Here is a 57,671-nt window from a genome sequence, read left to right on the forward strand (position 1 = left end):
GACCGTTTACGGTCGGGGTGGTGGGGGCTCTTACTTAACTTTGTGCGGGTTCAGTTTTCGCCTTGCCGAAGCGTAAGGCGCCGACCTTGGCGGCGATATCGAGCATGGTCTGTTCGGGTTTGAAACCAGATTTCGCCTTGAACTTTTCGTAGGCCATGACCGCGTCGATATTTCGCGCGATCTGGTCGTCCTGTGCGGCCTTGCCTTGCGCCAGTCGGGTGGTCAGCGCCGTGGTCAGAATCCCCGATACAATCAGCCGCTTGGAATAGTGGTTTTCATCCAGCGCCTGATCGCCAGCCTTGCGCCAGATCATGTCGGCGCTGTCCCACACCAGAGATTTCAGCAATCCCAGATGCTGCGGCAGCATCAGATAACCGAACAGGCGGTGGGTGACCGATTCTTCAACCGCGGCCTGATCCAGCCGCGCGGTTAGCAAAAAAGATATCTTCTCACGCACCTTCATGCCCATCATGTCGGTGGCCTCAACCACGGCCAACCAAGCCGCATCATGGCTGCGCCACAGTACAGCCGCGATATCGCGCGGCCCGTTGGGGCAGATCAGGTCGGATTCGGCGGGTGTCAGGCCGATATGGGCGGCGGCGCGGCGCAAACTCGTGCTATTGAGGCCCAAATCCGGCATCAATTTCGCGGTGGCGGCAGCCAGATCGGCTTCGAGGGCTTTGAGGGGTGAGGTCGTCATGGCTCCAAAGATACCCCTAAACCCCCGTCGCGCCAAGGGATTGGTAGCCGTGTGCGGCATTATGGCAAATTTCGCGCGAAATGCGCTTTTTCTTGTGCCAGTTTGGCTAGACTCCTTGGTTGGGTTGTTGTATGTGCACTCCCCTACATGCCCGCAGACTGGTGTTTGCGGGTTTTCAGATTTTAATTGACCACGGTTGCTATCGCTTCATTCAGAGGGGCTGGTCGTAACCAGTCGCCGATCCGGGCAAGCCCCTCGGCATCAAGCAAGAATGGAGAGATTCCTCTGGTTCAGATTTTTGTCCGTGACAACAACGTCGATCAGGCCCTGAAAGCCCTCAAGAAGAAGATGCAGCGTGAAGGTTCCTTCCGCGAAATGAAGCGTCACGTACACTATGAGAAGCCCTCCGAGAAGCGCGCCCGTCAGCAGGCTGAAGCCGTGCGTCGCGCCCGCAAGCTGGCCCGCAAGCGTCTTCAACGCGAAGGTGGCGCGCCTATGCCCGCCCGCCCAGCGCGCGCTTAATTTACACCGCGCCTAAAGACACGTAATCTATTGCAGATATAAAAGCGTTGTGATCATCTGGTTGCAACGCTTTTTCTATAAGTTTAAACTGAGACGCCCGACCCATGTCCAACGACGCCCCTGACGCTATCCCTGAGCCCGGCGAGTTTGAACTGGCCATCCGCTCGATCGCCATGCCGTCCGATACCAATCCGGCGGGTGATATCTTTGGTGGCTGGCTGATGTCGCAGATGGACCTGGCGGCGGGCAATGTCGCCGGACGCAGGGCACGGGGGCGGTGCGCCACTGTGGCGGTTGACCGGATCGTGTTTCTGACGCCGGTCCATGTCGGGGATGAGGTCACCGTCTATGCGCGCCTGATCTCCACCGGCCGCACCTCGATGAAGTTTGAGGTCGAAGCCTATCGCCGCTCCCGCGACGGCGATGAGCGCATCAAGGTGACCGAAGCGGTGTTTACGTTTGTGGCGATTGATTCCGGTGGTCGGCCGCGGCCACTTCCACACCACTAAATTGCGCAGGGTGCCGCTTTTGCTGTTCGCCAAAGGGTAAACAAACAATTGACCGCAACCCAAAGCCCTGACATCTTGGCGGTTCAAGAATGTGCCCAAAATGGGGCGAGCCTGTAACCCTAAGCGTACAGGTTGTGGGGGTAAGAAAACCTATGGCTCAGACAAGTTTTAGCGATGTGATGCGGCGCTGGCTGCTGGAGTGGGATGACGAAAAGACCCGTCGCGCTTTGGTGAGCACGCTGGCGGTTTTGCTGGGCTTGCTGCTGGGGATGGTGCTTCAGACCATTTTCAAGGAAGTCGGCGATTATCTGTTTCCGCCACCGCCGCTGCTGGACATGGTCACCCCCGAAGAGCGTCTGGAGCTGATGGGCACCATCCCATCGGCGGCCTTTGTCATCACGCTGGTGTCGTGGGCGGTCGGGGCCCTGTTTGGAGCCTATGTGGCGGTCCGGGTCGCCAAGACCGGGCAATATCCCGGCTGGATCGTCGGCATACTGCTGTTTGCCGGTGATCTGATGACGATCATTTCCACGCCCCATCCGATGTGGTTCAACCTGATCAGCGTGCCGTTGGTGGCCGTGTCGGCCTTTGTCGGCGCATGGCTGGGCTATGTCGTGCTGCATCAGCAGTATGTGCGCGCCCAGCGCCGCGCCGCCGCCCGTCAGGAAATCGCTTAGGGCCTATTACGGGTTATCGATTTCGATGCGCTGAGGCACGCGCTCGAAGTTCAGCGTTGTGGCCCCCGGATAATCGGACGGGTAGAAATAGGGCGTGCCGGACGGGTATTCGCCCTTGGTAGTCATGGGTAAGGTTTTGACCTGACCGTTCGACAGCGTGACCGTGCCTTTGCCGGCGCCCGCAAAGAACACCCGGTCGGGCAGGGAAATCAGCATGGCGGCGGGACCGGCGGCTTTTTTGCCGACGGTCTGGGTCTGGTTGACGGCCTTGGTCATGTCAGCGGCCGACAGGGTGCGGGCCGGGGATTGGGTGGAATAGACCTTAAGCTTCATGGCCAGCGAGACATTGTTCGGGCCGGTCGCCACCACCACGGCATTGCGGTTGAGCTGCGCCAGCGTCGGCAGGGGCGTGATGCGGTTGTCGGGACCAAGGGTCAGCTTGGTGATATTGGCGCCGTCCTTAAGCTTGAAATCGAGGGCGCTGACCGGGACGTGCTTGACGCGCACCACATAGGCCAACTGGATCTGATCGCGGGCCGAGGCGGGCTGAGCGAGAAAGCCTTTGAGCAACGGAAACAGGCGCGAGGCAGGGACTTCCTTGGTCTCGATCTGGCCAACGGGGGCGGCCTCTGCGATTACCGGCGACAGAGCGACACCCAGCGCCGTCAGGCCAAACATGGCGGCAGCGAGAGGGGCCGCAAGGGCTTTCGAGGATAAGGCTTTAGCCTTAACAACGGGGGCGGCGGTTTTCGTGTGCATCATCGTTTCCATGGTTCGTCTTTACAGGCGTCATATGACCATAGTTGGGCTGAATGGAAGATGAACCCCTAAATTTCAGTTTTGACGCGCATTTGATTCCGAAAACCGCCTAACGCTTTTGGCTACACCGAACTTCGTTTCGGAATGCGCTTAATATCTCGCCTTCATCGCCTCATAGCCCCAGCGGATCAGAGCCCGCAGCCGGTCGGTATCCACATCCTTTAGCGACTTGAGGTAAAGGCACGATACGCTGGTCTTATACTTGCCTAAACCGTCCATAAGGTCGGGACGCTCAGAAAACCCCGGCATGATATAGAGCGTCAGGTTGGCGGCGCGCGGTGAAAAGCCGGTCAGGGGCCAGTCGGCGGGCTTTTTAGTCGTATTGATATAGGTATAGCGGCCAAAACCGACGATAGAAGCCCCCCACATGACCGGCGGCTCCCCGGTGACCTCGGCAAAGAGGGTGAGCAGGGCCTCACAATCAGCGCGCTTTTTCGGATCGGAAACGCTGGCGACGAAGGCGCTCGGATCAGCATCGGTGGGTTGGGTTTTAAGCTCGGCCATGATCAGTCCTTTGAGGCCGCCGCTCCGCCGCCCCAGATGGACAGGCCCAGCAGAAAGCCGAAATCGTACCAACGCCCAATATTGGGGACGGCGTACATGCGGATGTCATCGTTAAACAGGCTGATGACAAAGCTGATGGGGGCGATCAGCCCGTGCCACAGCCCCATCCAGAAGGCGGGCCCGCCCGGCGTGCCTGCGGGTTGATGGGCCATGCAGGCGCTTAAGGCCAATGCGGTGACCAGCGCCGCGCCAAAGGTGATCAGCCGTGTGGCTTTTGTCATGCGCCCCTCCCGTTCGGGGGGAGGATAACGCCTCAACCTCGCGTGTGTCGAGGTCAGAACGTATGGCGGTTGGGGGCATTGCCATAAGCCACCAGATTGTCCAATATTACCGAATGACAAAGACGCGAATTATGTACATCGAAAATAAGTCCGACTCTCTGAATGGTGAGGCGTGGATAGGACGTGTCACCTTCTCTAAGACAGGTAAGTCGTTAAGCTATCGTGGCCGGACTTTTCGGAGTTTGAAAGGTACGGGCTTTAAAGCCAACTACGCCGATGTGGACACAGGCGAAGAGTTCTGGATTTCCGGCCCTCGAAAGGACGGACAGGACAGACTATATGGCGGCAATATTCCACCCGTAAATATCGATGCGGATGTTGCCGATGAATATTGGTCTGACATCCGAAATAAGTAAGTTGAGAGCCAGCGTTGCCGCTGGCTCCCAGTTTCGGGTGCAGGGGGCTTGCCCCTTGCTACAAAGCTTTCACGATGCCTTCGACCATTTTCTTCGCGTCGGCAAACAGCATCATGGTGTTGTCGCGGAAGAACAGTTCGTTCTCCACGCCGGCATAGCCTGACGACATACCGCGCTTGACGAACAGGACGGTGCCGGCCTTTTCGACATCGAGGATCGGCATACCGTAGATGGCCGAAGTCTTATCGGTCTTGGCCGCCGGATTGGTGACGTCGTTGGCCCCGATAACAAAGGCAACATCGGCGGTGGCGAACTCTGAGTTGATGTCTTCAAGCTCGAAAACTTCATCATAGGGGACGTTGGCTTCGGCCAGCAGTACGTTCATGTGACCGGGCATACGGCCAGCGACGGGGTGGATGGCGTATTTGACTTCCACACCTTCTTCTTTGAGCTTGTCGGCCATTTCACGCAGGGTGTGCTGGGCTTGGGCGACCGCCATACCGTAGCCGGGGACGATGATGACCTTTGAGGCGTTCTTCATGATGAATGCGGCGTCATCGGCCGAGCCTTGTTTCACAGGCCGCGTTTCGACCTTACCACCCGCTGCAGCGTCGGCTGTGGCCCCGAACCCGCCTAAGATGACCGAGATAAACGACCGGTTCATGGCCTTACACATGATGTAACTGAGGATCGCGCCGGATGAGCCGACCAGCGCGCCGGTGATGATCAGGGCTATGTTTTCCAGCGTGAACCCTAAGGCCGCGGCCGCCCAGCCGGAGTAGGAGTTGAGCATGGAGACAACGACCGGCATATCTGCGCCGCCGATCGGGATGATGAGGGTGATGCCTAAGATCAGCGCCAGAGCAAAGATCGCCCAGAACGCCCAGGTCGCCTGACCCGCTGTTGAGATCAGCACGCCGATCAGCACCACAATGCCGACCCCAAGCGCGATATTGAGCAAGTGGCGGGCAGGCAGGATGATCGGTGCGCCCGACATATTGCCGTTGAGCTTGGCAAAGGCGATGACCGAGCCGGTGAAGGTGATCGCCCCGATGGCCACGCCCAGTGCCAGTTCGATGATCGACTGGATCTTGATGCCGCCAAGGCCATCCGCGATATGGAAGGCTTCGGGGGCATAGAGCGCACCTACGGCGACCAGACAAGCGGCCATGCCGACAAGGCTGTGGAAAGCGGCCACAAGCTGCGGCATGGAGGTCATGGAGACCTTTTTGGCGATGGTGGCCCCCGCAAAGCCGCCGATGGCGATGCCGCCGACGATCAGGCCGATGGTCACCGGATCAAGCTCGCCGCCGATAAACAGACCAATCAGCGTGACGCCGACCGCAATGGCCATGCCGATCATGCCGTAAAGATTGCCCTTACGGCTGGTTTCCGGCGACGACAGCCCGCGCAGGGCAAGGATGAACAGAACGCCGGACACCAGATAGGCGAGGGCAGAGATGTCAGAGAAGGTCATCAGTGTGCCCCTTCTTTTTTAACGGGAGCGTTACGCTCCTTCTTCTTGTACATAGCCAGCATCCGGCGCGTGACCATGAAGCCACCGAAGATATTGACCGCGGCAAAGGCTGAGGCGATGGCACCAGAGCCTTTGGATATCCATGCGTCTGATCCGGTGGCGGACGCCGCAGCGGCCAGCAAGGCCCCGACGATGATGACCGATGATATCGCGTTGGTGACGGCCATCAGCGGCGTGTGCAGGGCCGGGGTGACGCTCCACACCACGTAATACCCCACGAAAATGGCCAGTACGAAAATGGCCAGACGAAAGATGGTTGGATCAACGACTTCCATAGTTTTTCCTCTTAAGCGGGGCGATGGAATAGGCGACGCTGGCCGCACGGATCAGGCCGTCCTGATCATATTCGTGGGTTTCCGTCACGACGTGGCTGGATTGGTTGCGGTAGACCAAGGTGTTGTGCGCAACACCCTGACAATTGGCGATGCCTTCAAAATGCAGGTTCGGTACGCGCTCAAGGGCAGCCTTAACGTAGTGAAATAAGGCCTCGATACCGTTCAGGACGCCGTCTTCGGACAGGTCCATTCGGGTGACGAACGGCGATGAAAACACAATGTCGTCGGCATAAAGCTCGCAGATCCCTTGCGCGTCGCGGGCGTTCCAGGCGGCGTAAAAGGCCAGTTCGCGGGCGTGGGGTGTGGAGGCGTTAAGGCTCATGGGGTGGCTTTCAAAGAGGGATGGACGATGGCGCCATCCTTGGTGACCAGCGCGGCCTTGAGGATTTCATCCTCAAAATCCGGGGCTAAGGCACCGTCTTTGGTGATCAGAAGGCCCACAAACGCCTGAAGGTTCTTGGCATACAGGGCGGAGGCATCCGTGGCGATAGCTGTGACGATATTTGTCGGGCCATAGATTTTGACGCCGTTCACCTCAACGATCTGATCGGGGATGCAGCCTTCGACATTGCCGCCTTGCGGGGCCGCCAGATCAATCAGCACCGAACCGGGCTTCATCGAGGCGACCTGCTCTTTGGTCACGAGGATAGGTGCGGCGCGGCCGGGGATCAGGGCGGTGGTAATTACAATGTCCTGCTTGGCGATATGGGCGGTGACGAGGGCGGCCTGTTTGGCCTTATATTCCGCCGACATTTCCTTGGCATAGCCACCGGCGGTCTGGGCGTTTTTGAACTCTTCGTCCTCAACGGCGGTAAACTTGGCCCCCAGTGATTCGACCTGTTCCTTGGTGGCCGGGCGCACGTCGGTGGCGGAGACGACCGCGCCCAAACGACGGGCGGTGGCGATGGCCTGCAGACCCGCAACGCCGACGCCCATGATGAATGTCTTGGCCGGGGCGACCGTACCGGCGGCGGTCATCATCATCGGAAAGGCTTTGCCATAGAGGGCGGCGGCATCGATGACGGCGCGGTAACCGGCCAGGTTAGCCTGCGACGACAGGGCGTCCATGACCTGAGCGCGGGTGATGCGCGGCACAAACTCCATGGCATAGGCCGTGGCCCCCGCCTTGGCCAAGGCGGCGAGGGGTTCCTTTTCGCGATAGGCATCGAGCAGGGCGACAAGGTGCGCGCCGGGTTTCAGGGCGGCGATCTCAGCCGCCTCCGGCCCGCGCACCTTAAGCACGATATCGGCGGTTTTTATGGTTTCGGTGGCCGATTTGGCGATGTGCGCGCCTGCATCCACAAACGCCTGATCGGTGATGGCCGCCCCAAGACCTGCGCCGGTTTCAACCTGCACAGCTATGCCCGCGGCGGTCCATTTCTTCACGGTATCGGGGGTGGCGGCCACGCGGGTCTCACCGGCCCGCGTTTCCTTTGGTATGGCGATGGTAATGGCCACGTTCGCTCCCTTTTTGGCTTAACTGGCGCCAACCAAAGTATTCACGGCGTGCAAATACTCTCAATTGAAACCAGATGTGTCTCTGCGTACAAGTATTGCGTCATTATGGGGAAATAGTCACGCTGTCAAAGTGTGTTTATCAAATTTGAGACACCGGTGTCATTTTTGCGTATTGGTCTGACAATTAAAGTATTATTGTGCGGCGCACATGAAAACGCCCTGACATCCGGGACGTCAGGGCGCAAAACTTGTAAAACGCTATAAGGGTTTAGTGCTTGGCGTCAGGCTTGGTTTTCAGCATCAGCCAGCCAATAACCACAAGCGCACCTGTCGAAATCACCGCCGGAATAAAACCCGCACCCTTAACGGCGAACATGACGGTGATGAACAGAACAAACGCGGCGGTGCCGAGTGATCCCCACTTGGTCATGCCCATGAACAGGTTATATGAATTCTGCTGATCGTGGATATCCATCTCACCCTTGACGTAGTCGTTGTGAGAATCGTGATGTCCGGCCATGAGAGGTTCCCTGATAAATCTTATGTCTTACGGCTATTACAAAAGCCTGACGATCCGGTCAATACTAACCTATTGGCCACGCGGTTAAAGGAAAACAGAACTGCCGGCGTCAATATAGACCGAGATAGCATATTCCATATCGAGCAGGGCGATCTTGGTCACGGCAGCGATCAGGGCATAGAGCTTATCGGGTGTGTGGCCGGGATAATCCGCCGCAATCCGCGCATTGAGCAGAGCCAGAAACGCGCTGTAGCTGGCCATATAGTGGCTGGGTTGTATGCCTAAGCGGAAATGGACTTCGCCGACCCGGATGACGGCTGCGACATAATCGGGATCAAACTTCGCCTGTACCAGCCGTTGCCAGTGAATGAACTGCTGATCCTTGGCCCGCTCCATATGGGCGGCATCGCGGAAATGCTGGGCAATGGCATCGTGGCGGGAGACATGCTGGTAAAACTGATCAAGCACATCCGGCAGCAGAGAGACGATGAAATCCTGATGGTCTTGGATCGTGTGGCAGACGTCCTCATCAATCAGATGAAAATCCAGACGGCCATGAATATCGGTAATCGTATGGCCTTGGGTGACACGCGACGTGACGGACATGACGGTTTCCTTATGGGTACGCTACAAGCTCTAATTATCCACTCAAAGTTGATAACAAGGCGTAAAGTCCGCCGTCTTTTTGCCTAGTTGAGTGCCTCGAACTGGTCAATCCGGCTTTCCAGGTGGTTTTTTAGGTTTGACTGGAAAGCCTTTTAATCAGTTCAGGGCCTCAAACTGGTCGATCAGGCTTTCCAGTCGGGCACACCCCAATTTCCAGAACGCTTTTTCGCGTGGGTTCAGCCCGAACGGGGCCAAAGCCTCGATATAGGTCTTGGTGCCCCCGGCGGCCAGTAGCTGGGCATAAAGCGGCGTGAACCCAGCCGGGTCCTGACGGCGCTTTTCCATCAGGGAGGATACCAGCAAATCGCCGAAGCTATAGGCGTAGACGTAAAACGGTACATGGACGAAGTGGCTGATATAGGCCCACCAGTATTCATATCCATCGTTCAGTTTAATCGCGGGCCCTAGGCTTTCACCCATGATGTCTAGCCACAGGGCGTTCAGTTGATCAACGCTGACTTCGCCTTCCCTGCGGGCCGCGTGGAACCTCTCTTCAAAGCGGTGAAAGGCGATCTGACGAATGACGGAGTTGAGGCCATCCTCAATCTTACCGGCCAGCAGAGCCTTTTTTTCATCAGCCGTGGCACCCGCCACCAGATGCTCGAACACCAGACCTTCGGCGAAGATAGAGGCGGTTTCGGCCAGAGTCAGCGGTGTGTCGGCCAAGGTTGACCCCAGCGGGGCTGCGAGCGTCTGATGGACCGCATGGCCCAGTTCGTGGGCGAGGGTTAAGACTTCGCGCCGGTCGCCGGTGAAGTTGAGCATAACGTAAGGGTGGTGCGACGATGACACCGGATGGGCATAGGCCCCCGACGATTTCCCGGCCCGCGGGGCGGCATCGATCCACGGCTTTTCAAAGAACACGCGGGCGCGGGCTTCGAAATCGCCGCCCATCTGGGCAAAGCTTTTGAGGACGATGGATTTGGCCTCATCCCAGCTATATTTTTTCTGGACGTCACTGGTGATCGGGGCGTTACGGTCCCAGAAATCGAGCTGCTTTTTGCCCATCAGTTTGGCCTTGAGGGCATAGTAACGGTGCGAAAGGGCGGCGTAGGATTCGCTGACCGCCTCGGCCATGGCATCGACCGCGTCGGCATCGACTTCGTTGGCGAGGTGGCGGGACGAGGCGGGCGTTGAGTATTTGCGCCAGCGGTCGTCGATCTGCTTTTCAAACGCCAATGTGTTGAGCGCCAGCGCCAGCACCGGCGCGTTGTCTTTTAACGCCGCACTCAGGCCGTTGGCCGCGGCTTTGCGTACCGAACTTTGCGGCGCTGCCAGTCGCGACAGGGCTTCATTGAGGGTCAGGGTGTCTTTGCCGACCTTGGCACGCAGGCGGGCCAGCGTCTCATCAAACAGGCGCGTCCATTGGGTGGTGGCGGGCATCCGCTCCAGCATCAGTTTTTCAAGCTCAGGCGACAGTTCGTGGGGCCGTCCGGCGCGGATACGGCGCAGCCAAGGCCGCCACTTAGACGCACGGCTGGATTTGAGCGCCTGCTCGATTTCCCAGTCCTCAAGCTTATTCAGTTCCAGATTAAGGAACAAAGTATCGGTCGACATCATGGCGACCTTGGCGCGCAGATCGGCATCCAGCTTGGCTATACGCGCATCTTCGCGGTTAAGCGTGGAGGCAAGGGTCGCATAGGCCATAGCCCCGCTCAAACTATCCATCGCCCGCTCATGCAGGGACGCCGCCTGATCGATTAACGCCCCCAATCGCTCGGCATCATGCCGTCCGGCCAGAAACGCGCCGTTTAGCTTGGCGAGGTCTTTTATGAGGCCCTGCGCCACCTCAAGGTCGGCATTGATGCGCGCATCATCCGGGCCACTATAGAGATCAGACAGGTCCCATACGGGCAATTGGGTTTCAGGATCGACGGGCAGGGGGGCGTTTTGGGTCATGTTGGCGTTCAACCACAACCGCTGTCAAAAATCGAGACAGAAATAACATTTCGTTATTAGTGTCCGCCTCTTGTGGTCGCAAGCCTCCAGCCTGTACCGGACATGCCTTTGGCGTTAGGGTCGATACAGCCCTTTTTCATCTGGGCGGTGCGAATGGCCCCAACCTGTTCATACAAGGCAATTTCGGCATCGTTCTTGGCAATCATGTTGCCGAGGCCAAAATCCCGGTTGATTCCAACCCATGTTGCAAAATCAGCCTGAGACAGATCAGCAATCGCCAGTTCCGTGCCTTGGGTTTCAAGCAGCTTTACATACAGTTCCCTGCACGTTGACTGCTCATATTCTTGGGCGGTCATGAAAGGCTCGATGGGGTAATTTTTGGTCGCGCAGCCAGACAGCAAACAGATGGATGCAAGCGGCAGCATATATTTTATGATTTTCATGGCCGTGTCCTATTCGATCACAGCACCAAAACGTGTCATATCGCGGTTTGACACGTCGGGTCCCACGGCACCACCGATGCACCCCTTGTCACGATAGGCCGCATTGATAGCCATCAAACGCTGGTTCACAACGCGCTCCGCATCATTGCGGGAGATGGCATTGGTAATACCCAGATCGCCCAGAAACGCCGCAACTGATCGGCCATTTACATCTGCGGTCTTAGCAATCTTGAGGCGGGCACCTTCCGCCTCGGTAAGTTTCACATACAACTCCCGACAGGTCAGCGTTTCGGCGGTGGCGGGAGTCATATATCCCGTCATGGGGTAGCGTTTTGTCGCGCAACCAGATGAAAATACAGCCGATGCTATAAGCACCAGCGCAGCGGTTTTTTTCATTGTTCCAAACCCCGATAAGCCCGTGGAAATAATGTCTGGGTATAGGAATAATGGGGAATGGTTGTGAATTTCTAAACAGGGTTGCGTTTGACGATTTTGATTAATGTTGAAATTACGTGTCAGACCCGTCCATCCGTACTGAAACGATACATTAACCACATGTCTTGACGTGATTTTCACCTGATGGGCGTAAACCTGTCTCAAAATAATCCGGTTTAGCGGAAATGTCCGCAACTGATAATTAGATGAGATGGGTGTTTACATGGCTAAGACGATACTGATCGCCGATGACGATCCGACGCAGCGTCGCCTGATTCAGGCCGTTTTGGAACGCGAAGGCTTTGGGGTGGTGCACGCTGAAAATGGCGCGCAGGCCTATGATCGCCTGTCGGGCGGGCAGACCATTGATGCGGTCATCCTTGATCTGGTCATGCCGGGGCAATCCGGCATCGACACCTTAAAAGACATTCGCGCCGCCGGTATCAAAACGCCGGTTGTGGTGCTGACCGCTTCGGGCGGGATCGACACGGTCGTCAAGGCCATGCAGGCCGGGGCGCAGGATTTCTTCATTAAGCCCGCGTCACCTGAGCGCATTGTCGTCAGCGTCCGTAACGCGCTGCAAATGGGCGATATGGTCGCCGAAGTTCAGCGGTTGAAGAAACACACCACGGGTCGTACGTCGTTTGATGATCTGGTGGGGGCGTCACAGGCCATGCTGATGGTCCGCCGTCTGGGTGAACGCGCTGCCAAGTCCAACATTCCCGTTCTGATCCTGGGTGAAAGCGGGGTGGGGAAGGAACTCATCGCGCGCGCCATTCAAGGCTCATCAGAGCGGGCGGGCAAACCTTTTGTCGCCGTCAACTGCGGGGCTTTGCCGGAAAATCTGGTGGAATCAATCCTGTTCGGCCACGAAAAAGGCTCCTTCACCGGCGCGTCGGATAAGCATCTGGGCAAGTTCCAGGAAGCCAACGGCGGTACTTTGTTCCTTGATGAAATCGGTGAACTGCCGCTGGATATGCAGGTCAAACTGCTGCGCGCGCTTCAGGAAGGCGAGATTGATCCGGTCGGCTCCAAACGTCCGGTCAAGGTCGATGTCCGCATCATTTCCGCCACCAACCGTAATTTGCAGGATCAGGTTAAGGCGGGTGCCTTCCGCGAAGACCTGTTTTACCGTCTGAACGTCTTTCCGGTCGATGCGCCGAGTTTACGCGAACGCCGCGAAGATATACCGGCGCTGGTGGAACATTTCATCCGCCGCTTCAATATCGAAGAAGGCAAGCGCGTCACCGGCGTGTCGCCCGAAGCGCTGCACATGCTGACCCAGTATGATTGGCCCGGCAATGTCCGTCAGTTGGAAAACACCATCTACCGCGCCATTGTGCTGTCGGATACGCCGCATTTACAGGCGTTCGATTTCCCGGCCATCAGCGGCCAGAGTGCGCCGATGCCGGCCCCGGCCAGCTATGCTACGGCGGTTGAGGCGGCCCCTGCGCCGACCTTGCCGCAGGTGATTGTTGAGCATCAGGCGGCCTTTAATGAACTGCATCAGGACGCGCCGGTGCGTATTCTGGACGACAAGGGGCACCTGCGTAAGCTTGAGGAGATCGAGCGCGACCTGATCGAACATGCCATCGGCGTCTATGCCGGTCATATGTCCGAAGTTGCGCGCCGCTTAGGCATTGGCCGCTCAACGCTCTATCGCAAAGTGCGCGACTGCGGCCTTGAGGGCATGGTCAAGGACGCGAGTTAAAATCGTAAAAAAGTCCTTCGCTGACGCTCAGTGTACTTTTTCACGGATTCATAAGGTCACATCAAAGTTCGGGGCGGCCCGTCACTTTGATGTGGCTTTTATTGTTGTGGAAACGATTTCCCCAATTCATCTGCGACAGGCCGATCCGCATCAGGCTTGATAAAGCTCAAGGTCGCGCGGCCGACATGGATGCCGAATTTCGAGACATCGGCGCGGTTGATCGCCACCCCATCGGCCACCAGATGCGACCAGTCATCGAACCTGAGTTTGATCGTTTTACCCTTATAAGGTACGTTCAGGTCATACTGGATGCGGATAGCATTGCCGCGATTGGTGATCTTGGCCACCCCTTCGACATCGCCGGCACGACCTTCGTAGAGGCCTTCGCCGGTCTTGGTGAACACCCAGGTACGGCGCTGGCGCTCACCGTCGCTCCACAAAAACTGCTCATCCAGCGTAAAGCCGCTGTTGGTCTTGGTGCCGTAGGTCACGACCGTAAAGGTGCGCATGACCTTGGATGAGCGATCCTCAAACGTCCCGTAGGCCAGAGTCTTGCCCGCGAAATACTCTTCGAGAACGAACTTCGGTTCCGGTTGAGAATTGGTGGCCATATCCAGTGACGCACAGGCCGACAGGGCAAACGCGCTGATGGCTGCGATGAGGGCGGCGGGACGAATGAACATGGCTGTGACTCCGGTTGTGAAAACTTACGCTTTCTACGAACGGGGGCCGATTTTGGACTGATTTATTAGAACCTCCCCTGATGCAGGGGAGGAGGAGGCCCAAAGGGCCGGAGGTGGGGTTAAACCCACTAAAGACTAACCCCCTCTTCTGTTTAAGCGCACTTAAACAGAAGCTCCCCCTGCCTCAGGGGGAGTTCTTAATAGGCTGTGGTTACCTATTTCGCTCTATCGTAACCGCCTTTTCAGCGACTAACCACATTTGGCGTGCAAACTGCCGCATAGCTGTAAGGTCGCTTTTCTCGGCATAAGTGGTCGGTATAAAACTCTCCAGACCCGTACTCAGCTTGCCGTGCCATTGCTGTAATCGAGCATACAATGCCGTAGCGTCATTTACGCCCGCGAAATAATCATCATTCCGGGCGTAAACATATGCGCAATTGCCATCGTTTATGATGCTGTAAATTGGCCCGGCCAGCGCGTCTTGCCAAATTTCGAGGTCGATCCAGCAGGAACGACCACGTTCGCTTTGCCAAGCGTATTGAGCCAGCGGAAAAATGTATGCAGCCTCAAATTCCGCAACAAGATTTGTTGGATTTTCACCACTCATGTAAGAAAGGCCGCCGTTCCCGATCAGTCATTATCCATCTTAAGCGCGGCAATAAAGGCTTCCTGCGGGATTTCGACCTTGCCGAATTGCCGCATCTTCTTCTTGCCTTCCTTCTGCTTTTCCAGAAGCTTTTTCTTGCGGGTGGCGTCACCACCATAACATTTGGCGGTCACGTCCTTGCGCAGAGCCCGGACGGTTTCGCGCGCGATGATCCGCCCGCCGATGGCCGCTTGAATCGGAATGACAAACAGGTGCTGCGGGATCAGGTCTTTCATCTTTTCGCACATGCCGCGGCCACGCATTTCAGCGCGGTCTTTGTGAACCAGCATCGACAGGGCATCGACCGGCTCGGCATTCACCAGGATCGACATCTTCACCAGGTCACCTTCGCGGTATTCCTCAATCGTATAGTCGAACGACGCATAGCCCTTGGAGATCGACTTCAGGCGGTCATAGAAATCGAACACGACCTCATTGAGCGGCAGATTATAGACGATCATGGCGCGGGTGCCGACGTAAGACAGGTCAAGCTGCACCCCGCGGCGATCCTGACATAGCTTGATGACCGCGCCCAGATAATCGTCGGGCGTGAAGATGGTCGCCTTGATCCACGGTTCTTCGATATGGTCGATCTTGACCACGTCGGGCATGTCGGCGGGATTGTGCAGGTCGATCTCATCGCCGTTGTTCATATAAATCTTATAGACAACAGACGGTGCGGTGGCGATCAGATCAAGATTGAACTCACGCGACAGACGTTCCTGAATGATTTCAAGGTGCAAGAGCCCCAAAAACCCGCAGCGGAACCCGAACCCAAGGGCGGCTGAGGTTTCCATCTCATAGGAGAAACTGGCGTCATTCAGGCGCAAACGGCCCATGGCGGCGCGCAGGTCTTCAAAATCGGCCGCATCGACCGGGAAGATACCGCAGAACACCACCGGTTGGACCTCTTTAAAGCCGGTCATGGCCTTGGCGGTCGGTTTGCGCTCATCGGTGATGGTGTCACCGACGGCGGCGTCAGAGACTTCCTTGATCTGAGCCGTGAAGAAGCCGATCTCACCGGGGCCAAGCGCCTCAACGTCGGTCGCCTTGGGCTGGAAAACCCCCAGCTTGTCGATCTTATAGGTCGCACCGGCGTTCATCAGCTTGACCTGCTGGCCGGGCTTCATCACGCCGTCAAACACCCGCACCAGAACGATCACGCCCAGATAAGCGTCGTACCAGGCATCGACCAGCAGCGCCTTAAGAGGGGCAGTGACATCGCCCTTGGGCGGCGGCAACTTGGCGACGATGGCCTCCAGCACGTCCTCAATCCCGATACCGGACTTGGCCGAACACAGCACGGCCTCACTGGCGTCAATGCCGATCACGTCTTCGATCTGGGCGCGGATACGCTCAGGCTCAGCCGCCGGCAGATCGACCTTATTCAGCACCGGCACGATTTCGTGGTTGTTATCAATCGCCTGATAGACGTTGGCCAGGGTCTGCGCCTCAACGCCCTGCGACGCATCGACCACCAGGATCGAGCCTTCGCAGGCGGCCAGCGACCGCGACACTTCGTAGGCAAAGTCAACGTGGCCCGGCGTGTCCATCAGGTTGAGGATATAGGACTTGCCGTCCTTGGCCTTATAGTTCAGGCGCACGGTCTGCGCCTTAATGGTGATGCCGCGCTCGCGCTCGATGTCCATATTGTCGAGCACCTGCTCCTTCATTTCCCGCGCGGTCAGGCCGCCGGTGAACTGGATCAGACGATCAGACAGGGTCGATTTCCCGTGGTCGATGTGGGCCACGATGGAAAAGTTACGGATATTGGACAAATCAGTTTTGGATTCTGCGCTCATGCGCGTGGCGATAGCATGGGGCGTAAGGAAAGGGAAGGCTGTGCCGCCTACATCACTGGTTTGGTTCTGGTTTCTCAGTGAACGTGATTGGCCACCTTAGAACGAGCTTTTTGGATTTTTGCTTAAGTTCTTTTTGGTCTTTAAAGCCTTGGAGCCATTCCTGATAATTCTCAATTGGAGGCAATAAGCCCATTGCTTCGGCTTTGTCAAAGGCAAGTATATTCAGTTTTGGCGGGTTGGTTTTGTGCTTTTTCTTATATTTATTTGTCAGCATGGTTCCGTGCTGTATAAGGTCTTCGCAGGCTATTTTGCTAAAAAATATAACGTCATCTGTGTATCGTTCTATGCTTTCTAGGGTGTCAGGATAGATTTTATTTGTTCCGAGTTCGTTTTTTATACCCAAAAAGAATTCTAATGATTTTATGGGGTCTATTTTTTCTCTCATTTCGTATATGTCGGAAATAAGTTTGTTTCTATGTTCAATCATTTCTTTAAGGTGAAATGAAGTTGAGTCTAATCTGAATATTGCTGATAATAGTCGGCCATTTACTGTAATATTTTCAATTGTGAAATTTTTTAACTGCTCTGTTGAAGTTAGTGGCGCTTTAAATGTTTCGTAATCAGCTGTAAAAGAAAAAACACCATCAATTGCAGGATTGTGCTTTTCAAATCTTGATTTTATTTCATTGTAGTTGCCGATCATTGGAATCGTCATCTGTTTTTTGAGGACAATGTAAGCGTTGCAGATGTCGGCGACTAACGTGATGGCGACGTTTACACTTCTAATCTCGTCTAAAATTAGTTCACGAGATTTAGCCGATTGCGCTATCTTGTGCGCACCCCAAGCACCAGCGAATGCGCCAAATAAGGCACTAAAAAATCCTCCGTTCAGAAAGCCCATAATCTTTCCTAGGAGGCTTATTAGTGCGTCAGAATCAATGTTCATACAGCTTTGAGTAGCATTACTGCTAAGCAAAGTACATGATCGCCTTAATAACTCTCCCCGATGATCTGGCCGTAGTTGATGACCTTGACGGCGTGGTCGTTTTTACGAACGGCGTTGCCCGCACCGCCGCCGGATCGGCTTAAGGACTGTCCGGCCATACCGGCATTGCCGCCGTTACCGCCCGGATTGCCCTTGGTGCCGCCAGCACCGCCCCCGGCTATGGTGCCGATGCGGCCTTTGTTGGCGACCTGATTATATTGATCTGTCGGATTGGTGGCTGAACCGGCCTCGCCTTCGCGACCGTTCGGGAAACCGCCTCCGCCGCCTGATCCGCCAACGCCGCTGCCATTGGCACCGGCACCGCCGCCACCTCCGGCTTTGAGCGAGCCCTTGGCTGTGACGATGATGTGGATTGGGGCGCGGGCAAAGATGGCATCGCCACCGCGTCCGCCGTCAGAAGCGCCCGGAATATCGCCGCCATTACCGCCGTCACCGCCACCACCGTAGACATTGCCGTCGACGATCAGCCACAGTTGGGCGTCCTTTGGCCATTCGCCGGTGTCGATGCCGTGACCACCGCCCGATGCGCCCAAGATATTGGTCTTGGCGGGCACGACAAAGGCAAAGCTGACCGGACTTTGGCCGGTGTAGCCTGACTTGTCGGCCAGAGCGCGCAGATTGGTGCGGCGGTTAGCGATGTCCGTGATCTGAATGACCTTGGTGTTGTCATCAGGCATGACGGGCGGCATAGCGGGCGCTGCCTGCCCCCATGAGACGGCGGGCAGGAGAGACAGGGCCGCCCCCGCCATGATAAACCTGCGCCGGATCATGGACGCCACACAAAATTAGGCTTGGCGGTGACACCGGCAGGTATAGCCGTAAGTTCTGACCCTTGTTTCGGATCGTTTTGCGACGCCTGATCGACCATGCCGGTATAGACGCCTTTGGAGAGTTTTGGCCCGCCGCGCACTTCGGCATCGCCGTAAATCTGGGCGGTGCCGGATATCTCCGTGCCGGGTTCAAACTCACCGATGCCCATAAAGGTGGTCTTCACCACCGCATTGTCTTTGACGACGACATTTTTGGAAATAACGCTCATGCCACCCACAACCGCATTGTCGGAGATGTCGCCGCCGGTGACGATGGCGTGGTCTTCGATGCGGGCATTGCCTGACACTTTGCCACCCAGAACGCGGGCATAGGGGCCGACGTATGCGCTTGAGGCAACATTGGCGGCATTGGCGACCCAGCCGCCGCCATTGGCGTGACGGTGGCCGCTGGCGGTTGGGTTAGGGGCACCCGCCTGAAAGCCTTCGGGTTTGGCGCCCTCAAGCTGCACCATCCACGGATAGCGGTAGAGCGAGTAATAGGCCTGATCCCATGCGATTTTCTGGTGGACCTTGGGCGTGCCGACCACGACCATATAGAGCGCCTTATCATCGGCCTTGACGGGGAAGATCATGTCACCTTCCGCGCCATCGACGGCGGGGCTGATGCGTGATTTGCCGTCCGCACCAATCGCCACCACGCCCCAACGCCAGTCGGAATTGGGATCAGCGACCGTGGCCGGTTCGTTATTCAGGCCGGGCAGGGTTGAGGCCGCTTTATCCTGCACCACGCCGCGGAAGGTGACGGTGACGCGGGTCGCCCCGGCATCTGGGTAAAGCCTGACCAAATTATAGCCCCAGCGCTGCGGTGCCCATAATTCTGGCACGGCAAAGCGGCCACCCGCCAGATCGATCGGATCAAGCTGGGTGACCCTGAGCGCGCGCTGACCGTCGCGGCTGTCGTATGAGCCATATGAGTTGCGGTAAACTGCGCCCTGATCGCTGCCATCGGGATTGATATAGTCCCAGTTGACATTGCTCAGCGCCCAGTTGCCGAAGACAGTGTTAAGCTCATCAATCGTCCATTTTTGATTACGCATCAGGATCGCAAAAACGTCTTCCTCAAGGTAGCCTGACTGGCCCGTGTCGATGGCGCCGGTCCAGATGTTATTGACGGCCTCATAGCCGTATTCGTTTTTCAGGTACTCCAGGAACTGCCAGTTGCAGTACCGGTCGCGGGTCGAGCCGTAATAGAGGTGCGGGAAGTTGACCAGCATTTCCGAGCAATGGACGTTGGAACGAAACTCCGGCAACTGATGGGTGATCCAGTTGGCGTGGCTTTCCCACAGCCAGCCGACATAGGGCGAATCGCGCAGGCCCCGCGTTGATCCTTGCAGGCCGTGGGCGAATTCGTGGGCCAGTCCCCAGTTGTCTTTCAGCGACAACGGGTGAATCCACATGCCCATGTCGCGGTCGCCGGTCGGGCCGCCCGATAACGCAAACGACGGATCAAGGTTGATATTGGCCTTGCCCTTAACAGTGGTGTCGCAATAGGGCGTCGGGAACTTAATCGGGCCCATATAGGCGGTCCAGATCTGCTCCAGCTTTTGACCGGCGGCGACCGCATCATTCATGTTGACCGTATCGCCCTTCCAGCGGAAGGCGTAGTGCGCGGTCTCATATCTGACGGCGGCTTCGTCAGGCGTGCCGGAGACAACCTTATAGTCACCCACCACGCAGCCGCTGGCGTCTACTGGCGGGTTGGTTGGCGGCGGGGTAGTCGGTGGTGTAACCGGCGGGGTTTGGGCCGAGGCTGATCCACCACCGCCACCGCAGGCTGACAGGGTAAGAGACAGTGACAGACAAAGCGCAATCGTAGAGGCGCTATGGTGCAGGGTGCGGATCATGTTCGGATTCCTGAGTGTGAATTATTTGGCGGTGAACAACAGCATACCAAAGACCATGCCGGTCGATCGTCCGCCGGACGGTTGCAGACGGATCAGCACCTGCGACTTGCCCTTGGTGAAGCGTTCCGGCACCGGATATTGCTCATCGAAGAACTCACCGGGTTTCGGGGCCGTCGCATGGGTGACGGTCGTCAGCTTTTCACCGTCGATCAGGATATCGTATTGGCGGCGGTCATCGCCCCAGTAGCTGGCCTGAAGGATCAGCGGCACATCGGGACGCACCTTCATGGTGAACTGCATGAAGCCGCCCTGACGGGCATCGCGGCCATAGCGGCCACGATAGCTGCCCGGCCAGGACACGTCGGATTCGAGATTATGGTCACGTTCCGGCTGCATTTCACCGAGGTGCATGACATCGACTGAGCGCGCCGCCAGGTCTTTCAGGCGGGCCTGTTCAGCGAGGAAGGCGGCTTCTTCGACCTTCCACTGGGCTTCGTCGAAGTTCTTGAAATAGACGGCGCTGCGGCGCTCATACTGGCTGTAGAATGGCACGAGGTTAAGCTCAGCCGGACGGCCGGAGCCTTCGGTGCGGAAGTGCGCTTTTTCAATCGCCACCGGCTTGATGGTCGCGATCAGGTCGTTGGCCACCAAGGCCGGTTCGGTGCCCTTGAACTCGGTTTCCACCGGCCCCAGATCACCGGCCAGAACCAGCGGGCCGTACAGGATGGCGCCGACCTTGGCGTCGTCGGTGGTGGCCTCAAAGCGCAGATCGAGCGGCAGGGTGAGGGTGGCCGAATCGCCCGCCGTCCACACGCGGTCGATGACCAGATAGCCGCCATCACGGGTGGCCTTGGCGGGCTTACCATTGACCGTAACCTCTGCCGATTTCGCCCAGCCCGGCACACGCAGGGCCAGCTTAAACCGTGTCGGGCGGCGGATCGAACTGACCGTCAGTTTCGAGGCACCGTCATAAGGATAGCGGGTATCGAGCGTTATCTGCGCGTTCTTAGCCGCCCACTTGGCAGTCGATGGGATGTAGAGGTTGACGAACAGGGCGTCTCCTCCCTCCCAGAAGATCGATTCCCCGTGCTTGGCGTGGCTTTCCATGCCGGTGCCGTGGCAGCAGGTCCAGTTATCGAACGGGCTGGAGAAGCCGCGCTCCGCCCCGGTAAACAGCGGAGTCATATAGCTGAACATGCCGGTCTTTGGGTTCTGTTGCGACAGGACGTGGTTGAAGTGGGCCCGCTCGAAATAGTCGAAATAGCTTGAATCCGTGTTCCAGCTATAGAGGCTGCGCGTCAGCTTGAGCATATTGTAAGTGTTGCAATGCTCGCACGTCGCTTCGGTAATGTGTTTTGAGATGGTGTCGGGCGCGAAGAAATACTCGCGATCAGCATTGCCGCCGATGACATAGGAATGGTGCTTGGTGACCCGCTCCCAGAAGAACGACGTAGCCTTATGGTGCTCAGGCTTGCCGGTGATTTCATACAGCGTGGCTTCGGCCAGCAGTTTCGGCACCTGAGTATTGGCGTGGTTGCCGCCGAGCTTATCCTCACCGGCCATTAGCGGGTCGATGATGCGCTTATGGTGCATACGGTTGGCCAGAGCCAGCCAGCGCGGGTTATTGGTGCGGCGGTGAAGCTCGGCAAAGCTGTCGTTCAGCCCGCCAAATTCGCAGTCGAGCACCTTTTGGACCTGCTCATCGTTGAGCGCCGCAAAGACTTTATCGATATAGACGCCCAGCTTTTCGCCGACATAGAGGCCCTTATTGATGCCGCAAAAGGTCTGCGCATCGAACAGGCCGCCATAAAGCTTATGCCAGTTATAGAGCGGCACCCAGCAGCCGTTAAGATCAAAGCCGGCCGAGCGGATATCGCCGGCCATGATTTCGGGGAAGATTTCCTTGCCGTCAACGACCGTGCCGTCCTTACGCTTACGGGTGAAGCCGGCGACATAGCCGTCGCCCTGCATGCCCTGAATTAGCGCCAGTTCGTCAATGATATAGACGGCGCGGGTCTTAAACTCGGGATTGCCGGTCGAGGCATACATTAAGGAGATGGCCGACAGATAATGCCCCAGGCTGTGACCGGCGATAGTGTCGCGCTCCCACCCGCCGTAGATTTCGGCTTTCGGTGTCAGGCCCGCACCCTTGCGGTAGTTATGCAGCAGGCTGTCGGCATTGACCGTCAGCAGGTACTTTTCATTGACATCGACCGCGGTTTTGAAGTCCGAAGCGAGCAACCGCACGTCCGACAGCGGCAATGACTTTGCCTTTTGTGGCAGTAATTTCGAGGCAGTCTGCGCCATGGCGGGCAGGGCCGTCAGGGCGGTCAAACCGGCGGCTCCGCACAGCAGGCGGCGGCGGGACGTGAGGGCAAATGAGGGCATATGGGTCTCCAATATTGCGTCAAGTTGTATACAATATACGGATATATGCAAGGCTTTACGCAGACAATTGGGTGAGTTTGTACCGAGGTCTGCCGATGAATCGCCTCTTGGAGCATTTGAGGGAAGTTCGGCTCCAAATTTTGTATTCCGTATATGGTATCCGTTGTCGTGCGCCGCTAAATGCAAAAATGTGCCGCTATAACAGAAGCTTGTTTATTTGAGACGCGGCCTATCATAGGTGAAAACTGCGTGGCATAACCGCAACACTATTTGTCCGGTTAATAAAATCGTCACGAAAATGCCCGTATATCGTATAAAATATTTTGACGTTCCCGGTTTTTCATGGCCTTTTACCCTTCAGGCGACATTCGCTTAAAGGGAAAATTATGATGCACACGAACAGAAACGCCAGGCGGTGGGTACTGGCGGCCACTGGGTTGATTGCCGCAGTTATCAGCGCGCCCGCGATTGCTCAAGAAGTTACAGCCACGACCGACGCGCCGACTGCCGCTGAGGCCGAAGAGCTTGAAACCGTCGTCGTTAAGGGCCTGCGTAAGAGCCTTCAGTCGGCCGTCAACAAAAAGCGCCGCGCCGCGCAAATCGTTGACGCGATCGACGCCGAAGACGCCGGTAAGCTGCCGGACAACAACGTCACCGAAGCTATTTCGCGTATCACCGGCGTGCAGATCACGCGCGCCCGCGGTGAAGGCGGCGAGGTCATGATTCGCGGCATGAGCGATGTTCAGACAACTCTGAACGGCAGCCCTAACAATGCGGGTGTCGGTCGTGCGGCGTCACTCAATGATATTCCCGCTGAACTTTTGAAATCGGTTCAGGTCTACAAAACCCGCACCGCTGATCAGGTCGAAGGCGGCATCGCCGGTACGGTCAACGTCGATCTGCGTCGTCCTTTGGATCTGAAGAAGGGCTGGACCCTGGCTGGCAGCGTCCGTAATGTTTACGGCAGCATTGGCGATACGGAAAGCCCTTACGGCAGTGCGCTTATTGCCAAGCGTTTCGATACCGAACTCGGCGAGATGGGCTTCCTGCTGAATCTGTCCTATCAGGAAAATAACTACAACGAACAGTACGTTATCAGCGAGACGCCTGCCCTGTTCTGGTGCTGTAGCACGCAGTGGGACAGCGTACCTGATCAGGCCAATGATATTTCGATCTACCGCTCACAGTATGGCGTTGAAAGCGGCAAGGTTCGCCGCCCGTCGTTCAATGCTGCATATCAGTGGCGTGTGAATGAATATCTGGACTTTGTGCTGGAGGCTTCGTCATTCACGTCGAAGGAAAACCGCGCCTATAGTGCTCTGAATACGCGCATCAAGGATAGCCCCGGCGTATTGTCGAACATTGTTTACGGTGACGGCCCAGGTACACGCCGCACAATCACCTCGATGACAGTGACTGACCCGGACACGACAGACACCAACGTTCTGCCGGTTGGGCCGACCTCGCGCGATGATCGTAACGAGGCGGAAAATACCCGTCTTAACTTCGAGACACACTGGCGCAAAGATCGCACGACGATCAACTTCACGGCCTATCGCGATGAGAACACCTTCAACAATCAGTGGATGACCCAAACCCTGCGCCTGAACGGGCTGACCGGTTTCAACATCGACATGAATTCGAATAAGGTGCCCGGTGGCGGCCCGTTCGTCGAGTATCTGGGGGCCTCTCCGGATGACGCCAGCGCCTATGGCCTGAAAGAATTTGAAGACGGCAAGGGTTTTGAAAAGAGCGATGAAACCGTTTTTGCGCTTGATCTGACCTATCGTCTCAGTGAAGATAAGTTCCTGCGCGCATTCCAGACCGGCTATCGCCGCAGTGAGCGTAACCTGAGCCGTTCCTATGGTTATCGTTATGCTGGTTTCAACAATCCGGTGGATATTTCCGATGTGCCGGGCGCTGAACTTGAACTGGTGCAAAGCAATGTCGGCGGCAGTGATGAGCCAAGCTGGTATCGCATGTCCCGCAAGGGCCTGGTGAGCAATTATGATGCTTTCCGGAATTTCCTGTTCACAGAGCGTGATTATCAAGGCGGTTCGGGCGACTGGGATGACGTAGTTGTGGACACCGAGCGTCTGCTCGGCAGCTTCGAGTCCAACGAAAAGACAGCCGCTATCTACGCTCAGCTAACCTATGGTTTCAAGATCGGTGAGATTCCGGTCGACGGTATCATCGGTGCGCGTAACGTACGAACCTGGGGTGACAGCACCACTATGAACCGCCGTAACCAACTGGTTGGCGGTGTCTATCAGGAAACGTCCTATGAAGTGACTCAAGAAGGCTCTGGTATGGATTTCATGCCAAATGCCAATGCGGTCATTCACTTCACACCAAAACTGCAATTACGTCTGGCCTATACGGTCAACATCCAGCGTCCGAATTTCACGGATACCAGCACTTTTGTGTTCTATGACACACTCGGCTGTAACTGTGGCTGGGGCGGTAACCCGAATCTGCGCCCGAACAAGGAAACGAGCTATGATGCATCGCTCGAATACTATTTCGGTCGTGGCGGCATAGTTTCGGCGGCCGTTTACTCGAAAGAACCTGATGGCTTTATCATCTACGGCTACGACAACGTAGATTACAACGGTACCAACTACCGTATCGGCCGTCCGGTGAACGCGGCGGGTGGTAAGTTCGAAGGTATTGAGTTGAACGCTCAGGGCTTCTTCGAGTTCCTGCCTTCGCCTTGGGATAATTTCGGGGCTCAGGCGAACTTTACGCACAACACCAAGGCTGAGATCCTCTTTGAATACTACAATGGTCAACCGATCACACAAAGCCAGATCGACACCATTCCGGGCATCTTCGATGCGCCGAACAACTCAAAGAACACCTATAACCTGGCTCTGTATTACGATACACCGAAGTTCAGCGCCCGCGTGGCTTACAACTATCGTGACACATGGCGGGCGAACCTTGATGGTTACTCGGCCCTGGGTTACAGCACCTATTTTGAGCCGACCGAACGTCTTGACGCCGCTATCAACTGGACACCGGTTAAGTACATGACCCTGTCTCTGGAAGGCACAAACCTTACCGAAGACATGTCGCAAGCCCATTACGGTGCTGATAACCTGATCCCGCAAGGGGTTCGCGTTGCCGCCCGTACCGTTCAGCTTAGTGCGCGTTTCCGCTACTAATTGGACAATGTAAAAATAAGGCCGCCCGGTGGTTCATCGGGCGGCTTTTTTTATGGCTTAAAAAGATGAAAAAATATCAGCGGGACAGGCGCGACTTATGTTGATCGATCTGTGCTGACGAAAGACCCGACCTGAACACACTGTCAACATGATCCGGCAGATGGGCGATAGGGTCACCTTTGTCTTCAAAAACAAAAAACTCTAAAAGTTCGCGCCAGGCCGCGCGCTCCGTCGGCGGCAAATGCCTATAGGCCAGACCGGCAATCTCCAATGCCTTCATAGGATTGAACAGATTGGCCGCGGCCTCATTCCACCAGTAGTTCACCAGCATGTTCAGCGGGCCTGTGGTCTGCACATGATGCCACCACAACGGGGGAATAAAAAGGCCATCTCCCGGTTCCAATTCAGCTACATAGGCGTTATCAAGTGCGTCGCGCAGACGCGGGAATGTGTCAAAATCCGGCGCTTCCAGAGAGGCCATACTGATCGGCACGCCGGCCGGTGTTCGATCAAGTGGGCCGGGATAGAGATTGCCGGTTTGATCTGGCGCAAAGAGTGTAAAGGTCTTTTTACCGGACACATGAACGGCAATGTTGGCGGCATAATCAAAATGCGTCTGAGTGCGCAAGGTATTGCCAACCCATAGCCGCGGCCGGACTGAGGCATCAAGCAGACCCAGGGGGAGGGCCGGGCTCATACCAGGGGCAATCAGGTCCACGGATTGAGCTTGCAAATATACGGCCTGCGGATTGGCGTCATATCTGTTGGCAATACACCAGTCGGCCAGATAGCTAAGCGTTTGGCTGAAAGTCTTGTAATTCAGGCCCGTGAGGGCATCGTTATAGAAAAACTGGCCCTTCAAATCGGCATCACAGACCGCAACGCCGACCGGCTTTCCGTTATCGTGGCGTTTTAAATAGCTGCAAAGGGCGTCCGGTGAGGTCTTTGCCGCCTGAACGGCTGGCCAGTGCTCAGCAATATTTTTGAAAATGACAGGCTGTCCGGAAAACCGGATATCATTGTCGAAGGTGTGCCGGTCAATATGATTTACTACGGGTACTGATAATATTGACACTTACTTTACACCGCGACCAGTTGCGGGGAGGGGCAAGCCTTGGCCAGATAGGTTTCGTGCGGGGGCATCATGTCGGCTAAACCCGCGCTGCCTTCGCGGATACGCTGCATCCGCCAAAGGAATTCATCGTTCGGCATGACATCGGCTGCGGGGCTGTAGGATTTGGGCACCATACCCTGACCGGCCAGAACGGCGAACCAACTGGCGTCCTTAAACAGTTCGGTGGGCTCAACCAGCGGGGCGTTGTGCTCAGCAAAGGACTCCAGCCGGAATTTCAGACTGTCAGGGATATCCATATGCTTGCAGTAGGCCCAGAACGGCGTGTCTTCGCGTTCGGTGACCTTATAGTGCGCAATCAGGAAGTCTTTGACGTTATCATAGGCCGCCAACATATCGCGGTTAAAGCAGGTGCGCTGAATTTCCGTGATCCGTTCCTTTGGGAAGTATTTCAGCAGTTTGGTGATCGCATCCTGCACCAGCCAGATCGAGGTTGATTCCAACGGTTCCAGGAACCCCGACGCCAAGCCCATGGCGATGACGTTCTTGTTCCACATCTGCTTGCGGTGGCCGGTGACAAAGCGGATGACGCGTGGCTCAGCCTGAGCCTGGCCATCCAGCCGTTGCAGGATCAGGTCGCTGGCCTTGTCCTCGCTCATATAGGCATCGCAGAACACATAGCCGTTGCCGGTGCGGTGCTGGAGCGGAATGCGCCACTGCCAGCCGGCTTCTTGTGCGGTCGATGTCGTGTAAGGCGTCGCAGGCCCGACCTTATCGCACGGCACAGCGACGGCGCGGTTGCATGGCAGCCATTTTGACCAGTCCTCATAACCGCTATTCAGCGTTTGCTCGATCAGCAACCCACGGAAACCAGAACAATCGATAAACAGGTCCCCGGTGATCGCCTGACCATTGGCGAGCGTCACCGAGGTGATATCGCCGCTTTCGGGGTGCTGCGTGACCTCTGTGATCTTGCCTTCCTGACGCACGACGCCGTTTTTCTCGCAGTAACCGCGCAGGAATTTGGCGTACAATGAGGCGTCGAAATGGAAGGCATAGTTGACGTTGGGTGCCTGCGGGTTGATCTCAGCCATGCGGCCAAATCGGCCTTTGCGGGCAGCCAGGGTCTGCGGATTGAACAGGCCGAAATCGCCTGAGCCACCGGCCTTATGGTAGCGCATCCAGAAATGGTTGAAGTTCAAACCACCCATATCGACGCCGTAGACGCCGAATGGGTGAAAATAGGAACTGCCGGGTTTTGACCAGTTATCAAAGCGGATGCCGAGCTTAAACGTGCCATTGACCGCCTTCATGAAGTCGTTTTCATCGATCCCCAGCAGGGTGTTAAATTCCTGAATGGTCGGGATGGTCGCTTCGCCGACGCCGACCGTGCCGATTTCGTCCGACTCGATCAGGGTGATCTGATAATTGCGCGTGCCCATGACGCGCGACAGGGCCGCCGCGGCCATCCATCCGGCGGTGCCGCCGCCGACGATTACCAGTTTACGAATTTGGCTCATGAATATCACCCTTTTAGGTCGTATGTTTATGACCCTAGGTCTGTGGTGACAATTGTCAATAGCGCGGTATATCGTATAAAATATTTGACTGTTTAATGAAATTGCCCATTATGTCTGACAATATTAATATCGAGGGGAACAGATATGTCGGTTAAGGTCGCAGCGGTCATTTTGGCCGCGTTTTCAGTCATGGCGGGCGCCACATTTGCAGAGCCAGTGACGGTCACGGTGCCGGGCACGTCCATGCCGTGGAGCCTGAAGGCCAATAAGAATATTCCGTTTGGCCGCAACGATGGCACCAAGCCGATTGAGGTTAAGGGCGGCGATATTGTGGCGGGTAAGGAAATCACGATCACCGCGACGGGCGGCACTTCGACCATTCCGGGTGGGCCGACCTTTGGGCCGGCGGGGCAGGAGTCGTTCATCGCCACCGATCAGGTCGGCGGATCGGGCTCGATCTTTCCGGCGCGGTTTATCGATCCGGCCATGTATCCTGTGCATCTTAATGAACTGATCGGCGTGTTTGTCGACGATAAGGGCGCGTTGGTCGCCCGTCCGTTCGCGGTCGGCGAGGCGTTTCAGGTTATCGTGCCGCCGAATGCCAAAAAGCTTCAGTTCGGCCTGAACGACGATATCTTTGCCGATAATGCCGGGGAACTGACGGTTGTGGTCACAGCGGTCGCCGCGCAATAATTTTTCTTTTCAATGAGTATGTTCGTGAAATTCAAATCCTCCCTTCTGGCCTCATCGGTCATGGCCGCCTGTCTTGCTGTGGTTCCGCTGGCTTATGCGCAAGCCCCTACGCCCGCCACGCAACGCACAGAGCGGTTCAAGGCGGCCGATGCCTATATGTACGCCAACCTATCGGCTCTGGTGACCGACCTGAATCTGCAGGCGTCGTTTACGGGCGGCGGCAGCGGCGTGATCTATCGCAAGGGGCCTAAAGGGCAGGGGCGGATCATGCTGGCCGATCCGGCCAAGACCACACAGACCGAGCTGACGACCGAGGCGATGCTGACACCTAAACTCAAAGCCGCAGGCGTCAAGGCAGACGGTAATATTGATGTCCGTCCGGTGGATTATGATGCGGATAAAAACGTGCTCAAACTGTCAGCGGGCGGGCGCGAATGGAGCTATGAGCTTGCCACCGACAAACTGACGGCCAATGACCCGTTTGTGGCGCCGGACGGGATGGTATCGCCCGACGGCAAGTATAAGGTCATTGCTCGCGACTATAATCTGTACCTGATTGAAGTCGCTACCAATCGAGAGACGCCGTTGACGTTCGATGGCGGTTATGATCAGCGCTACGGTCAGAACTATCCGCAGTTTGGCGATATGGCCGATGCCAATTCCGAAACCCCGAAGATGCGCCTGAGTGTGCAGTGGTCAGAAGATTCGCAAAAGATCCTGACCTACCGCCTGGACCGCAACGGCGCCTATATCTGGACCGGCGTACAACAGTCGCCACAGGGCAGCCATTTCCCGCGTGCGTTCACTTACGTCTACCCGAGCGCCGGTGCGCCTAATTTGCCGCTGGTCAAGCCGGTCCTGATCGACCTTAAGGGCAAGGCGACCTATCTGGACGTACCGCCGACGGAGCTGCTGTGGCCCGGCGATCCGGCATCCTATTGGTCGGGCGATAAGGTCATCTATGAGTGGTCAAAGCGCGGCTACGGTGAAATCGTGTTGTTTGAAGTCGATCCGGCGACGGCCAAAGGCGTGGTGCGCGTGCGTGAGGCGCTGAAACCGATCGTGACCGTGACCTCCAGCGGTATCCGCCATGCGCCGGAATGGGGCGGCAACTTCGTCATTTCGGAGCGTAGCGGGTGGGCACAGCTTTATTTCATTAAGACCGGCGAAAATCCTGATGGGGGCAAGGCCCTGACGAGCGGCGAATGGGAAGTCACGGGCATTGAACGCATCGACAAGGATGATGTGATCATCGCCGGTATTGGCCGCGAAAAAGGTGTCAACCCGTATGCTGCGTCGCTGTACCGTGTCACCAAAGGTGGCAAGATCACCCAGCTGACACCGGAACCGCTTGATCACAACACGACGATTTCGCCGGATGGCAAATGGATCATCGATCGCATGTCATCGCCCACTAACCCCACGCGCACCGTGCTGCGGGACGCGAGGGATGGCCGGATAGTGTCTGAGCTTGGGGTGGGCGATATCTCGGCTTTGCTGGCGACCGGCTTTACTCCGCCGGAGCCGTTTGAGACCCTGGCCGATGACGGTAAGACCAAGCTGTACGGCATGATCCACCGCCCGAAGAACTTCGATCCGTCAAAGACTTATCCAATCATTGAGAACGTCTATACCGGCCCTACGACCCACCGCTTTACCGAAGATTACGGTGGCAATATCGTCAATGGTCTGAACGCGATGGCGCAACTGGGGGCGATTGTCGTCACCATTGACGGGCGCGGCACCTCCCAGCGCGGTAAGGCGTTCCGGTCGTCGGCCTATCAGAACTTAGGCGAAGTTGGGCTTGACGACCACATCTGGGTGCTTAAGGCGATGAAGGCGAAATATTCGTATTTCGACCTCAGTCGCGTGGGTGTTTATGGCGGTTCGGCCGGTGGCTATGATACGGCGCGCTTTGTGCTGCGCCGGCCCGATTTCTATAAGGTCGGGGTGGCCTCATCCGGCAACCACGATCAACGCATCGATAAGGCCTGGTGGCCGGAAGTGTCGATGGGCATTGCCGATGACGCGACCTGGGAAGCCAATTCCAATATTCCAGTCGCCAAAAACCTTAAGGGTAAGCTGATGCTGATCCACGGCGACATTGACGACAATGTGCCGATTGCGGCGACCATGAAGCTGTCCAAGGCCCTGATCGATGCCGGTAAGGATCACGAACTGGTCATCCTGCCCAACACCAAGCACAATGTCAGCCAGCCCTATTACTTCCAGAAAATGTTCGGGTTTTTCTACGATAACCTGATCGAACCCAGAGCCGACGACCCCATCGTTCAGAAATAACCAAAACCCCTCCCGAAGCCTTCGGGAGGGGTTTTTAGTTTATCGGTTGGACTTGCAGGCATAACGGCTGTTGTACTTTATGCCATTTCGTCGAGACCTTCCCGCCAACTCACGCGAGGACGGTATCCGAGAATTCTCTGGGCTTTGTCAGTGTTCACTGTGAAAGGTTTTCCGATCATTTGCAGCAATTGGCGTGTGATAGGTGGCTCGCCTTTGAGACCGAACAGTCGCCAGACGAAGGCCATGACTCCCGCAAGCCTCCATGCCATCGCAAATGAAACCGATTTGTCATCTGCCTTTACGCCGCGTGTGGCGAGTAAGTCGGTCATGACCCCTTTCAGCGTGCCGTCCTTCGCATCGGCCACGAAGTATGCTTCGCCACCTTGACCGCCATCCGCAGCCAATAGCAAAGCGTCAACAAGGTTATCGACGTGACAGGTTGATATGGCCTGTGAGCCGCCCCCGACCCACTGCCACTGACCTTTACGGACCGTCTCGACCAAGTGGTCCAGCATAGGCATACCTTTGCCCCAGATCATCGGTGGACGGATAGCTATGGCCTCGAAACCGGGCCGACAGTTGTTTGACGCGAGCAGGATTTTCTCTGCCTCAGCTTTTGACGAACTGTAGGGGGCGAAGCCACGCTGATGGGTGGGGGCCGTTTCATCGACTCTTATAAACGACTTTGGGTCTCCCATGACGACGGCGGCGGCGCTGACGTAGACGACCTTGCGAACCGAAGGTGAAGCGGCGGCGGCGTTGACCAGAATACGCATGCCTTCGACATTTACAGCATTGAAGTCCTTGCGATTACCCCAAAGCTTGAACATCGCGGCAACATGAAACACGACAACACTTCCGCCTATATTGTTTCGTAATGCCTCCTGGTTGCTCATGTCGCCTTGAACCGGGGTCGCGCCAAGCGCACGCACCTCAGTCATGGCCTTTGGACTTCGTGCCAAAGCGCGGACATCCCAGCCCATGGCCACCAGGCGCTGGATAAGTTTGCCACCGACGAAGCCCGATCCTCCGGTTACGAAAGCGGTTCGTTTGCTTGTGTAGTTGTCTGACATTTTGAGCGCTCCTGTGCTGGGCAGGAGGGATACACCAAGTAAAAAGAGAATTCAACGAACAAAATATGAATTTTGTTCGTTGTGGCAAAGCGAGCCTTCCTGAGTTATGTAGGGGTATGAGCGATGATAAAAAAAAACCCGCCGATGACGGCTTAAACACAACGAAGATTCTTGATACGGCGCGTGCACAGATCAGGCGGCACGGTCAGGCCAAGACAAACATAGTTGATATTGCGAAGGCCCTCGGCACATCGCACACCACTATTTATCGTCATTTTCGTTCCAAAACGGATGTCTTTGATGCCATCGTGGTGGACGCCATGAAGGACGAGGAAGCGCTTGCCAAAGCATTCGTCGCGTCATCGGCCCCGGCGTCAGAGCGGCTGCTGGGGATGGTACTGGCTCTGCACCGCCGCAAACGCGAACGCCTCGAAGGTGATCCCGAAGTTTATGAACTATACCGGCGTGTATTGGAGGCGCGGCCCGAATTGGTGAAAAACTATACGGCCGCCATGACGCGATTGCTTGCCGCCATCATCGAAGACGGAGTGAAGAGACGCGAATTTGTAGTTGATGACGTTGATCTCGCCGCGGGCATTGTGCGGGATGCGGTCACGGTTTACGTCCATCCCGCGCATGTCGAGTTGGCATTCAAGGCTGGGCTCGACCTTGAACCTTCTGTACGACGGATGATCGAAACTCTCGCTATCGCCATGAGGCGCGGCTTGTCATTGGGCAATATCCCAGACTAACGCTTGAGCCGCATGCGGCCGTCATTATCCCCCCGGATGGAGGCCGGGGGCTTCCTGACCGGTGCGGGCGACATATTCGCTGTAGCCGCCGCCGTACTGGTGGATGCCGTCGGGCGTCAGTTCCAGCACGCGGTTCGACAGCGCCCCCAGAAAATGGCGGTCGTGGGACACGAACAACATGGTGCCTTCGAAATCAGCCAATGCCGCCACCAGCATTTCCTTGGTGGCCATATCGAGGTGGTTGGTCGGCTCATCCAGCACCAGCAGATTGGGCGGATCGAACAGCATCTTGGCCATGACCAGTCGCGCCTTTTCACCGCCCGACAGCACACGGCACGGTTTTTCGACATCGTCGCCGGAAAAACCGAAACATCCCGCCAGCGTGCGTAAAGCGCCCTGACCCGCCTGCGGGAACGAGCCTTCGAGTGACTCGAAGATCGTCTCTTCGCCGTCCAGAAGGTCCATAGAATGCTGGGCGAAATAACCCATCCTGACGCTGGCGCCGATGGTCACGCTGCCCTCATCCGGCGTCGTATCGCCGGCCACCAGTTTCAGCAAAGTCGATTTGCCGGCACCGTTAGCCCCCAGCACGGCCCAGCGTTCCTTGCGCCGGACTTTGAAATCCAGCCCGGCATAGATCGACTGACTGCCATAGCGCTTATGGACATCGCGCAGGTTCAGGACATCGTCACCTGAGCGCGGAGGGCTGCGGAAATCAAACTGGACGGTCTGCCGACGACGGGGGGCTTCGACCCGTTCGATTTTGTCCAGTTTCTTAACCCGGCTTTGGACCTGCGCGGCGTGGGAGGCGCGCGCCTTGAACCGCTCGATGAACTTGATTTCCTTGGCGAGCATGGCCTGCTGGCGTTCATACTGGGCCTGCCGTTGGGCTTCGGTGAGGGCACGTTGCTGGTCATAAAAATCGAGATCGCCCGAATAGGTGATGAGCGAGCCGCCGTCGATTTCCACCACCTTATTGATGATGCGGTTCATGAAGGCGCGGTCGTGCGAGGTCATCAGTAGCGCGCCGTCGTAGTTTTTAAGGAAGGCCTCCAGCCAGATCAGGCTTTCGAGATCAAGGTGGTTGGACGGTTCGTCCAGCAACATCCCATCAGGCCGCATCAACAGAATACGCGCCAGGGCCACCCGCATCTTCCAGCCACCGGACAGAAGTCCGACATCGCCGTCCATGCGTTCCTGACTGAAACTCAGGCCCGCCAGAACTTCACGCGCGCGGGCCTCAACAGAGTAACCGTCCAGTTCTTCAAAGCGGGCCTGTACCTCGCCGTAGCGCTCGATGATGGCGTCGAACGCGTCAGCCTGATCTGGGTCGGCCATGGCGGCCTCTAGCTGCGCCATTTCGGTGGCCAGCGCGCTCACCGGGCCGACACCGTCCATGACCGCAGCCACCGCGCTCTGGCCCGACATTTCGCCCACGTCCTGACTGAAATAGCCGATCTTCATGCCAGTATCGATGGCGACCTGACCGTCATCGGGCTGTTCCTGATCGGTAATCATGCGGAACAGGGTCGATTTGCCCGCACCGTTCGGCCCGACCAGCCCGACCTTTTCGCCCTTCTGGAGGCCCATCGACGCATCGATGAACAGGATCTGGTGGCCGTTTTGCTTACTGATATTATCGAGGCGGATCATGCGGACTAACTATGTAATTGGGCGTTGAGACGCCTCTACAATGGCGCGCAGGTTTAGGAAAGGGTAAGTTTGACCTCACCCTTCCTGACTGAGCCGAAAGACGATCGTCAGATTAGCGGCTGACCGTCAGCAGCACCGCACCATGAGCGGGCAGGGTGTAACTATAGGCAGCGCTGGCTTTGGCGTCCTTATGGGCCCAGACATCGCGCACTTTAACCGCATCACTAAGGCCGATTTCCGCCCAGTTGCCGTTGACCGTGACGGGGGTATCCGCGCGGTTAAACAGGCCGACCGCCGTGGAGCCATCGCTCAGTTTTTTGGTCCAGATTTCGGTGGTGCCGTTCTTTTTGACCGGCAGGCCCTGAACGCCGGCGACATCCTGATCGATGGCGATGACCTCACGGTTTGTCAAAAGCTCGATCGTTTCAGGCGTCATGGTGCGCACATCATTGCCGAGCAACAGCGGGGCGGCCATCAGCGCCCACAGCGACATGTGGGTTTTGTACTCATCATGGCTCATGCCGCCATTGCCGACCTCCAGCATGTCCGGGTCGTTCCAGCCGTTGGGGCCGGTGTGGTTGGGCACGCCATTGGCGTCAAAGCCGATCCACGACATGCGGGCATAGGTGTCTTCGATATCGCTGGTCGTGCGCCACAGGTGCCCGCCGACATCGCGCCCCCATGAGCCGACATCGAAACGGCCGTACTGGCACAGGCTGAAGACGATATCGCGGCCGGTGGCGGCCAGAGCCTCACCCATCTGCTGATAGGTGGCGTAGACGGTTTCCTTGGTGTGGTAGAACGCTTCGCCCGAACATAGGTCGTATTTCAGGTAGTCCATGCCCCAGGCGGCAAAGATCCTGGCGTCCTGCTCGACATGGCCATAAGAGCCTTCAAAGCCGCCGCAGGTCTTTGGCCCTTGCGAACTGTAGATGCCGATCTTCAGGCCTTTGGAATGGACATAATCGGCCAGGGCCTTCATGTCGGGGAACTTTTCATTGGGTTGCAGCACGCCGTTTTGGTCGCGCTTGCCTTGCCAGCCGTCGTCGATATTGACGTAGATATAGCCTGCGTCGCGCAGACCCGATGCCACCATAGCATCGGCGATTTCGCGCACGGTTTTGTCGTCAATGGCTGTGGCGAACTTGTTCCACGAATTCCAGCCCATCGGCGGTTTGGCGGCCAGATTTTTCTGCGGCACGACGCGGTGCGGCGGCAGGGGATAGGACGGGAAATCGAGCGCCTTTAATTCTGCTGCGGTGCCTTTGTGGGCAGTGATATCAAAGTCCTGATACCACAACTTACCTGTCATGCGCACGGCCTCGCCGTCGGCGGCGATCGTGATGTCTGTGGGGGTGATTTTCGGATTGCCGTTATAAATTTTGAACTTGAGCACATCACCGTCGGCGCGCAGGTCTTTCATGGGCAGGTCGCCGTACCAGCGCGAGGTGATGGTGCCGGAAAGTTTGCCTGCGTCATCCGAAACCTTGACGCGGGTGAAGTCAGGATACTCAGGCGAACTGTCGAAAACCCACGCGCCGGTCGGCGGGGCGGCGATAGCGGTGGTCGACAATAATGTGCTTATCACAAAGGTCGCAGTCGTCAGGCGGCGCATCCGGTTTCCTTTAAGTGCTTTACAGATATGTATCGTATACAGTATTCATATTTTGAATTGTCCGTCTATTGAAAAAGGCTCGCCATGCTCCGCTCATTATTACCGCTCATGCTCGTGACCGTGGCGGGTGCAGCGTCAGCCGAAATCTATACCGCCGCTTCGCCGGACGGGCAGGTGGTGGTGACGCTCGATAAATCAGGCGCTGAACTGCCGACATGGCGTGTCGCTTACAAAGGCCAGCCGGTGATAGCACCTTCGGCGACGGGCCTGCGCACGGATGTGGCGGGCTTTGGGCTTAAGGGCTTCAAGGCGCCGAAGGTTGCCACACGCACGGTCAATGAAACCTACAACATCGTGGTGGGGAAGGCCAAATCCGCCCCGGATCATTTTAACGAGACGACCCTGACCTTTGAAGAGATTGAGGGCGGGCGTAAGATGGCGATCGTCGTGCGCGCCTATGATAACGGGGCGGCGGTGCGTTATGTCCTGCCCAATCAGCCGGGCTTTGAAAGTTTTGGGATTTTGGGCGAAAAGACCGAATTTGCTTTCCCCAAGGATTATGACTGCTGGGGTCTGAATCTCGGTAAATTCCACAATGCCCACGAAGGTGAATTCGATGCGGTCAAGGCGTCTCTGATCCGCGACCATTACCTGCTCGATTCGCCGCTGGTCTGTAAGACCGGCACCGGTGAGACCGCGTTTGCGCTGGCTGAATCCGACGTGAAGCACTATCCGGCGGCTTTTTATAACCGCAAAGGCGACAATGGCTTAGGCGTCTCGGTCAAGCTGCCGCCGCGTCTGGACAGCGATTCGATTAAGCCCTACGTCGCCAAAATCACCCAGACCGAGTCTGACTTCAAAACCCCGTGGCGGGTGGTCATGATCGGCGACAACGCGCGCGCGTTGGTCGAGTCCAACCTGATCGCGACGCTGGGGGAGCCGTCAAAGATTGCCGACACGAGTTGGATCAAGGGCGGCAAGAGCGCCTGGGACTGGTGGAACGGCTTTAATGCGCCGGTCAAAAACCCCGGCATTAATACCGAGACCTATCTGGCCTATATCGATTTCGCCAAAGAGATGGGGCTGGACTACATGCTGATCGACGAAGGCTGGTCGGTTGGATCGTCAACCCGCCCTAAGCCCGGATCGGATGTCACCAAGGCGATCCCAGCCCTCGATATGCCCGCGATCCTCAAATATGCTAAGGATCGTAACGTCAAGATCATGCTGTGGCTGCAATGGCAGCAACTGGACTGGCAGATGGATGAGGCGCTGGCGACCTATGAACAATGGGGCATTGCCGGCATCAAGATCGACTTCATGGACCGCTCCGATCAGGACATGGTCGATTATTATCATAAGGTGCTGTCCAAGGCCGCCAAGCATAAGCTGCTGGTCGATCTGCACGGGGCCTATGCGCCGAACGGGCTGGTGCGGACCTATCCGAACTACATCACCCAGGAAGGTGTGCTGGGGGCGGAATATAATAAATGGACGACGCGTATCACCGCCACGCACAATGTGACCTTGCCCTATACCCGCATGATTCTGGGCCCGATCGACTATACGCCGGGCGGGTTTGCCCATCGCACGCCGGAAACCTTTGAGATCCAGATTGACCGTCCGATGACCATGACCACCCGCGGTCAGGCCGTGGCCATGTATGTGGTTTACGACAGTCCGTTGACCATGCTGTCTGACGCCCCGCAGGCCTATAAGAAGGCTAGTGGTGAGTGGGAAGACGGTGTTGATTTTATCAAATCCGTGCCGGTGACCTGGGATGAAACCCGCGTGCTGCAAGGCGATATCGGTCAGTTTATCGTCACCGCCCGCCGTAAAGGCGACACTTGGTACATTGGGGCCATGACCAATGAGCAGGGTCGCACTATCACTCTACCTCTGTCGTTCTTGAAGGGCGGCAATTACGATGCCCGTCTGTGGCAGGACGGGGCCACGGTTTCGAGCCTTACCACCACGTCGCAAAAGACCACCGCATCGGACAGCCTGACCTTGACGCTGGCGCCCTCCGGCGGAGCGGTGGCCGTCATCGCACCAAGGATAAGATGAAAAAAACCAAGTGATAACGCTGTCGTTATGAGTTTACGGTCTAAATCGTATAATTTATATTTGACGCTATTGTCATATGGTGGTTACTATCGAACCTAGTCGTCCGCGACTGTTGTAGATTTGTTTTGCGTATCCTCACTCCGGCACTGAAATCTCTGGTCCTCCCTGGTGCAGAGCATTTTGTCGGCAACTTTAGGCGTCTGCCGTGGAAGGACTGCGGCAGACGTTCTTTTCGTCCTAAATACCCATTCGGAGACTGACCCTAATGACCCGCATCCCCGCCCCGCATTTAACGAGACGGACGAGCCTGATTTCATTAGCGGCCGCCGCGACGGCTGGCCCATCGCTGGCCCAAAGCGCACCCCATGCCCAAGGAAATTCATGGAACAGCCCGGATGCGAAGACCACGATCTTTGAAACGCCTGATTTTCTGATTTCATTACAAGATAGCTCTCAGACCCTCGTGTCGCTGGCGCCCAAGGGTGTCGCCGGTGGGTTTGATTTCGCCCCGTCGGGCAAGTTTACGCAGCGTCTTGCGGACGGTTGCTATCGTTTGGGCGATCTGGATCTGCGGGTGCGCTCAGAAGGCGACACCGCATGGAGCGATCATTCGACGGCCTTCAAGCGCGTGAAGGTCAAGGCCTTGCCTAAACCGAAAGGGGCACTTGCGTCCGCCGATATCACCGCGTCTCTGGGCGACAATCTGCCGCTGAAAGTTGTCCGTACCTGGGCCGTAGTCGGCGGCAAGCTGGTATTGCGCTTTACCCTGACCAATCCGACCTCAAAGACCGTCGAAGTCGGTGGCTTAGGGATTGCGATGGTGTTTGATAACATCATCACCGGTCGTCATCTGGACGAAGCCCATGATGTGGCGTCGTTCTATGACCCTTATGTGGGTCTGAACGCGGGCTATTTGCAGGTCAACCGTTTGAACGGGCAGGGGCCGTCGCTGCTGGTGCTGCCGGACACCGATACCGCCAAATTTGAGCTTTATAAGCCGATCCTCAATGAGGTTGATGCCGACAAGAAGCTCAAAATCTATAATGATGCCGAGCGCCGCAACATGACGTTTGAAGGCTTCTATAGCTGGATGACCAATGCCAAGGGCTTTGCCGACACCGAATGGAAAGGTATCGAACAATGGAACACGCCGACCTCGCTGTTTATCAAGCCCGGTCAATCGACCACGGTGGCGGTCAAGTTCGTGCTGTCGCCGACCATCCGTGAGATCGAGCCGACCCTGATGAAGCATAACCGTCCGGTGGCCGTGGGCCTGCCGGGCTATGTGGTGCCGACCGATTTGCCCGCCGACCTGTTCCTCCATGCCCCGAAGCCCGTCAAGTCGCTGGCGGTTCACCCGGCGGGTGCGCTTGAGGTCTCATCGGCCAGCACCGTCAAGGGCGGTTGGGTGAAGTATTCGGTGGCCGGTAAGGTTCTGGGCCGCGCCCGCATCGACGTGACCTATGCTGATAACACCGTTCAGACCATCCACTACAAGGTCACCAAACCACAAGCCGAAGCCGTGGCCGATATGGGCCATTTCCTGACCACCAAGCAGTGGTATGAGAACCCGAACGATCCGTTCAAGCGTTCGCCGTCGATCATGATCTATGATCGCGATAAGAACGAGATCGTGCTTCAGGACAACCGCATCTGGATTTCCGGCCTGTCTGACGAAGGCGGGGCCGGGGCGTGGCTGGCGGCGATCATGAAGCAGCTTGATAACCCCAAGAAGGAAGAAGTCGCCAAGTTCGAGCGCTTCGCCAACACGACTTTGTGGGGCCAGATTCAGACACCTGACGGCCCTGATAAGTACGGCGTGCGCAAGTCGGTCATGTTCTATGACCCCGAAGGCATGCCCGCAGGCACTTATGATTCGTCGATCAACTGGAAAGTCTGGTCGGCATGGGATCGCAAAGGGGCCGGGGATCTTGGCCGTTCCTACAACTACCCGCACCCGGCAGCGGCGTGGTGGACGCTGTACCGGCTTGGGCGTTATCACACCGGCATGACGGCGGGCGAGACCTGGCAGACCTATCTGACGCGGGCGGCGGAAACCACCAAGGCCATGATGACCAAGGCGCCGTACTATACCCAGTTCGGCCAGATGGAAGGCGATGTCTTCCTCTATATCCTGCTGGACTTGAAGCGCGAGAACATGACCGAACTGGCCGGTGAGGTCGAAGCGCTGATGAAAAAGCGTGTCGAAATCTGGCAAAAGCTCAAATATCCGTTCGGCTCGGAAATGCCGTGGGATTCAACCGGCCAAGCCGAAGTTTACATGTGGATGCGCTATTTCGGCCATCAGGATAAGGCCGATGTCACCCGCGAAGTGATCATGGCCTATGATCCGGCCATTCCGCACTGGGGCTATAATGGCTCGGCGCGCCGGTTCTGGGACTTCCTCTATGCCGGTAAGCAGTCGCGGATTGAGCGGCAATTGCACCACTATGGCTCATCGCTTAATGCGGTGCCGTTGTTCGATGCCTTCCGGGAGACGCCGGATGATCTCTACATGCTGCGGGTCGCTTACGGCGGGCTGATGGGGTCGCTGACCAATATCGACACCGAAGGCTTTGCGTCGGCGGCGTTCCATTCCTTCCCCGATGCCATGAAGTGGGACGCCATCAACGGCGACTACGGCATGAGCTTCTTTGGCCATGCGGTGACGACGGCGTCATACCTCGTCAACCATCCGACCTTTGGCTGGGCAGGCTTTGGCGGTGTGGTCACCCAATCGGGCTCGGTGGTAACGATCGCCCCGAAAGACAGTGGTCGCCGGCGCGTATTCATCGCCCCTGCCGGTCTGTGGATCACGCTCGATGCCGGTAAGATCGCGTCGGTCGCCTTTGACACCGCCACGGGCAAGGTCAGCGTCACGTTTGAAGCCGCCGATCAATATACGCCCAAGGCCTATGTCAACCTTGAGGCGACGGTCAAGGGTGCCAAGACTTACACCGCCAAGGCCGCCAAGGAACTTGGGGCCTATGCGGTCAAGCTGGGAACTGGAGCAACCACGATTGAGTTGCTCCCCGCGTAAAAAATCTAAGGCCATGTCGCACATCCGCGGCATGGCCTTTTTTCGTTCCAGGGGAATATGTTGCATTTGCAACAAGGTGTCGGATTGACAGAGTTCAGTTTTCGGCACCTAATTTGAGTATCACAGTCAGTTCAAGGGGACTTCACAATGGGATTATTCGGGCCGTTAAAGCCTCTGCATAGGGCAGAAGAAGATGGCAAGGCGCTCGCTAAGACGCTGAGCTGGCCGCACCTTATGGCGCTTGGGATCGGTGGCATCATCGGTACCGGCATTTATACGCTCACCGGCGTGGGCGCAGGCCTTGCCGGGCCGGGCGTGATTTTGTCGTTTGCGTTGTGCGGACTGGTCTGCGCGTGTGCGGCCCTTTGCTACACGGAAATGTCGACCATGATCCCGGCGGCGGGTTCGGCCTACACCTACACCTATTCCGCCATCGGTGAGATCGCGGGCTGGGTCGTCGGCTGGGCGCTGATTCTCGAATACTCGCTGGCCTGTTCCAGTGTGGCGGTCGGCTGGTCGGCCCACCTTGTCGGGTTCCTGAATGAAACCATAGGATTGCAGTTACCGGCGGCGCTGATGAACGCACCGCACGCGGGCGGTCTGGTCAATCTGCCGGCAGTGTTGGTGTCTTTGTCGGTCATGGGGCTGCTGCTGGTGGGGGCGCGCGAAAGTGCCACCATCAATATCTTCCTGGTCATCATCAAGATCGTCGCTCTGGGTGCTTTTATAGTGCTGGGTCTGCCCGCCATTCAGGCCGGAAACTATGATCCGTTCGCGCCCTTTGGCTTTATTGGTCAGCAGATGGGTGGCGAAAAAGTCGGCATCATGGCGGCTGCCGCTATCGTATTCTTCGCTTTCTTTGGCTTTGACGCGGTCTCAACCTCGGCCGAAGAAGCCAAGAACCCCGGTCGTGACCTGACAGTTGGTATTCTGGGGTCGATGGGTGTCTCGACCCTGATCTACATGCTGGTCGCCGCCGTGGCTGTGGGGGTTGTTCCCTTCGCCGAAATCGCCAGTAGTGCCGAACCTTTGCCGCACATCCTGCGTGAGATCGGCTATACTACCGTGGCCGCGTTCGTGGGTGGGGCTGCGATTGTCGCCTTGCCATCGGTCATTCTGGTCATGATGTACGGCCAAAGCCGTATCTTCTTCGTTATGGCCCGCGATGGTCTGCTGCCGCCTGCCGTGGCTAAGGTCAACAAAAAGGGTTCACCCGCCCTGATTACCCTGATCACCGGCGTGTTTGTGGCGATCTTTGCGGGCTTTGTGCCGCTGAAAGAAATCGCCGCCCTGTCGAATGCCGGGACCCTGATTGCGTTTATCGCGGTGGCGCTGTCCATGATCATCCTGCGCAAGAAAATGCCGGACGTTACGCGCACATTCAAAGTGCCCGCCCATTTGCTGGTCGGTGGTGCGGCAATACTGGGCTGCGGGTTCATCTTCTACAGCCTGCCGGTTCAGAGCCAGTTGTTTACCTTCGTGTGGATGATTGCCGGACTGATCGTCTATTTCTCCTATGGTCGTTGGAATAGCCGTCTGCGTAAAGGCACGTAAGCGACAATCGGAATAACAAAAAGGCCCCGGAAGATATCTTCCGGGGCCTTTTTTATGCCATGCAGCCAAAACTCAGTAGTGATCTTTAAGTTCTTCAAACGTCGCATGGATATGGTCATAGACCAGCCTTGCGACCTCATCGCCCTTGCCGGACATCCAGGCGTCATACATGATCTGATGTTCCTGGTGGGCGCGGTCTTCGCTGCCGGCGGCCACCAGATGCTCACAGACATTGCGCTCTGAGATCAGGTGCAGGCGTTCGATAAAGTTGATCGTCACGGGCTTACGCACCGGCTGAATCAGCGACAGGTGGAACAGGCGGTTGCAGCGGCCGACATCACCCCGATCGGATTCGGCGGCATGTTGCAGCCCGTTGAGGGCGGCGGTCACCGCCAGCCGATCTTCGGGCGTGGCGCGCACGGCGGCCATGGCGGCGGCTTGTGGTTCCATGGTCAGGCGCAGACCATAGGCATCTTCGGCCTCTTCGAGCGACAGCGGCGAAACAAAGAAGCCGCGATTGGCTTCCAACACCACCAGTCCCTCGTTCTGGAGGCGGATCAGCGCTTCACGCACCGGGATTTTACTGACCCCCAGTTCCGCCGCGATGGCCTCCTGACGGATGGCGTCGTGCGGACTCAAAGTGCCGGACACCAGCCGGTTGCGCAAAAGACTATAGACCTGTTCGGAAACGGTCTGGACATGTATTCCCATGATAGCACCACTGAATGATTACCAGCGCTTCCGGGGGCGTTCGTACCTGATAGATTGTTATATCTTATACAATCCATATATCCGAGATGTGGTGATTTTACGACGGATGACTGTAAATCCGCCTACACATATTGTTTCGTTAGAGCGTGTTCCGATCGGACACTTTTTGAAATGCGCTCAAATCAAAAAAGCCGCAGGTGACTGCGGCTTTGTGACAAACGATTTTGGACTTAGATCAACCGGCCTTTTCAGACTCGAATTGCTTGCGCAGGTCTTCAAGGGTTGAGGCGATGTGATCGTGCATGACGGCGGCGACTTCATCACCCTTACCCGCGGCCCACAGCGCCAGCATAGTGCTGTGCTCATTGTGGGCGCGGTCGTCGCGTCCGGCAGGCTCCAGATGCTTGCCGACATAACGCTCGGAAATGATATTGAGGCGCTCGATAATCTGAATCGTGACTTGCTTATGCAACGGGCGAACCAAAGACATGTGAAAGGCGCGGTTAAGTCGGCCAACCTGAGTTTTATCGGTGATGGCAGCCTGATCAAGGGCGTCGAGGGCGTCGCGTGCCGCCTTGCGGTCGGCATCCGTGGCCATCTTTGAGGCCAGACCGACGGCTTCGGGTTCGATCTTAAGGCGCAGGGCATAGACTTCATCGACCTCATCGGCATTGAGCGGGCGGACAAAAAAGCCGCGATTGGCCTGAGACAGCAACAGCCCGTCCTGTTCCAGACGCGCCAGAGCTTCGCGCAACGGGATCTTGCTGACGCCCAGTTCCGCCGCCAGGGCGTCCTGTCGGATGGCAACATCAACCGGGAACTTACCTGAGATGATGCGGTCACGCACCAGGGAGAATATTTGCTCTGAGAGCGTCTGAACCACAATGGCCATCTATAAAATCCATTAAAACCGAATAATCGGCGTTCCCCTGCGGCCTTTATTCCGTAAGAATTCTGGCGCTTTTACTTATAAAGTATACCAGTATTTCATTAAAATGTTACGAAAGGCAAGGGGGGATTTATGCGGATGTGTTACCGCTATCAAACGACCTGAAAGCCTTGCCAGAACGGGTCTTCGCGGTCAATCCAGATGGTGTTGAAGCCGGTAGACATGGCCGAGCCTTCGATGGACGGAATAATGGCGGCCACACCGTTCAGATCGACCTCTTCGGTCACCACGCCGGTAAAGCGGCTGGTGATATAGCTTTGATGTATAAAGGCTTCTCCGACTTTCAGCTTACCCTTGGCGTGCAGGTGCGCCAGTCTGGCCGAAGTGCCGGTGCCGCAGGGTGAGCGATCAATGGCGCGCTCACCATAGAATACCGCATTGCGACCGTGGGCCGGGTTGGGTTCACCTTCGGCGTTCTTTGGCTTGTCGGCCCACAGGACATGGCTGACGCCGCGGATGGTCGAATCAAGCGGGTGAACCGGCTCATAGACCTCGCGGACCAGAGTGCGGATCGTGCGTGACAGCTCGATGATTCGCGCCGCCCCCAGATCATCAAGGCCGGTATAGGGGCCGTCGGTGGTGGGCTCAATGATGGCGTAATAGTTGCCGCCGTAAGACACATCCAGCGTCAGGTGACCGAAATCCGGCACGTCGATCTCAATGCCGGTCTTGGCCAGATAGGCCGGGACATTAGTGATCTTGACCGCCGTGACCTTGGGGCCTTCGGACTTATAATCGATATTGATGATGCCGGCGGGGACTTCGAGCTTAAGCTTGCCCGGCGTGCGCGGGGTGATCAGGCCGTTTTCGAGCGCAAAGGTCACCATGCCGATGGTGCCGTGACCACACATAGGCAAACAGCCGGAAGTTTCGATAAACAGGATACCGGCGTCGGTGTCTTCGCGGGTCGGCGGATAGAGAAATCCGCCTGACATCATGTCGTGACCGCGTGGCTCATAGCACAGGCCGGTTCTGATCCAGTCGAAGCGGTTCATGAAATCCTGCCGCCGCTCGGACATGTTGCTGCCCGTAAGCAGGGGCGCGCCACCCGCCACAAGACGTACCGGATTACCGGCGGTATGACCATCGATGCAGAAGAAGGTATGACGCATGGGGCACCTCATAAAAAAGTTTCTCGATAAGATCGAGAATACTTTTTCATGTAAATCAATATCGACACATTCAGCCTCGGGGCGGCCCTTCGGCTGAACGAGAAACTTTTACCTCCCCGGCGTGCCGGGGAGGGGGACCAAGCCCGTATTGCGGGCTTGGTGGTGGTGGCTCTTTAGGCTGCTTTATGGATGCTCAAAGAGGGACGCGAAGCGGCGGCCTCTTCAACCATCTTGGTGACTTCAGCGCGGCGCGCACCCGTCAGCGGCAGGCGCGGCATACGCACGCGTTCCGAACCACGGCCCATGATCTGCTCAGCCAGCTTGATCGACTGAACGAGGTCATGATCGGCATCAAGGTGCAGCAGCGGCAGGAACCAACGGTAAATTTCCAGCGCGGTCTTCAGGTCGCCAGCTTTCAGAGCCTTAACCAGCAGAACCGATTCGGCTGGGAAGGCCGAGGTCAGGCCGGAGACCCAGCCCTGGGCACCCAGCAGCAGGCCTTCGTAAGCCACGTCATCCAGACCGGCAAAGATCGAATAACGGTCACCGAAAGCGTTATGGACATCGGTGAAGCGGCGGGTATCAGCGGCCGATTCCTTGATGGCGACGATGTTCTTAACCGGACGCAGGGCTTCCAGCGCATCGTTACCGATGTTTACGCGGTAGGCGGTCGGATTATTATAAAGCATGATCGGCAGCGAGGTCGCATTGGCCACCTGCGTGAAGTGCTCAACCAGTTCAGCGGTCTTAGGCACATAGACCATGGCCGGCAGCAGCATCAGGCCGGTGGCACCGATCTTTTCGGCGTCCTTGGCAAATGATACCGCGCGCGGGGTGGTCAGTTCAGAGGTGCCGACAACAACCGGCACGCGACCGGCGACGACTTCGACGATAGCGGTCAGGAGTTTACGCTTTTCGTCGGGCTCAAGAGAATTGTTTTCGCCGCAGGTGCCGAGCGCGATGATACCGGTGACACCGTCATTGATCAGGTCATCGACGACGCGCTGACTGTCAGCATAATCGATTGAAAGATCTTCGTTAAATTGCGTGGTAACGGCCGGAAACACACCCTGCCAATCGATTTTCATTTTATACTACTCCTGAGTCTTGTATAGGAACATATACCGTATACTATATGCGATGGTGTAATGCAACACAGATTGGTCGGTTAAATGAAGGCGATTGTGGTCGGCGGTGGCGTGGTGGGTTTGAACATCGCTCTGGCGCTCCAGAACAAGAATATCAGCGTTATCCTGCTGGAAGCCGAGCCGGTGCGCAAGGCCGCATCCTATGGCAATGCCGGACATATTGCGATCGAGCAGGTTGAGCCTTTGGCGTCGGTCGCCATGGTTAAATCGGCGTTTAAGCGCTGGTTTGCGCTGGGCGGGGCATTGTCGTTTCCGGCGGCCGGTTTTAGGGAATGGCTGCCGTTTTCGTTTCGGCTGCTTAAGGCCTCGGCACCCGCACAGTTTGCCAAAGGCAAAACCGCCCTGTCGGCCCTGATCGCGGAGGCCATGCCGGCCTGGAAGCGCAGGGTGGCGGACATAGGTGCGACTGACCTGCTGCGCGAAGACGGACACTTTGTTATATGGGAAACGCCGGAAAGTGCGGCTAAGGGGCTCGCGGACTGGAAGTCCACCGACACCGGCACGGCGCGCTTTCATGAGGCAACCGATGATGAAATGGCGCAGCTTACGTCCATTACCAAAGCACCGATCGCAGGCGCTATCCGGTTTGAAAACACCGGGCAGGTCAGCGACACCGCCCGTCTTCTGAAAACGCTGGAAGCGGTCTTTATTGAACGGGGCGGGGTGATCTACTATAAGTCCGTGGCCGCTCTTAACGTCGAAGGCGGGCAGGCTTTCGTAAAACTTAAAGGCGGAGAGATACTGACCGCAGATCGCGTTGTCATTAGTGCGGGCGTGGCATCAAAGACCCTGCTGGAGCCTTTGGGGCACCGCGTCCCCATCATTGCCGAGCGCGGTTATCACATTCAGACGGCGCAGCATGGCTGGCCGCAAAGCTTGCCGCCGGTGGTGTTTGAAGACCGCTCGATGATCGTGACGGGCTTTGAAAGCGGGCTGCGCGCGGCCAGCTTTGTGGAGCTTAACCGGCCTGACGCCCCCGCGGATGCGCGCAAGTGGCAACGGTTGCGTGGTCATGTGAAGGCGCTCGGCCTGCCGTTTGAAGGCGAGGGGGCGGAATGGATCGGATCGCGACCGACCCTGCCGGACTATTTGCCTGCCATCGGCAAAAGCGATAAGGCGGATAATCTTTATTATGCGTTCGGCCATCAGCACCTGGGCCTGACGCTGGGGCCGGTGACCGGTGAGATTGTGGCCGATATGGTCACGACCGGCCATGCGCCCAAGGCCTTTGATTTAAAACGATTTGCGTAAAGGACTAACTATGATTGGTGGATCGACGATTGAGGCCGAACTGGCCAAACTTAAGCCCCCTGTCGCGGCAGAGGCTATTTCTGGGGCGGAATATCAGGCGCGTATGGATAAGGCCCGCAAACTGACCCGCGACATGGGCGCCAAGGCGCTGCTGGTTGGGGCAGGGGCGTCGTTGCGCTATTTCGCCGGGGTGCCGTGGGGTGCGTCGGAGCGGCTGGTGGCCATGCTGCTGCCCGTGGATGGCGAGCCGGTCATTATCTGCCCGTTTTTTGAGCGCGGATCGCTTGAGGCCGATCTTAAAATTCCGGCGGAGTTGCGTCTGTGGCAGGAGGACGAAAGCCCTCATGCCTTGATCAAGCAGGCCATGTCCGACTGGGGCGGCGGGGTCATTGCCGTCGATCCGGCCCTGTCGTTTGAAATGGTTAGCCGCCTGATGCGCGAAACGGGACTGCCGATTCAGGAAGCCTCATCGGTCATCAATGGCTGCCGGATGTATAAATCCTCTGCAGAACTGGCCCTGATGCAGCAGGCGAAATCGATGACCGAGATCGTCCATAGGGCGACGGCGCGAATCCTGCGCGATGGTATCACGACGACCGAGGTGATCAACTTTATCGAGGCCGCTCACCGCAAGATGGGGGCGGCGGGCAATTCGTTCGTGATTGTGCAGTTCGGCCACGCCACCGCCTATCCGCATGGTCTGCCGGGTGTGCAGATCTTAAGCGAAAACGATCTGGTGCTGATTGATACCGGCTGCTACGTGCAGGGCTACACCTCCGATATCACCCGCACTTATATCTACGGTCAGGCCACGCCGGATCAACTGCGTATCTGGGATATCGAAAAGGAGGCCCAAGCGGCGGCCTTTGCGGCGGTCGAGGTCGGTAAGCCGTGCGAAAGCGTTGATTATGCCGCCCGCGCGATCCTTGAGAAACACGGTTTGGGGCCGGACTATAATCTGCCGGGCACACCGCACCGTACAGGGCATGGTATTGGGCTGGCGATCCACGAACCGGCCTACCTGGTGCGCGGGGATAAAACGCTTCTAGCCCCCGGCATGTGCTTTTCCAATGAGCCGATGATCGTGGTTCCGGAACGATTTGGTATCCGTCTTGAAGACCATATGTATGTCACCGAATCCTGTGCCAAATGGTTCACCGAACCGCAAGCGGCGATTGACCGATTGTAGGCTAGGTACTCACGGTGTATATACATCGTGAGTATGTTCGCGGAGGTCGCCATGTCCAAGGAAGCCGTCTTTACGCTGAAGATCGAGCCGGAATTGCGTGAAGCCTTTATGGCAGAAGCGGCCGCGGTGCATCGTCCGGCGTCGCAGATCGTGCGGGAGTTCATGCGCGATTATGTCGAGCAGCAGCAAAAGGCCCGCGAATATGATGACTGGTTCCGGGCTGAGGTTGAGGCCGGGCTGAAAGAAGCTGATGACCCCAATACCGTCTGGCATAGCCATGAAGACGTTGTGGCTGATATGGAGCGCCAGCGTCAGTCGTTCCTCGCCCGGATTAAGGCGGTAGAATGAGGGCTGTTGTCTGGATGACAGCAGCGCGCAACCGGCGCAATGAGGCTATGGAATATATCGCCAGTGACAGTCCGCAGGCGGCGTTATCGCAATTGGACGAAATTCAGCGTCAGACCCGGTTGCTGATGGATCAACCCAATATCGGTCGCCCCGGTCGTATCAAAGGGACGCGGGAACTGGTCATCCGCAACACGCCGTTCATTATCATCTATCGCGTCACGGATCAGGCGGTGCAGATACTCCGGTTTCTTCACACCGCCCAAAACCGATAAATATTAGTCTTTGCCTTCGTAGGGGCTGGTGCCGCCACGGGCGATGAACTTATCGATGGCCGAATCCAACACCGGCAGAGGCACAGAGCCCAGTTCCAGCACCGTGTCGTGGAAGGCGCGTATGTCGAACTTTTCACCCAGAGCGGCTTCGGCCTTGGCACGGGCTTTCCAGATCGCCATTTCGCCGAGGTAGTAGCTTAAGGCCTGACCGGGCCAGGCGATATAGCGGTCGGTTTCGGTGGTGATTTCGTGCTCAGACAGGGCGGTATTGTCGCGCATGAAGGCCATGGTCTGATCGCGGGTCCAGCCCTTGGCGTGGATGCCGGTGTCGACCACCAGACGGGCAGCGCGCCACATCTGATAGCTCAGCATCCCAAAATGTTCGTAAGGCGTATGGTACATGCCCATTTCAACGCCTAAGCGCTCAGAGTAGAGCGCCCAGCCTTCGCCGTAAGCGGAGATGTAGGTGTTCTGGCGGAATTCCGGCAAGCCTTTGTTCTCCATCGCCAGCGGCATCTGGAAGGCATGGCCGGGGGCCGATTCATGCAAGGTCAGCGCGGGCAGCGAATAGAGCGGACGCGCCGGCAGGTTATAGGTATTGACCCAATAGCCGCCGGGGCCGCCGCGACCGCCGGTATAGAATGGCGCCAATTCAGGGGCGACAGGGAATATGCCAAATCTCATGCGCGGCTGACGGCCGAAATATTTGCCGGAGACGGCATCAAATTCCTTGGCGGTCCAGGCGGCACGATCGAGCAGATCCTGGGGCTTCGTCACATAAAACTGCGGGTCGGTGCGCAGGAAGTTCAGAAACGCGGACAGGTCGCCCTGAAACTTGACCTCTTTCATGACGGTGAGCATTTCAGCCTTGATCTTGGCGACTTCATCGAGGCCGATCTGGTGGATTTGCTCCGGCGTCAGATCCAGCGTGGTATATTCGCGGCTTTGGGAGGCATAAAACGCCTTGCCGTCGGGCAGGTCATAGGCGCCGATTTTGGTCGTCGCCTTGGGCTCATATTCCTTGGTGATAAAGGTCAGAACCGACTGATGGGCAGGGATGACGCTTTTGGCGATGGCCTCAAGCGCCAGTTTTTTGAGTTGCGCCTGTTTGTCGGCGGGGATGCTGGCGGGCATGGATTTGAAGGGTTTGTAGAATGAGTTGTTCTCGCCCTTGGCATCAATCACGGTGGTCAGCGACACATCGCGCCCGGCCAGAGACACCTTCGGCACGGTAAAGCCACGCTTCATACCGCTACGCATATTGTCCATGTTCTGGCCGAAATAGCGCGGCATGTCGTTCAACTGGCGCAGATAATTGCGGTAGTCGGCCTCAGTCCGGTAGGTGCCGCCCGTGATGTAGTTGAGGTCGCTCCAGAACGACGTGTCGCCCGCCAGTGGACGCTCATAGGTCTTAAACTTTTGCGCGTTCGCCAGGGTTTCGATCTGAAAACGGTAGATCTGATAATCGACGGCGGCGGCTTCCGACAGTTTGGTTTTGTCGATGCCGTCCAGTTGTTTCAGCACGTTTTCCCAATAGGCCAGTTTCTTATCTTGCGCCGCCCTGGAGACGTCGGGCAGACCTGAGCCGCGCTGATCCGCCGGGATATCTTCGCTGACCGACATTTGCTGGCCGCGCCATGTCCATTCGGCCTTATATATAGACTCAAATTTCGCGTCGGTGGCGGCGTCGGCTAGGGCGGTCATGGGGCTTATGGTCATAATGGCAACCAGAGCGGTGGCGGCGAGCAGGGCTTTCATCGGACGCGTAACCTCATATTAGATCAAAACAAAGTGGGTTGACAATTGTATACAGTATAATGATGTTGGTGCAACTGTCTGACTATTCAAAAAGCGAGGCCGCTTCCCTATGTCCCGACCCGTTCTTTTCACCGACCGTCGCGCCCTGTTGCGCGGTGTGGCCGCAACGACCCTGCTGAGCGGTGTGGCCGGACAGGCGCTGTCCGCGCCCGCTGCATTCCCTTCAACCGCCAGCGCCGTGCCGATGAAGGATGTGCGCCTGCTGCCGTCGCCGTTCCTGAACGCGGTTGAGGTCAATACCAAGTATCTGATGGTACTTGAGCCTGACCGCCTGCTGCATAACTACCATAAGTTTGCAGGCCTGCCGGTCAAGGGCGAAATCTATGGCGGCTGGGAATCAGACACGATTGCCGGGGAAGCCCTGGGCCACTATCTGTCGGCTCTGTCGCTGATGTACGCCCAGACGGGCAACACAGAGTGTATTACGCGCATCAACTACATCATTGCCGAACTGAAAAAAGTTCAGGCCGCCCACGGTGATGGCTATGTTGCGGGCTTTATGCGTAAGCGCAAAGACGGCACGGTCGTGGATGGCAAGGAAATCTTCCCCGAAATCATGGCCGGTGATATTCGCTCGGCCGGGTTTGACCTCAATGGCTGCTGGGTGCCGTTCTATAACTGGCATAAGCTCTATGCAGGCCTGATGGATGTGCAGGCCCTGACCGGCAATGATGCGGGTATCCCGATTTTGGTCGGCCTTGGCGGCTACATCGAAAAGGTGTTTGCGGCCCTGAATGACGAGCAGGTTCAAAAGGTTCTGGCCTGCGAATACGGTGGCATCAACGAATCCTTTGCCGAACTTTATGTGCGCACCAAGGATGCCCGTTGGCTGGCTTTGGCTGAGCGCATCTATGACAACCGCGTCCTTGATCCGCTGAAAGCCGGTGAGGATAAACTGGCCAATTTCCACGCCAATACCCAGGTGCCAAAGCTGGTCGGGCTGGCGCGGCTTTATGAGATCACCGGTAAGCCGGAATATCAAAAGGCATCGTCGTTTTTCTGGGAGCGGGTGGTCAACCACCATTCGTTTGCTATTGGTGGTAATGCCGACCGCGAATACTTCTTCGAGCCGGACACCATTTCGGCCCACATTACCGAGCAGACCTGCGAAAGCTGCAACACCTATAATATGATGAAGCTGACGCGCCATCTCTATAGCTGGTCGCCGCAGGCCTCCTATTTTGACTATTATGAGCGCGCACACCTGAACCACATTCTGGCGCACCAGCATCCTGAAACCGGCATGTTCACCTATATGATGCCGCTGATGTCGGGCATGGCGCGGGAATATTCGACCCCGTTTGATTCGTTCTGGTGCTGTGTGCTGTCGGGGATCGAGAGCCATTCCAAGCATGGTGACTCGATCTACTGGGAAAGCGGTGATACGCTGTTTGTGAACCTGTTTATCCCCTCTACCCTGAACTGGGCGGCGAAAAAGGCTGAGTTCGAGCTTCTGACTAAGTATCCCTATGAGGGCAATATCGCGCTGAAGCTCAAGCGCGTGCAGGGGGCGAAAGCCTTCACCGTCGCGGTGCGGATTCCGGCATGGGCTAAATCCAACACGCTTTTGGTCAATGGCAAACCGGCGCTGGCTAAAATGGATAAGGGCTATGCCCTGATCACGCGCACATGGCGCTCCGGCGATGTGGTCACGCTTGATCTGCCGCTTGATCTGCGGTTTGAAGGCACGGCGGGGAATGATAAGGTCGTGGCGCTGATGCGTGGGCCGATGGTTATGGCCGCTGATCTGGGGCCAGCGCCTAACAAGGACGAAGACCCGGAATATAAGGGCGATGCACCCGCTCTGGTCGGAGCGGATCTGCTGGCTGGTATTGTGCCGGTATCGGCAACCGAGGCGGTCTATAAAACCAATGGTATTGGCCGTCCGGGCGACCTGACGTTCAAGCCGTTCTATGCGCAGTATGAGCGCCGCAACGCCGTCTATTTCAACCGCTATAATGATGCCGAATGGGCGACGGCTCAGGTCGCCTTCCGCGAAGAGCAGGCCCGTCTTAAGGAACTGGCGGCGCGGTCGGTCGATGTCATGTATCTGGGCGAAATGCAGCCGGAACGGGATCATAATCTGACGACCGGTGGTAATTCCTATCCGGTCGTTTATCGCGGTCGTAAGGGGCGCGATGCCCGCACCATGGGCTTCTTCCAGTTTGATATGAAGGTCACCAAAGACGGCAAGGATGCCGGGCCGTTAGTGTTGCAGGCGACCTATTGGGGTTCGGAGTTCAACCGCAGCTTCACGATTGAGATCGATGGCACCGTCATCGCCCATGAACGTCTGTCGGGCCGTCAGCCAGGCGACTGGATCGACGTCAGCTACCCGATCCCGCACAACCTGACCAAGAGCAAACAAAAGGTCACGGTCAAGTTCAACCCGCAGGAAGGCAAGACCGCCGGGCCTGTGTTCGGCGTGCGTTTGTTCACCACGGCAGCTGCCAAAACGGCTTAAGGATCACATTATGAAACGTCTCGCGGCTTTAAGCCTTTTGCCGCTCATTGCGGCGTGCGCGCCCACCGTAGCCCAAACGGCGCTGGAAACCCGTCAGGTCACAGCCCCCCATAACCCGATCCTGTCGGACGGAGCGGACTATACGACCGATCCGGCGCCGCTGGTGGTGGGCGATAAGTTCTATATCCTGACCGGCCGCGATATGGCGGAACCGGGCGTCAATGACTTCATCATGCCGGAATGGCAGATGCTGGAAACCAGTGACCCCAAGTCGGGCCAGTGGACCCACTATCCGCATTTTGTTAAGCCCAACGATGTCTTTAAGTGGGCGACACCGGGCCGCGCCTATGCCGCTCAGATCGTGCAGGGGCCGGATAAGAAATTCTATCTCTATGCGCCGGTGATGCAGCAGGGGTCGACCAACAAGGACGGCTTTGCCATCGGCGTCGCCGTGTCAGACAGCCCGACCGGGCCGTGGGTCGATGCCCATCCGTCAGGGCCGGTGATCTCGCAGTCCTATCCGGTCGCCAATGACATTCAGAATATTGATCCGACCATATTGGTGGACGAAGATCAGCGCATCTACCTCTATTGGGGCACGTTTGGCCGCCTGAAAGGCGTCGAGCTTGAGGCTGACATGGTGACCTTTAAGGGCAAGCCGGTTGATGTGAACACCCTGACCGGTTTCTTTGAGGCCCCGTGGATTTTCAAGCGCAAGGGCACCTATTACATGGCCTATGCCGGTAATAAGGCCGGGCCGGATTCCGAATGTACCGAAGCCGTTTACTACGCCTGCATCGCCTATGGCACCGCCAAATCACCATTAGGGCCGTGGACTTACCGCGGCGTGATGCTCGATCCGGTATCGTCAACCACGTCGCATCCCGGTATTGTTGAATATAAGGGTGAGTGGTACATCGCCTATCACAATGCCGACGCCAAAAATGGCGGCCATTTCCGCCGTTCGGTCGCCCTCGATAAGTTCACATGGGACGACAGCGTGTCACCGCCCGCCATTGAATTGGTAGAGACCACCAAGGCCCCGCCACCGGCACCTGTCCCGACCCGCAACTTAGCCCCCGCCGCTCGTATCGTGGCCTCTAACTCGCCCGTGCCGGTGCAATACTGGATCAAGGCGCTCAATGACGGCAAGGTGCGCGAAGCGCCGCTGCCGCCCGACACTTGGGGCACCTGGTCGCCCAATAACCCCAAGCAGCAATGGGTAGTGTACCAGTGGGAACAGCCGCTGAAGTTCAATGGTTCACGCCTCTATTTCTGGGGTGATCAGCCCGCCGGTTCCGGTATTGGTGTCGCGCCGCCCAAGGCCTGGCATCTGGAATACTGGTCGGATACCGACAACAAATGGACGCCGATCAGCGCCCAATATCCGACCGCGACGCTCAATACTTTCAACGAGGTGGCTTTCCCGACCGTAACTACGCGCTGTCTGCGGGCCGTGTTTGACGCCTCGACTGATGGCAAGTCTTACGCCGCCGTCGCGGCTCAGGAATGGGAAGCCCTGTACCCCAAGCCGGTGCTGGTCGAAGCGGCCGACACCAAGCTTGCGGCCTCTGCGACCTGCGTCCCGTCCGAATAATTCTGTTAAATAAAGACCCATATCATGACCCGCAAATTTACCGCCGATATCAACCCTCATCTGTGCCAGCCCGATTGCCGCTGCCTTGACCGGCGGGGCTTTCTGGCGGGTGCTGCGGGCGCGTCTGTGGTTGGCGGGTTAGGGCTTGGGGCCTCATTTGCCTTTGCCGACACAACCGTGGTCAATCTGGCCAAGGTGGCCACGCCTTCGACCTCGTTCATGTCCGGTGATGGCAAGCTGACCGCGCTCAATGACGGGGTTGAGCCTAAAAACTCAGCCGACAATGCCGCCACCTCTTACGGTAACTGGCCCAAGACTGGCACGGAATGGGTGCAGTATGACTGGAGCCAGCCCATCACGACCAACAAAGTCGATGTCTACTGGTGGATCGACGGGCAGGGCGTGGGCGCACCGAAATCGTGCCGCGTGCTCTACTGGAACGGCAAGGCCTTCGTACCGGTGCCCAACGCCAAAGGTTTGGGCGTCAAGGCCAATGGCTACAACACCACCACCTTTGATGAGATCACAACCGACAAACTGCGCCTTGAGATCGTCTCGGACGGTAAGATGTCAACCGGCGTGCTGGAATGGAAGGTCTATAGCTTTGGCGTCGTGCCGGCGTTCGCGCCGGTCGTGGTCGCCGGTGTTGACCGCACCGTCATCATGGGCGGCAAGACCTATCTGATGGGTAAGGCCGACTGGCTCAATCCCGGTGCCGAAACGGGCAGTTTGTGGCGTAAGGTCTCCGGTCCCGGTCAGGTCAGCTTTGCCGATGCTCTGTCGGCGGATACGACCGCGACGTTCTCGGAAACCGGCGACTATGTGCTGGAACTGGCCGCCCATTCCGGTCAGCGGATCACCACCTCACGCCTGCGGGTACGGGCTCAGGCCGCCCCGCCGAAGGAGCGCCTCGATGTGGTCTATACCCGCCGCTACAGCCTCGACAGTCCGCTGTGGAACGCGCGCGCCAAGTCTTTGATCGTTAACTGGATTCCGCACTGCATCAATTACTGTGAGCGCACCGATCTGCCGACGGGGCAGGGCGGTATCGACAACTTCATTGAGGCCGCCAAGGCCAATCGCGGCGAACCGCACGGCCCGCATAAGGGCCTTGTCTTCTCGAACGCCTGGGTGCTGCAAACGGTTGAGGCCATCTGTATCGCCCTGATGGTTGACCCGCAAGGCGATGCCGACATGATGAAGGCGCAAGTCCACATGAAGGCAACGCTGGAGCGCTGGATACCGCCGATTCTAGCCGCGCAGGAATCCGACGGTTACATGCAAACGGCTAAGACACTGGCGCCACCGGGCGCGTGGGATAAGCGCTGGGACCCTGCCCACCGCGCCGACCACGAAGGCTATATCGCCGGTTATTTCATCGAATCGGCCATCAATCACTACACCCTGACCAATGGGCAGGATGTGCGGCTTTATAATGGTGCCAAGAAACTGGCTGACTGCTGGGTCGCTAATGTCGGCCCCGGTAAGATCGAATGGTTCGATGGCCACCAGGAGATGGAGCAGGCGCTGGTGCGTTTTGGCCGCTTCGTCAATGACATGGAAGGTAACGGCCGCGGCGATGCCTATATCGCTTTGGCGCGATTCCTGCTCGAATCCCGCCAAGGTGGCCATGAATATGACCAGAGCCACCTGCCGCCCGAAAAGCAGTACGAA

The 57,671-nt window shown here is 57.1% G+C and carries 49 protein-coding genes (1 of these 49 running past the window's edge); 19 read left to right on the plus strand and 30 right to left on the minus strand.

Annotated features, from left to right (window positions below):
• Nucleotides 1–34 precede the first annotated feature (34 nt).
• Entirely contained in the window at nucleotides 35–700 is a 666-nt protein-coding gene (locus IE102_RS09930; protein WP_189486337.1) for a COQ9 family protein, read from the minus strand.
• A 285-nt stretch (nucleotides 701–985) separates the two neighbouring features.
• On the opposite strand from IE102_RS09930, the gene rpsU reads away from it, so the two are divergent.
• The 3 genes from rpsU (at nucleotide 986) to IE102_RS09945 (ending at nucleotide 2,408) form a co-directional block, all read left to right on the plus strand.
• Nucleotides 986–1,222, plus strand: a complete 237-nt coding sequence (rpsU, locus tag IE102_RS09935) for a 30S ribosomal protein S21 (RefSeq protein ID WP_189486557.1) — start codon at nucleotides 986–988, stop codon at nucleotides 1,220–1,222.
• 104 nt (nucleotides 1,223–1,326) lie between these two features.
• Nucleotides 1,327–1,731: an acyl-CoA thioesterase gene (locus IE102_RS09940; protein WP_189486338.1), complete on the plus strand. Its 405-nt coding sequence runs from the start codon at nucleotides 1,327–1,329 to the stop codon at nucleotides 1,729–1,731.
• 152 nt (nucleotides 1,732–1,883) lie between these two features.
• Nucleotides 1,884–2,408, plus strand: coding sequence for a hypothetical protein (locus IE102_RS09945; protein ID WP_189486339.1), 525 nt, complete (start codon nucleotides 1,884–1,886; stop codon nucleotides 2,406–2,408).
• Nucleotides 2,409–2,414: 6 nt separating this feature from the next.
• Here IE102_RS09945 and IE102_RS09950 read toward each other — a convergent pair whose 3' ends face one another.
• From IE102_RS09950 to IE102_RS09960, 3 genes are all read right to left on the minus strand, one after another.
• Nucleotides 2,415–3,179, minus strand: a complete 765-nt coding sequence (locus tag IE102_RS09950) for a hypothetical protein (protein WP_189486340.1) — start codon at nucleotides 3,177–3,179, stop codon at nucleotides 2,415–2,417.
• Nucleotides 3,180–3,317: 138 nt separating this feature from the next.
• The gene (locus IE102_RS09955; RefSeq protein ID WP_189486341.1) at nucleotides 3,318–3,731 is read right to left on the minus strand and encodes a DUF1801 domain-containing protein; all 414 of its coding nucleotides are present in this window, start codon (nucleotides 3,729–3,731) and stop codon (nucleotides 3,318–3,320) included.
• 2 nt (nucleotides 3,732–3,733) lie between these two features.
• Entirely contained in the window at nucleotides 3,734–4,012 is a 279-nt protein-coding gene (locus tag IE102_RS09960) for a hypothetical protein (RefSeq protein ID WP_229807686.1), read from the minus strand.
• A 131-nt stretch (nucleotides 4,013–4,143) separates the two neighbouring features.
• Here IE102_RS09960 and IE102_RS09965 point away from each other — a divergent pair, with 131 nt between their 5' ends.
• Complete coding sequence (locus tag IE102_RS09965; protein WP_229807687.1) at nucleotides 4,144–4,428, plus strand: 1-deoxy-D-xylulose-5-phosphate synthase; 285 nt, start codon at nucleotides 4,144–4,146, stop codon at nucleotides 4,426–4,428.
• Nucleotides 4,429–4,486: 58 nt separating this feature from the next.
• Here the strand turns inward: IE102_RS09965 and IE102_RS09970 are convergent, their stop codons facing one another.
• From IE102_RS09970 to IE102_RS10010, 9 genes are all read right to left on the minus strand, one after another.
• The gene (locus tag IE102_RS09970) at nucleotides 4,487–5,905 is read right to left on the minus strand and encodes an NAD(P)(+) transhydrogenase (Re/Si-specific) subunit beta (RefSeq protein WP_189486342.1); all 1,419 of its coding nucleotides are present in this window, start codon (nucleotides 5,903–5,905) and stop codon (nucleotides 4,487–4,489) included.
• Entirely contained in the window at nucleotides 5,905–6,240 is a 336-nt protein-coding gene (locus IE102_RS09975; RefSeq protein WP_189486343.1) for an NAD(P) transhydrogenase subunit alpha part 2, read from the minus strand. The genes IE102_RS09970 and IE102_RS09975 overlap by 1 nt, the downstream gene beginning before the upstream one ends.
• The gene (locus IE102_RS09980; protein WP_189486344.1) at nucleotides 6,227–6,622 is read right to left on the minus strand and encodes a nuclear transport factor 2 family protein; all 396 of its coding nucleotides are present in this window, start codon (nucleotides 6,620–6,622) and stop codon (nucleotides 6,227–6,229) included. The genes IE102_RS09975 and IE102_RS09980 overlap by 14 nt, the downstream gene beginning before the upstream one ends.
• Entirely contained in the window at nucleotides 6,619–7,758 is a 1,140-nt protein-coding gene (locus tag IE102_RS09985) for a Re/Si-specific NAD(P)(+) transhydrogenase subunit alpha (RefSeq protein ID WP_189486345.1), read from the minus strand. The genes IE102_RS09980 and IE102_RS09985 overlap by 4 nt, the downstream gene beginning before the upstream one ends.
• A 268-nt stretch (nucleotides 7,759–8,026) precedes the next feature.
• Complete coding sequence (locus IE102_RS09990) at nucleotides 8,027–8,278, minus strand: aa3-type cytochrome c oxidase subunit IV (RefSeq protein WP_189486346.1); 252 nt, start codon at nucleotides 8,276–8,278, stop codon at nucleotides 8,027–8,029.
• Nucleotides 8,279–8,362: 84 nt separating this feature from the next.
• Nucleotides 8,363–8,884, minus strand: coding sequence for a protoglobin domain-containing protein (locus IE102_RS09995; protein ID WP_189486347.1), 522 nt, complete (start codon nucleotides 8,882–8,884; stop codon nucleotides 8,363–8,365).
• Between the two features lie 156 nt (nucleotides 8,885–9,040).
• Complete coding sequence (locus IE102_RS10000; protein ID WP_189486348.1) at nucleotides 9,041–10,843, minus strand: M3 family oligoendopeptidase; 1,803 nt, start codon at nucleotides 10,841–10,843, stop codon at nucleotides 9,041–9,043.
• Between the two features lie 56 nt (nucleotides 10,844–10,899).
• Nucleotides 10,900–11,286, minus strand: a complete 387-nt coding sequence (locus tag IE102_RS10005; RefSeq protein ID WP_189486349.1) for a hypothetical protein — start codon at nucleotides 11,284–11,286, stop codon at nucleotides 10,900–10,902.
• Nucleotides 11,287–11,295: 9 nt separating this feature from the next.
• The gene (locus IE102_RS10010) at nucleotides 11,296–11,682 is read right to left on the minus strand and encodes a hypothetical protein (protein WP_189486350.1); all 387 of its coding nucleotides are present in this window, start codon (nucleotides 11,680–11,682) and stop codon (nucleotides 11,296–11,298) included.
• Nucleotides 11,683–11,944: 262 nt separating this feature from the next.
• Between IE102_RS10010 and IE102_RS10015 the strand changes: the two genes are divergently transcribed.
• A complete protein-coding gene (locus IE102_RS10015; protein WP_189486351.1) occupies nucleotides 11,945–13,432 on the plus strand; it encodes a sigma-54-dependent transcriptional regulator in 1,488 nt (495 codons plus the stop codon).
• Between the two features lie 98 nt (nucleotides 13,433–13,530).
• Here the strand turns inward: IE102_RS10015 and IE102_RS10020 are convergent, their stop codons facing one another.
• The 7 genes from IE102_RS10020 to IE102_RS10050 form a co-directional block, all read right to left on the minus strand.
• A complete protein-coding gene (locus tag IE102_RS10020) occupies nucleotides 13,531–14,115 on the minus strand; it encodes a DUF3833 domain-containing protein (protein ID WP_189486352.1) in 585 nt (194 codons plus the stop codon).
• Between the two features lie 211 nt (nucleotides 14,116–14,326).
• The gene (locus IE102_RS10025; RefSeq protein ID WP_189486353.1) at nucleotides 14,327–14,722 is read right to left on the minus strand and encodes a hypothetical protein; all 396 of its coding nucleotides are present in this window, start codon (nucleotides 14,720–14,722) and stop codon (nucleotides 14,327–14,329) included.
• A 23-nt stretch (nucleotides 14,723–14,745) separates the two neighbouring features.
• Entirely contained in the window at nucleotides 14,746–16,563 is a 1,818-nt protein-coding gene (gene lepA / locus IE102_RS10030) for a translation elongation factor 4 (protein WP_189486354.1), read from the minus strand.
• 52 nt (nucleotides 16,564–16,615) lie between these two features.
• A complete protein-coding gene (locus IE102_RS10035; RefSeq protein WP_189486355.1) occupies nucleotides 16,616–17,464 on the minus strand; it encodes a hypothetical protein in 849 nt (282 codons plus the stop codon).
• An 89-nt stretch (nucleotides 17,465–17,553) separates the two neighbouring features.
• Nucleotides 17,554–18,339: a hypothetical protein gene (locus tag IE102_RS17985; protein WP_189486356.1), complete on the minus strand. Its 786-nt coding sequence runs from the start codon at nucleotides 18,337–18,339 to the stop codon at nucleotides 17,554–17,556.
• Complete coding sequence (locus IE102_RS10045) at nucleotides 18,336–20,243, minus strand: Svx/AvrXca family virulence/avirulence protein (RefSeq protein ID WP_189486357.1); 1,908 nt, start codon at nucleotides 20,241–20,243, stop codon at nucleotides 18,336–18,338. The genes IE102_RS17985 and IE102_RS10045 overlap by 4 nt, the downstream gene beginning before the upstream one ends.
• A 21-nt stretch (nucleotides 20,244–20,264) precedes the next feature.
• The gene (locus IE102_RS10050; RefSeq protein ID WP_189486358.1) at nucleotides 20,265–22,631 is read right to left on the minus strand and encodes a glycoside hydrolase family 127 protein; all 2,367 of its coding nucleotides are present in this window, start codon (nucleotides 22,629–22,631) and stop codon (nucleotides 20,265–20,267) included.
• A gap of 386 nt (nucleotides 22,632–23,017) precedes the next feature.
• Here IE102_RS10050 and IE102_RS10055 point away from each other — a divergent pair, with 386 nt between their 5' ends.
• The gene (locus IE102_RS10055; protein ID WP_229807688.1) at nucleotides 23,018–25,798 is read left to right on the plus strand and encodes a TonB-dependent receptor; all 2,781 of its coding nucleotides are present in this window, start codon (nucleotides 23,018–23,020) and stop codon (nucleotides 25,796–25,798) included.
• Between the two features lie 76 nt (nucleotides 25,799–25,874).
• Here the strand turns inward: IE102_RS10055 and IE102_RS10060 are convergent, their stop codons facing one another.
• The gene (locus IE102_RS10060; protein WP_189486359.1) at nucleotides 25,875–26,873 is read right to left on the minus strand and encodes a cupin-like domain-containing protein; all 999 of its coding nucleotides are present in this window, start codon (nucleotides 26,871–26,873) and stop codon (nucleotides 25,875–25,877) included.
• Nucleotides 26,874–26,878: 5 nt separating this feature from the next.
• Nucleotides 26,879–28,390, minus strand: coding sequence for a tryptophan halogenase family protein (locus tag IE102_RS10065; RefSeq protein WP_189486360.1), 1,512 nt, complete (start codon nucleotides 28,388–28,390; stop codon nucleotides 26,879–26,881).
• A 144-nt stretch (nucleotides 28,391–28,534) separates the two neighbouring features.
• On the opposite strand from IE102_RS10065, the gene IE102_RS10070 reads away from it, so the two are divergent.
• Nucleotides 28,535–29,083, plus strand: a complete 549-nt coding sequence (locus IE102_RS10070) for a hypothetical protein (RefSeq protein ID WP_189486361.1) — start codon at nucleotides 28,535–28,537, stop codon at nucleotides 29,081–29,083.
• 24 nt (nucleotides 29,084–29,107) lie between these two features.
• Nucleotides 29,108–31,384 carry a S9 family peptidase gene (locus IE102_RS10075; RefSeq protein ID WP_229807689.1) on the plus strand — a complete coding sequence of 759 codons (2,277 nt, stop codon included), beginning with the start codon at nucleotides 29,108–29,110 and terminating at the stop codon, nucleotides 31,382–31,384.
• Between the two features lie 77 nt (nucleotides 31,385–31,461).
• Here the strand turns inward: IE102_RS10075 and IE102_RS10080 are convergent, their stop codons facing one another.
• Nucleotides 31,462–32,457 carry an NAD-dependent epimerase/dehydratase family protein gene (locus IE102_RS10080; RefSeq protein ID WP_189486363.1) on the minus strand — a complete coding sequence of 332 codons (996 nt, stop codon included), beginning with the start codon at nucleotides 32,455–32,457 and terminating at the stop codon, nucleotides 31,462–31,464.
• A 116-nt stretch (nucleotides 32,458–32,573) separates the two neighbouring features.
• Here IE102_RS10080 and IE102_RS10085 point away from each other — a divergent pair, with 116 nt between their 5' ends.
• On the plus strand, nucleotides 32,574–33,209 hold the full coding sequence (locus IE102_RS10085) for a TetR/AcrR family transcriptional regulator (protein WP_189486364.1): 636 nt from the start codon (nucleotides 32,574–32,576) through the stop codon (nucleotides 33,207–33,209).
• A gap of 24 nt (nucleotides 33,210–33,233) precedes the next feature.
• On the opposite strand, the gene IE102_RS10090 is transcribed toward IE102_RS10085, so the two are convergent.
• Nucleotides 33,234–34,862 (minus strand): ABC-F family ATP-binding cassette domain-containing protein, encoded by a 1,629-nt coding sequence (locus IE102_RS10090; protein WP_189486365.1) that lies wholly within the window; start codon nucleotides 34,860–34,862, stop codon nucleotides 33,234–33,236.
• Nucleotides 34,863–34,974: 112 nt separating this feature from the next.
• Complete coding sequence (locus IE102_RS10095; protein ID WP_189486366.1) at nucleotides 34,975–36,477, minus strand: glycoside hydrolase family 27 protein; 1,503 nt, start codon at nucleotides 36,475–36,477, stop codon at nucleotides 34,975–34,977.
• Between the two features lie 84 nt (nucleotides 36,478–36,561).
• Between IE102_RS10095 and IE102_RS10100 the strand changes: the two genes are divergently transcribed.
• From IE102_RS10100 to IE102_RS10110, 3 genes are all read left to right on the plus strand, one after another.
• Nucleotides 36,562–38,544: a glycoside hydrolase family 97 protein gene (locus tag IE102_RS10100; RefSeq protein ID WP_189486367.1), complete on the plus strand. Its 1,983-nt coding sequence runs from the start codon at nucleotides 36,562–36,564 to the stop codon at nucleotides 38,542–38,544.
• A 265-nt stretch (nucleotides 38,545–38,809) separates the two neighbouring features.
• Nucleotides 38,810–41,584: a DUF5695 domain-containing protein gene (locus tag IE102_RS10105; RefSeq protein ID WP_189486368.1), complete on the plus strand. Its 2,775-nt coding sequence runs from the start codon at nucleotides 38,810–38,812 to the stop codon at nucleotides 41,582–41,584.
• A gap of 147 nt (nucleotides 41,585–41,731) precedes the next feature.
• Nucleotides 41,732–43,138, plus strand: coding sequence for an amino acid permease (locus IE102_RS10110; protein ID WP_189486369.1), 1,407 nt, complete (start codon nucleotides 41,732–41,734; stop codon nucleotides 43,136–43,138).
• 72 nt (nucleotides 43,139–43,210) lie between these two features.
• Here the strand turns inward: IE102_RS10110 and IE102_RS10115 are convergent, their stop codons facing one another.
• The 4 genes from IE102_RS10115 to IE102_RS10130 form a co-directional block, all read right to left on the minus strand.
• The gene (locus IE102_RS10115) at nucleotides 43,211–43,849 is read right to left on the minus strand and encodes a GntR family transcriptional regulator (protein ID WP_189486370.1); all 639 of its coding nucleotides are present in this window, start codon (nucleotides 43,847–43,849) and stop codon (nucleotides 43,211–43,213) included.
• 235 nt (nucleotides 43,850–44,084) lie between these two features.
• The gene (locus IE102_RS10120; protein WP_189486371.1) at nucleotides 44,085–44,741 is read right to left on the minus strand and encodes a GntR family transcriptional regulator; all 657 of its coding nucleotides are present in this window, start codon (nucleotides 44,739–44,741) and stop codon (nucleotides 44,085–44,087) included.
• A 149-nt stretch (nucleotides 44,742–44,890) separates the two neighbouring features.
• The gene (locus IE102_RS10125; protein WP_189486372.1) at nucleotides 44,891–45,910 is read right to left on the minus strand and encodes a 4-hydroxyproline epimerase; all 1,020 of its coding nucleotides are present in this window, start codon (nucleotides 45,908–45,910) and stop codon (nucleotides 44,891–44,893) included.
• Between the two features lie 173 nt (nucleotides 45,911–46,083).
• Entirely contained in the window at nucleotides 46,084–46,998 is a 915-nt protein-coding gene (locus IE102_RS10130; protein ID WP_189486373.1) for a dihydrodipicolinate synthase family protein, read from the minus strand.
• An 84-nt stretch (nucleotides 46,999–47,082) separates the two neighbouring features.
• Between IE102_RS10130 and IE102_RS10135 the strand changes: the two genes are divergently transcribed.
• Genes IE102_RS10135 through IE102_RS10150 form a run of 4 tightly spaced genes read left to right on the plus strand, consistent with a single transcriptional unit; the run spans nucleotide 47,083 to nucleotide 50,118 of the window.
• Nucleotides 47,083–48,309 (plus strand): NAD(P)/FAD-dependent oxidoreductase, encoded by a 1,227-nt coding sequence (locus IE102_RS10135; protein WP_189486374.1) that lies wholly within the window; start codon nucleotides 47,083–47,085, stop codon nucleotides 48,307–48,309.
• Between the two features lie 10 nt (nucleotides 48,310–48,319).
• On the plus strand, nucleotides 48,320–49,498 hold the full coding sequence (locus IE102_RS10140) for a M24 family metallopeptidase (RefSeq protein WP_189486375.1): 1,179 nt from the start codon (nucleotides 48,320–48,322) through the stop codon (nucleotides 49,496–49,498).
• Nucleotides 49,499–49,549: 51 nt separating this feature from the next.
• Entirely contained in the window at nucleotides 49,550–49,846 is a 297-nt protein-coding gene (locus tag IE102_RS10145; protein ID WP_189486561.1) for a ribbon-helix-helix protein, read from the plus strand.
• 14 nt (nucleotides 49,847–49,860) lie between these two features.
• Nucleotides 49,861–50,118 carry a type II toxin-antitoxin system RelE/ParE family toxin gene (locus IE102_RS10150; RefSeq protein ID WP_229807690.1) on the plus strand — a complete coding sequence of 86 codons (258 nt, stop codon included), beginning with the start codon at nucleotides 49,861–49,863 and terminating at the stop codon, nucleotides 50,116–50,118.
• A gap of 3 nt (nucleotides 50,119–50,121) precedes the next feature.
• Here the strand turns inward: IE102_RS10150 and IE102_RS10155 are convergent, their stop codons facing one another.
• Nucleotides 50,122–51,876, minus strand: coding sequence for a DUF885 domain-containing protein (locus tag IE102_RS10155; RefSeq protein WP_189486377.1), 1,755 nt, complete (start codon nucleotides 51,874–51,876; stop codon nucleotides 50,122–50,124).
• Between the two features lie 109 nt (nucleotides 51,877–51,985).
• Here IE102_RS10155 and IE102_RS10160 point away from each other — a divergent pair, with 109 nt between their 5' ends.
• The 3 genes in view from IE102_RS10160 to IE102_RS10170 are tightly spaced (at most 24 nt apart) and all read left to right on the plus strand, a layout consistent with a single transcriptional unit that may run on beyond the window.
• Nucleotides 51,986–54,400: a glycoside hydrolase family 127 protein gene (locus IE102_RS10160; RefSeq protein ID WP_189486378.1), complete on the plus strand. Its 2,415-nt coding sequence runs from the start codon at nucleotides 51,986–51,988 to the stop codon at nucleotides 54,398–54,400.
• Nucleotides 54,401–54,410: 10 nt separating this feature from the next.
• Entirely contained in the window at nucleotides 54,411–55,997 is a 1,587-nt protein-coding gene (locus tag IE102_RS10165; protein WP_189486379.1) for a family 43 glycosylhydrolase, read from the plus strand.
• A 24-nt stretch (nucleotides 55,998–56,021) separates the two neighbouring features.
• On the plus strand, nucleotides 56,022–57,671 hold the 5' portion of the coding sequence (locus tag IE102_RS10170; protein ID WP_189486380.1) for a glycoside hydrolase family 127 protein. It continues 1,188 nt past the right edge of the window; 1,650 of the gene's 2,838 nt are visible here — the first part of the coding sequence; the start codon lies at nucleotides 56,022–56,024; the stop codon falls past the right edge of the window.

Origin of the sequence: Asticcacaulis endophyticus, from assembly GCF_014652575.1 — a bacterium.
Lineage (GTDB): Bacteria > Pseudomonadota > Alphaproteobacteria > Caulobacterales > Caulobacteraceae > Asticcacaulis > Asticcacaulis endophyticus.

What these genes read in the sequence shown, in the direction of transcription:
- IE102_RS10085 (WP_189486364.1), top strand. Translation starts at nt 32,574, where the DNA reads ATGAGCGATGATAAAAAAAAACCCGCCGATGACGGCTTAAACACAACG.
- IE102_RS10025 (WP_189486353.1), bottom strand. Translation starts at nt 14,722, where the DNA reads ATGAGTGGTGAAAATCCAACAAATCTTGTTGCGGAATTTGAGGCTGCA.
- IE102_RS09975 (WP_189486343.1), bottom strand. Translation starts at nt 6,240, where the DNA reads ATGGAAGTCGTTGATCCAACCATCTTTCGTCTGGCCATTTTCGTACTG.
- IE102_RS10020 (WP_189486352.1), bottom strand. Translation starts at nt 14,115, where the DNA reads ATGTTCATTCGTCCCGCCGCCCTCATCGCAGCCATCAGCGCGTTTGCC.
- IE102_RS09965 (WP_229807687.1), top strand. Translation starts at nt 4,144, where the DNA reads ATGTACATCGAAAATAAGTCCGACTCTCTGAATGGTGAGGCGTGGATA.
- IE102_RS09960 (WP_229807686.1), bottom strand. Translation starts at nt 4,012, where the DNA reads ATGACAAAAGCCACACGGCTGATCACCTTTGGCGCGGCGCTGGTCACC.
- IE102_RS10100 (WP_189486367.1), top strand. Translation starts at nt 36,562, where the DNA reads ATGCTCCGCTCATTATTACCGCTCATGCTCGTGACCGTGGCGGGTGCA.
- IE102_RS10045 (WP_189486357.1), bottom strand. Translation starts at nt 20,243, where the DNA reads ATGATCCGCACCCTGCACCATAGCGCCTCTACGATTGCGCTTTGTCTG.
- IE102_RS10125 (WP_189486372.1), bottom strand. Translation starts at nt 45,910, where the DNA reads ATGCGTCATACCTTCTTCTGCATCGATGGTCATACCGCCGGTAATCCG.
- IE102_RS10070 (WP_189486361.1), top strand. Translation starts at nt 28,535, where the DNA reads ATGTCGGTTAAGGTCGCAGCGGTCATTTTGGCCGCGTTTTCAGTCATG.
- IE102_RS10105 (WP_189486368.1), top strand. Translation starts at nt 38,810, where the DNA reads ATGACCCGCATCCCCGCCCCGCATTTAACGAGACGGACGAGCCTGATT.
- IE102_RS10145 (WP_189486561.1), top strand. Translation starts at nt 49,550, where the DNA reads ATGTCCAAGGAAGCCGTCTTTACGCTGAAGATCGAGCCGGAATTGCGT.
- IE102_RS09940 (WP_189486338.1), top strand. Translation starts at nt 1,327, where the DNA reads ATGTCCAACGACGCCCCTGACGCTATCCCTGAGCCCGGCGAGTTTGAA.
- IE102_RS10160 (WP_189486378.1), top strand. Translation starts at nt 51,986, where the DNA reads ATGTCCCGACCCGTTCTTTTCACCGACCGTCGCGCCCTGTTGCGCGGT.
- IE102_RS10015 (WP_189486351.1), top strand. Translation starts at nt 11,945, where the DNA reads ATGGCTAAGACGATACTGATCGCCGATGACGATCCGACGCAGCGTCGC.
- IE102_RS10155 (WP_189486377.1), bottom strand. Translation starts at nt 51,876, where the DNA reads ATGAAAGCCCTGCTCGCCGCCACCGCTCTGGTTGCCATTATGACCATA.
- IE102_RS10005 (WP_189486349.1), bottom strand. Translation starts at nt 11,286, where the DNA reads ATGAAAATCATAAAATATATGCTGCCGCTTGCATCCATCTGTTTGCTG.
- IE102_RS09980 (WP_189486344.1), bottom strand. Translation starts at nt 6,622, where the DNA reads ATGAGCCTTAACGCCTCCACACCCCACGCCCGCGAACTGGCCTTTTAC.
- IE102_RS10140 (WP_189486375.1), top strand. Translation starts at nt 48,320, where the DNA reads ATGATTGGTGGATCGACGATTGAGGCCGAACTGGCCAAACTTAAGCCC.
- IE102_RS10080 (WP_189486363.1), bottom strand. Translation starts at nt 32,457, where the DNA reads ATGTCAGACAACTACACAAGCAAACGAACCGCTTTCGTAACCGGAGGA.
- IE102_RS09930 (WP_189486337.1), bottom strand. Translation starts at nt 700, where the DNA reads ATGACGACCTCACCCCTCAAAGCCCTCGAAGCCGATCTGGCTGCCGCC.
- IE102_RS09990 (WP_189486346.1), bottom strand. Translation starts at nt 8,278, where the DNA reads ATGGCCGGACATCACGATTCTCACAACGACTACGTCAAGGGTGAGATG.
- IE102_RS10035 (WP_189486355.1), bottom strand. Translation starts at nt 17,464, where the DNA reads ATGGGCTTTCTGAACGGAGGATTTTTTAGTGCCTTATTTGGCGCATTC.
- IE102_RS10115 (WP_189486370.1), bottom strand. Translation starts at nt 43,849, where the DNA reads ATGGGAATACATGTCCAGACCGTTTCCGAACAGGTCTATAGTCTTTTG.
- IE102_RS10150 (WP_229807690.1), top strand. Translation starts at nt 49,861, where the DNA reads ATGACAGCAGCGCGCAACCGGCGCAATGAGGCTATGGAATATATCGCC.
- IE102_RS10000 (WP_189486348.1), bottom strand. Translation starts at nt 10,843, where the DNA reads ATGACCCAAAACGCCCCCCTGCCCGTCGATCCTGAAACCCAATTGCCC.
- lepA (WP_189486354.1), bottom strand. Translation starts at nt 16,563, where the DNA reads ATGAGCGCAGAATCCAAAACTGATTTGTCCAATATCCGTAACTTTTCC.
- IE102_RS17985 (WP_189486356.1), bottom strand. Translation starts at nt 18,339, where the DNA reads ATGATCCGGCGCAGGTTTATCATGGCGGGGGCGGCCCTGTCTCTCCTG.
- IE102_RS10090 (WP_189486365.1), bottom strand. Translation starts at nt 34,862, where the DNA reads ATGATCCGCCTCGATAATATCAGTAAGCAAAACGGCCACCAGATCCTG.
- IE102_RS09945 (WP_189486339.1), top strand. Translation starts at nt 1,884, where the DNA reads ATGGCTCAGACAAGTTTTAGCGATGTGATGCGGCGCTGGCTGCTGGAG.
- IE102_RS10110 (WP_189486369.1), top strand. Translation starts at nt 41,732, where the DNA reads ATGGGATTATTCGGGCCGTTAAAGCCTCTGCATAGGGCAGAAGAAGAT.
- IE102_RS09995 (WP_189486347.1), bottom strand. Translation starts at nt 8,884, where the DNA reads ATGTCCGTCACGTCGCGTGTCACCCAAGGCCATACGATTACCGATATT.
- IE102_RS10050 (WP_189486358.1), bottom strand. Translation starts at nt 22,631, where the DNA reads ATGCCCTCATTTGCCCTCACGTCCCGCCGCCGCCTGCTGTGCGGAGCC.
- IE102_RS10165 (WP_189486379.1), top strand. Translation starts at nt 54,411, where the DNA reads ATGAAACGTCTCGCGGCTTTAAGCCTTTTGCCGCTCATTGCGGCGTGC.
- IE102_RS10135 (WP_189486374.1), top strand. Translation starts at nt 47,083, where the DNA reads ATGAAGGCGATTGTGGTCGGCGGTGGCGTGGTGGGTTTGAACATCGCT.
- IE102_RS10130 (WP_189486373.1), bottom strand. Translation starts at nt 46,998, where the DNA reads ATGAAAATCGATTGGCAGGGTGTGTTTCCGGCCGTTACCACGCAATTT.
- IE102_RS09955 (WP_189486341.1), bottom strand. Translation starts at nt 3,731, where the DNA reads ATGGCCGAGCTTAAAACCCAACCCACCGATGCTGATCCGAGCGCCTTC.
- IE102_RS10010 (WP_189486350.1), bottom strand. Translation starts at nt 11,682, where the DNA reads ATGAAAAAAACCGCTGCGCTGGTGCTTATAGCATCGGCTGTATTTTCA.
- IE102_RS10055 (WP_229807688.1), top strand. Translation starts at nt 23,018, where the DNA reads ATGATGCACACGAACAGAAACGCCAGGCGGTGGGTACTGGCGGCCACT.
- IE102_RS10120 (WP_189486371.1), bottom strand. Translation starts at nt 44,741, where the DNA reads ATGGCCATTGTGGTTCAGACGCTCTCAGAGCAAATATTCTCCCTGGTG.
- IE102_RS10065 (WP_189486360.1), bottom strand. Translation starts at nt 28,390, where the DNA reads ATGAGCCAAATTCGTAAACTGGTAATCGTCGGCGGCGGCACCGCCGGA.
- IE102_RS10095 (WP_189486366.1), bottom strand. Translation starts at nt 36,477, where the DNA reads ATGCGCCGCCTGACGACTGCGACCTTTGTGATAAGCACATTATTGTCG.
- IE102_RS09950 (WP_189486340.1), bottom strand. Translation starts at nt 3,179, where the DNA reads ATGGAAACGATGATGCACACGAAAACCGCCGCCCCCGTTGTTAAGGCT.
- IE102_RS09970 (WP_189486342.1), bottom strand. Translation starts at nt 5,905, where the DNA reads ATGACCTTCTCTGACATCTCTGCCCTCGCCTATCTGGTGTCCGGCGTT.